Source organism: Paenibacillus sp. Dod16, from assembly GCF_049893405.1.
Lineage (GTDB): Bacteria > Bacillota > Bacilli > Paenibacillales > Paenibacillaceae > Paenibacillus_AQ.
Genome location: NZ_JBNDYG010000017.1, coordinates 1 through 57,671, shown reverse-complemented (window position 1 = coordinate 57,671; position 57,671 = coordinate 1). Strand labels below are relative to the sequence as shown.

46 protein-coding genes, 1 rRNA gene, 1 other RNA gene and 1 riboswitch (1 of these 49 running past the window's edge) are annotated in these 57,671 nt (G+C 51.3%); of the genes, 35 read left to right on the top strand and 13 right to left on the bottom strand.

The genetic code is table 11. The annotated features are described in order from the left end of the window. The 6 genes from ACPV3A_RS14985 to ACPV3A_RS14960 form a co-directional block, all read right to left on the bottom strand. Positions 1-151: the beginning of a c-type cytochrome gene (locus ACPV3A_RS14985; protein WP_006207476.1), read on the bottom strand. The gene continues 206 nt to the left of window position 1, outside the view; the window shows 151 of its 357 coding nt (coding positions 1-151); the start codon lies at positions 149-151; its stop codon lies beyond the left edge, outside the window. Positions 152-312: 161 nt separating this feature from the next. Beyond that, entirely contained in the window at positions 313-813 is a 501-nt protein-coding gene (locus ACPV3A_RS14980; protein WP_426200118.1) for a GNAT family N-acetyltransferase, read from the bottom strand. A 139-nt stretch (positions 814-952) separates the two neighbouring features. Beyond that, positions 953-1,426, bottom strand: a complete 474-nt coding sequence (locus tag ACPV3A_RS14975; protein ID WP_339296622.1) for a C40 family peptidase — start codon at positions 1,424-1,426, stop codon at positions 953-955. A gap of 435 nt (positions 1,427-1,861) precedes the next feature. After that, positions 1,862-2,335, bottom strand: coding sequence for a C40 family peptidase (locus tag ACPV3A_RS14970; RefSeq protein WP_100541613.1), 474 nt, complete (start codon positions 2,333-2,335; stop codon positions 1,862-1,864). Between the two features lie 3 nt (positions 2,336-2,338). Then, positions 2,339-2,478: riboswitch (cyclic di-AMP (ydaO/yuaA leader) on the bottom strand. A gap of 347 nt (positions 2,479-2,825) precedes the next feature. Then, a complete protein-coding gene (locus ACPV3A_RS14965) occupies positions 2,826-3,653 on the bottom strand; it encodes a hypothetical protein (RefSeq protein WP_426200117.1) in 828 nt (275 codons plus the stop codon). 11 nt (positions 3,654-3,664) lie between these two features. After that, positions 3,665-5,656 (bottom strand): M1 family metallopeptidase, encoded by a 1,992-nt coding sequence (locus tag ACPV3A_RS14960; RefSeq protein WP_426200116.1) that lies wholly within the window; start codon positions 5,654-5,656, stop codon positions 3,665-3,667. A 147-nt stretch (positions 5,657-5,803) separates the two neighbouring features. Between ACPV3A_RS14960 and ACPV3A_RS14955 the strand changes: the two genes are divergently transcribed. Beyond that, positions 5,804-6,322 (top strand): YwhD family protein, encoded by a 519-nt coding sequence (locus ACPV3A_RS14955; RefSeq protein WP_071221123.1) that lies wholly within the window; start codon positions 5,804-5,806, stop codon positions 6,320-6,322. Positions 6,323-6,423: 101 nt separating this feature from the next. Here the strand turns inward: ACPV3A_RS14955 and ACPV3A_RS14950 are convergent, their stop codons facing one another. The 3 genes from ACPV3A_RS14950 to ACPV3A_RS14940 all read right to left on the bottom strand — a co-directional run bounded on the left by ACPV3A_RS14950 (position 6,424) and on the right by ACPV3A_RS14940 (position 10,417). Continuing rightward, complete coding sequence (locus ACPV3A_RS14950; RefSeq protein WP_426200115.1) at positions 6,424-7,593, bottom strand: copper amine oxidase N-terminal domain-containing protein; 1,170 nt, start codon at positions 7,591-7,593, stop codon at positions 6,424-6,426. A gap of 181 nt (positions 7,594-7,774) precedes the next feature. Next, on the bottom strand, positions 7,775-10,033 hold the full coding sequence (locus ACPV3A_RS14945) for a heavy metal translocating P-type ATPase (RefSeq protein WP_426200114.1): 2,259 nt from the start codon (positions 10,031-10,033) through the stop codon (positions 7,775-7,777). Continuing rightward, on the bottom strand, positions 10,034-10,417 hold the full coding sequence (locus ACPV3A_RS14940) for an ArsR/SmtB family transcription factor (protein WP_426200113.1): 384 nt from the start codon (positions 10,415-10,417) through the stop codon (positions 10,034-10,036). 410 nt (positions 10,418-10,827) lie between these two features. Between ACPV3A_RS14940 and ACPV3A_RS14935 the strand changes: the two genes are divergently transcribed. Further along, positions 10,828-11,706 (top strand): hypothetical protein, encoded by an 879-nt coding sequence (locus ACPV3A_RS14935; RefSeq protein ID WP_426200112.1) that lies wholly within the window; start codon positions 10,828-10,830, stop codon positions 11,704-11,706. Positions 11,707-11,818: 112 nt separating this feature from the next. On the opposite strand, the gene ACPV3A_RS14930 is transcribed toward ACPV3A_RS14935, so the two are convergent. Continuing rightward, complete coding sequence (locus tag ACPV3A_RS14930; RefSeq protein ID WP_426200111.1) at positions 11,819-13,879, bottom strand: transglycosylase domain-containing protein; 2,061 nt, start codon at positions 13,877-13,879, stop codon at positions 11,819-11,821. Positions 13,880-14,210: 331 nt separating this feature from the next. On the opposite strand from ACPV3A_RS14930, the gene speE reads away from it, so the two are divergent. The 13 genes from speE to ACPV3A_RS14865 all read left to right on the top strand — a co-directional run bounded on the left by speE (position 14,211) and on the right by ACPV3A_RS14865 (position 33,975). After that, complete coding sequence (speE, locus tag ACPV3A_RS14925) at positions 14,211-15,038, top strand: polyamine aminopropyltransferase (protein WP_113061663.1); 828 nt, start codon at positions 14,211-14,213, stop codon at positions 15,036-15,038. A gap of 18 nt (positions 15,039-15,056) precedes the next feature. Further along, positions 15,057-15,926: an agmatinase gene (gene speB, locus ACPV3A_RS14920; RefSeq protein WP_100541604.1), complete on the top strand. Its 870-nt coding sequence runs from the start codon at positions 15,057-15,059 to the stop codon at positions 15,924-15,926. Between the two features lie 802 nt (positions 15,927-16,728). Then, positions 16,729-17,214, top strand: a complete 486-nt coding sequence (locus ACPV3A_RS14915; RefSeq protein WP_426200110.1) for an SRPBCC domain-containing protein — start codon at positions 16,729-16,731, stop codon at positions 17,212-17,214. A 524-nt stretch (positions 17,215-17,738) separates the two neighbouring features. Further along, positions 17,739-18,704 (top strand): ABC transporter permease, encoded by a 966-nt coding sequence (locus ACPV3A_RS14910; protein ID WP_426200109.1) that lies wholly within the window; start codon positions 17,739-17,741, stop codon positions 18,702-18,704. Further along, positions 18,704-19,573, top strand: a complete 870-nt coding sequence (locus tag ACPV3A_RS14905; RefSeq protein WP_009595532.1) for a carbohydrate ABC transporter permease — start codon at positions 18,704-18,706, stop codon at positions 19,571-19,573. The genes ACPV3A_RS14910 and ACPV3A_RS14905 overlap by 1 nt, the downstream gene beginning before the upstream one ends. 83 nt (positions 19,574-19,656) lie before the next feature. Beyond that, positions 19,657-21,198, top strand: coding sequence for an extracellular solute-binding protein (locus ACPV3A_RS14900; protein WP_426200108.1), 1,542 nt, complete (start codon positions 19,657-19,659; stop codon positions 21,196-21,198). 7 nt (positions 21,199-21,205) lie between these two features. Continuing rightward, the gene (locus tag ACPV3A_RS14895) at positions 21,206-22,507 is read left to right on the top strand and encodes a Gfo/Idh/MocA family protein (RefSeq protein ID WP_426200107.1); all 1,302 of its coding nucleotides are present in this window, start codon (positions 21,206-21,208) and stop codon (positions 22,505-22,507) included. Next, positions 22,497-24,683 (top strand): glycoside hydrolase family 88/105 protein, encoded by a 2,187-nt coding sequence (locus ACPV3A_RS14890; RefSeq protein ID WP_426200106.1) that lies wholly within the window; start codon positions 22,497-22,499, stop codon positions 24,681-24,683. The genes ACPV3A_RS14895 and ACPV3A_RS14890 overlap by 11 nt, the downstream gene beginning before the upstream one ends. 69 nt (positions 24,684-24,752) lie before the next feature. Further along, positions 24,753-27,026, top strand: coding sequence for a helix-turn-helix domain-containing protein (locus tag ACPV3A_RS14885; protein ID WP_426200105.1), 2,274 nt, complete (start codon positions 24,753-24,755; stop codon positions 27,024-27,026). Between the two features lie 21 nt (positions 27,027-27,047). Continuing rightward, the gene (locus ACPV3A_RS14880) at positions 27,048-29,114 is read left to right on the top strand and encodes a glycoside hydrolase family 65 (RefSeq protein ID WP_426200104.1); all 2,067 of its coding nucleotides are present in this window, start codon (positions 27,048-27,050) and stop codon (positions 29,112-29,114) included. A gap of 37 nt (positions 29,115-29,151) precedes the next feature. Then, the gene (locus ACPV3A_RS14875; protein ID WP_426200103.1) at positions 29,152-30,297 is read left to right on the top strand and encodes an oligogalacturonate lyase family protein; all 1,146 of its coding nucleotides are present in this window, start codon (positions 29,152-29,154) and stop codon (positions 30,295-30,297) included. Positions 30,298-30,322: 25 nt separating this feature from the next. Beyond that, positions 30,323-31,468, top strand: a complete 1,146-nt coding sequence (locus ACPV3A_RS14870) for a glycoside hydrolase family 88/105 protein (RefSeq protein WP_426200102.1) — start codon at positions 30,323-30,325, stop codon at positions 31,466-31,468. Then, complete coding sequence (locus ACPV3A_RS14865) at positions 31,465-33,975, top strand: glycosyl hydrolase family 95 catalytic domain-containing protein (protein ID WP_426200101.1); 2,511 nt, start codon at positions 31,465-31,467, stop codon at positions 33,973-33,975. Before ACPV3A_RS14870 ends, ACPV3A_RS14865 begins: the two co-directional genes overlap by 4 nt. Positions 33,976-34,108: 133 nt before the next feature. On the opposite strand, the gene ACPV3A_RS14860 is transcribed toward ACPV3A_RS14865, so the two are convergent. Both ACPV3A_RS14860 and ACPV3A_RS14855 read right to left on the bottom strand, forming a co-directional pair. Beyond that, entirely contained in the window at positions 34,109-36,181 is a 2,073-nt protein-coding gene (locus ACPV3A_RS14860; protein ID WP_426200100.1) for a serine hydrolase domain-containing protein, read from the bottom strand. A 222-nt stretch (positions 36,182-36,403) separates the two neighbouring features. After that, a complete protein-coding gene (locus ACPV3A_RS14855; RefSeq protein ID WP_071221142.1) occupies positions 36,404-36,928 on the bottom strand; it encodes a phosphatase PAP2 family protein in 525 nt (174 codons plus the stop codon). Positions 36,929-37,271: 343 nt separating this feature from the next. Between ACPV3A_RS14855 and ACPV3A_RS14850 the strand changes: the two genes are divergently transcribed. The 5 genes from ACPV3A_RS14850 (at position 37,272) to argS (ending at position 42,088) form a co-directional block, all read left to right on the top strand. Then, complete coding sequence (locus ACPV3A_RS14850; protein ID WP_194540348.1) at positions 37,272-38,129, top strand: carbon-nitrogen hydrolase family protein; 858 nt, start codon at positions 37,272-37,274, stop codon at positions 38,127-38,129. A 49-nt stretch (positions 38,130-38,178) separates the two neighbouring features. Continuing rightward, positions 38,179-38,850 carry a GNAT family N-acetyltransferase gene (locus ACPV3A_RS14845; protein WP_426200099.1) on the top strand — a complete coding sequence of 224 codons (672 nt, stop codon included), beginning with the start codon at positions 38,179-38,181 and terminating at the stop codon, positions 38,848-38,850. Positions 38,851-38,934: 84 nt separating this feature from the next. After that, the gene (locus ACPV3A_RS14840) at positions 38,935-39,606 is read left to right on the top strand and encodes a GNAT family N-acetyltransferase (protein WP_194540350.1); all 672 of its coding nucleotides are present in this window, start codon (positions 38,935-38,937) and stop codon (positions 39,604-39,606) included. A 380-nt stretch (positions 39,607-39,986) separates the two neighbouring features. Further along, a complete protein-coding gene (locus ACPV3A_RS14835) occupies positions 39,987-40,412 on the top strand; it encodes a DUF1934 domain-containing protein (protein WP_071221146.1) in 426 nt (141 codons plus the stop codon). After that, entirely contained in the window at positions 40,409-42,088 is a 1,680-nt protein-coding gene (gene argS, locus ACPV3A_RS14830; RefSeq protein WP_426200098.1) for an arginine--tRNA ligase, read from the top strand. Before ACPV3A_RS14835 ends, argS begins: the two co-directional genes overlap by 4 nt. Positions 42,089-42,189: 101 nt before the next feature. On the opposite strand, the gene ACPV3A_RS14825 is transcribed toward argS, so the two are convergent. Further along, positions 42,190-43,338 carry a S8 family peptidase gene (locus tag ACPV3A_RS14825; protein ID WP_426200097.1) on the bottom strand — a complete coding sequence of 383 codons (1,149 nt, stop codon included), beginning with the start codon at positions 43,336-43,338 and terminating at the stop codon, positions 42,190-42,192. Between the two features lie 366 nt (positions 43,339-43,704). On the opposite strand from ACPV3A_RS14825, the gene rpoE reads away from it, so the two are divergent. The 15 genes from rpoE to ACPV3A_RS14750 all read left to right on the top strand — a co-directional run. After that, positions 43,705-44,271, top strand: a complete 567-nt coding sequence (gene rpoE / locus ACPV3A_RS14820) for a DNA-directed RNA polymerase subunit delta (protein ID WP_194540353.1) — start codon at positions 43,705-43,707, stop codon at positions 44,269-44,271. A gap of 699 nt (positions 44,272-44,970) precedes the next feature. Continuing rightward, the gene (locus tag ACPV3A_RS14815; protein ID WP_194540354.1) at positions 44,971-46,572 is read left to right on the top strand and encodes a CTP synthase; all 1,602 of its coding nucleotides are present in this window, start codon (positions 44,971-44,973) and stop codon (positions 46,570-46,572) included. A 271-nt stretch (positions 46,573-46,843) separates the two neighbouring features. Then, on the top strand, positions 46,844-47,236 hold the full coding sequence (locus ACPV3A_RS14810; protein ID WP_071222332.1) for a response regulator: 393 nt from the start codon (positions 46,844-46,846) through the stop codon (positions 47,234-47,236). A 174-nt stretch (positions 47,237-47,410) separates the two neighbouring features. Continuing rightward, positions 47,411-48,265 (top strand): class II fructose-1,6-bisphosphate aldolase, encoded by an 855-nt coding sequence (gene fba / locus ACPV3A_RS14805; RefSeq protein ID WP_071222333.1) that lies wholly within the window; start codon positions 47,411-47,413, stop codon positions 48,263-48,265. A 314-nt stretch (positions 48,266-48,579) separates the two neighbouring features. Further along, the gene (locus ACPV3A_RS14800) at positions 48,580-49,839 is read left to right on the top strand and encodes a UDP-N-acetylglucosamine 1-carboxyvinyltransferase (RefSeq protein ID WP_194540355.1); all 1,260 of its coding nucleotides are present in this window, start codon (positions 48,580-48,582) and stop codon (positions 49,837-49,839) included. A 151-nt stretch (positions 49,840-49,990) separates the two neighbouring features. Next, positions 49,991-51,319, top strand: coding sequence for a transcription termination factor Rho (gene rho / locus ACPV3A_RS14795; RefSeq protein WP_426200096.1), 1,329 nt, complete (start codon positions 49,991-49,993; stop codon positions 51,317-51,319). Positions 51,320-51,351: 32 nt separating this feature from the next. After that, positions 51,352-52,629 (top strand): radical SAM protein, encoded by a 1,278-nt coding sequence (locus ACPV3A_RS14790; protein WP_194540356.1) that lies wholly within the window; start codon positions 51,352-51,354, stop codon positions 52,627-52,629. Between the two features lie 177 nt (positions 52,630-52,806). After that, positions 52,807-53,004: a 50S ribosomal protein L31 gene (rpmE, locus tag ACPV3A_RS14785; protein ID WP_006207505.1), complete on the top strand. Its 198-nt coding sequence runs from the start codon at positions 52,807-52,809 to the stop codon at positions 53,002-53,004. 117 nt (positions 53,005-53,121) lie between these two features. Then, an RNA gene (gene ffs / locus ACPV3A_RS14780) (signal recognition particle sRNA large type) lies at positions 53,122-53,388 on the top strand. A gap of 293 nt (positions 53,389-53,681) precedes the next feature. Next, positions 53,682-55,397 (top strand): DNA polymerase III subunit gamma/tau, encoded by a 1,716-nt coding sequence (gene dnaX / locus ACPV3A_RS14775; protein WP_194540357.1) that lies wholly within the window; start codon positions 53,682-53,684, stop codon positions 55,395-55,397. Between the two features lie 40 nt (positions 55,398-55,437). Then, complete coding sequence (locus ACPV3A_RS14770) at positions 55,438-55,749, top strand: YbaB/EbfC family nucleoid-associated protein (protein WP_009595540.1); 312 nt, start codon at positions 55,438-55,440, stop codon at positions 55,747-55,749. Positions 55,750-55,774: 25 nt separating this feature from the next. Further along, positions 55,775-56,374, top strand: coding sequence for a recombination mediator RecR (gene recR, locus ACPV3A_RS14765; protein WP_071222338.1), 600 nt, complete (start codon positions 55,775-55,777; stop codon positions 56,372-56,374). Between the two features lie 229 nt (positions 56,375-56,603). Continuing rightward, the gene (locus ACPV3A_RS14760; protein WP_071222339.1) at positions 56,604-56,894 is read left to right on the top strand and encodes a DUF2508 family protein; all 291 of its coding nucleotides are present in this window, start codon (positions 56,604-56,606) and stop codon (positions 56,892-56,894) included. Between the two features lie 47 nt (positions 56,895-56,941). After that, complete coding sequence (locus ACPV3A_RS14755) at positions 56,942-57,211, top strand: pro-sigmaK processing inhibitor BofA family protein (RefSeq protein ID WP_426200095.1); 270 nt, start codon at positions 56,942-56,944, stop codon at positions 57,209-57,211. A 332-nt stretch (positions 57,212-57,543) separates the two neighbouring features. After that, positions 57,544-57,671 (top strand): 16S ribosomal RNA (locus ACPV3A_RS14750); the annotation flags it as partial.

Here is a 57,671-nt window from a genome sequence, read left to right as displayed (position 1 = left end):
TGGCTTCCGCTGCGGCTGCATCGAGAGTCACTTCCGGCATGGTCGGCTTCTCTTCCTGAGCTACCTGTTCCTTACCTGGGAGCGTAAACATCAGCGCGATAGCCAACGCACATGCGACGAAGAACAATCCGCTCATGATCCATTTTTGCATCGTCATATCGTCCCTTCTATGTATACTGCACTTTTGCACTTGTCTCCATTATAAACCAACATCCATAGACAGCATAGCCAGTTGTGACAAAAAAAGCAACTATACGGCGTAGCTTCATAAAAAGTACACAAAATTGTACTTTTTCATATAGACAAAGATTACTATTCCTCATTTGTCGGGGGCTCATACACCATACAGTGGAAAAGGGCGTTGCCCGTTGGCGTAAGCCGCTCATACGTATCGGTGATGTGAAAGCCTGCCCTTTGATAAGCGCGGATTGCTCGCTCATTCCAGGTCATTACCTCAAGGTCAATTTCGTCGGCAGGCCGCCTCCGTCTGGCTTCCCGGACAATCGTCTGCATAAATCGTTTACCCATTCCATGCCCGCACCAATCAGGCCGCATGCCAAGTCCAATTCGTGTCACCTCATGCATCGGAAACAGCTGGGCAAATCCCCAGAGGGCCTCCCGCTCATCCAGAACCGAGATGTACTGTCTTCGGCGAATGTCCGGATCGCCAAACTCCACCTCAAGCCCTTTCATCTGCTCCCAGGGAAGAAAGCCATAGATATTATAGGGGGGAGGGTAGGCCCAGGCGCATATTTCTTCGGCGTGCTCTTCACGCATGACCACGGTGTGAAATGTAATCGGTGTGGCATCCATTTGCGAAGTCCTCCTATCGTCTGCATAAATAATAACCATATTACGAGCATCCAGGTTGCATCAAAAAAGCCCGCCAAAGAGAGGTAAGGGCTCCTTTAACGGGCAAGCATTATGTATAGGGAAGATTAGCCTCTATAGCTTAGGATGATTCACCGACCGACTCTTCATACTTATCATCGCTCATGATACGCTTTGCACCCACGTACCGCTGATCGTAGTAATCCTCTGCCAGGCGGTTGATAACCACGCCGCGGTTGGAGGAAGCATGGGCGAATTTGCCATCGCCGACATAAATGCCGACGTGGGAGATGCCCTGGCCCGATGTGTTGAAGAACACCAAATCGCCAGCGCGCAGCTCCTTACGGGACACGCTTGTCCCCATGTCGAATTGAGAGCCGGATTGATGCGGGAGCTTCAGACCGAGTTTAGCATAAACATACATGGTGAAGCCGGAACAGTCAAAACCGCTCGTGGTTGTACCACCGTAGCTGTATCTTGTACCTAGAACCTTATCGATTTCCTGATCCAGCGCATGATCAGCAAAGACGCTGCCAACGCCCAAAGTGAACAACAGCGTGATACTTAGGGCTGCTGTCGATAATGTTTTCTTCAGCATGGAAAGCTCCTTTTCGATGCCGCGAGGCATAGCAATCTATATATTAAAGCACTTACATTAATGACAAAGTTGTTACTGCGTCCATTCTATCAGACAGCAAGCGAGATTGGCAATTATTTCTTGGTGAATTTCGCTATTTTTCAATAGCATTAGCTGTCGAAGCACCAAGGAAAATCAATATTTTTCCAAAATGGGTGTTTAATGAAGGGAGAGAAGGGTATATAAAGGATAGATGATGTGAAGACATGGCGAAGTGAAGTGAACTTGTATAATAAATTTTATTTTTTTTCGAAAAGCGGGAACTTTTTTGCTGTCCTGAACGTTATAAAGGTATACACACAATCAACAAAAGAAAAAAGCCGCTGGATGAGATCGGCACAATCTCATAAACCCAGGGCTTTCTTGTAAGAGTAAATCAATTAAGTTCCAACATTAATTGTAGTTCACAGCTACAGATTTGTACGTATTCTGACTCATAATTCTCTTAGCGCCTACATATCGGTTAGCGTAATAGCTCTGGCTCAGCGGACTGATAATGACACCGCGCGAAGATGAAGAATGAGCGAATTTGCCGCTCCCGACATAAATACCCACATGAGATACACCTCTACCGGATGTGTTGAAGAACACGAGATCGCCAGCTTTCAGGTTGCTCTTGGATACGGCCGTACCTACTTTGTATTGAGCTGCAGACGTACGGGGCAGGCTAAGACCAAGCTTTTTGTAAACATAGCTGGTGAATCCGGAGCAGTCAAATCCATTCGTTGTAGTTCCACCTGTTTTGTAAGAAACACCAATGGCTGGTTTGATTGCAGTATTTAATTTGGAATCGGCGAAAGCGCTTCCGGTCCCTAATGTGAGTGCGAGTGCGAGGCCTAGAGAAACAGCCGTTAACTTCTTTTTCAAAACAAAAGCCCCTTCCATTGCCTGCGAGGTTAGCTTAAGGGTTCGGTTGAAGGTCCCCTATGATCCCTCTCTTGCGAGATCAATTCACCCAAAACGGATCCCCCGCTTCCCATATCGTTATGGGAATTCGGCTCCTTAAAATGTTGATGAACCCATTCATTGACGTTTGACGTTCCAACATAGTTAGCGAATTACAACGTTCTTACATAAAAAGTTACAGTAAAGATGACAAAGTTGTTACTAACATATTCGTTATTTTAGCAGAGTATTAACAATTTGGCAAACGAGGAAACATTATTTTTAAACAAAAAAACCTGTCCCCATCTTGAGGGAACAGGTTTTTTTGTAATTTGGCGTTCAGAAATTTGTAATATAGAGGATAAATGAACTCTTATTCTCTGTAAAATCTAGCGCGGGATAGAAACGTGTCGCTTCTGATTACAGCTTATTCACGAGTGTTTCATTATTTTAGGGTGACGAATTGTAACCATTAAGGATGCTGTGAGGAGGAATCTCTCCACAAATGATATTGAGCGGACATTGCCCAAATTTGGAAAAGTCCATTCAGGAAATAAGAGGCCTGCTGAATAATTAAGCCGATCAACCCGGCCCAGAAGAGCGAGGCCGAGCTCAGGAGCAGCAGAATGACACAGGCGGATCCGCCGATGGTGATGGATAACAGCATTGCTGTGCCCAAGCGGCGGAAGAGCGCATGGATAGAGCTGATCATGCTGGAATCGCCGGTACGGCCAAATTGCATATAGAGCAATAACAGGCGGATCAGATAGGCGTACAAGAACCAGCCAGCTGCATAGGGCAGTGCATGAAGCAGCAGTACAGGCTCCTGAATTCCATTCAGCAGAATCGGGAGGATTTTGGGCAGAATCCAGTAACCGGGTGCGAAGGTGAGAATAAGCTCAACCAGATAGAATAGCGTTACGGGTTTCCACAGTTTCCGCATGCCAGTGAAGAAGAATAAACCGCGCTCGCCCTTGGCTTCCTGGTGAAGGTTGTAGAAGATGCCGGCCCGAATGAGCGGGGTGAGGATCATCCGGATCAGGAGCAAACCGGCCAAAAGCCATCCGTAAGTGTGTACTGTGCTGCTCAAGGAAAGGCTCATCTCGCCCTCGTAGAAGAATAAAAGACGGCTGAGCTCGTTAGGGGCGGAATCCGGATATCGCATCAGAAGGGGGACGACTGCCGATTTTACGAGTCGGTACAGGCAATATCCCCACAGCAAACGGTATAAGAAGAGCAGAATCGAGACGTATAGCTGGTCTTTAACACTGATCCACCCTTGGCCTGCGTAACTTTTCATGTGCTCCCCCCTCACCATGACAGGCTGCCGAACAGCGTCTCCACAAGCTTGGTAATACTGAGATTCCAGCGTGTAACCACCGTCGGATCCATTCCTGCCTTCATATAGTTATTAATGTGTTTATTCTCCAGGACGATGGAGTACTTCGGATCAACCATGGCCCAGGCGAGCGGAGAGCTGTATTCCAGGGTGTAAGCCACTTTGCCGTCTTTGCCGCTCCAGGTTCGTTCCACCGTTTTGCCGTCCTCAAAGGCGAACACGATCGGCACATCGGTGATATCCCCGTCCTTGCTCGTAATCTGGACCGTGGACTCATACCGAGGATTTTCAGCCGTGCCTGTATTTTTGGTTTTGATCACGTCGATGGCGACATCCGCCATCTGGCTTCCATATACATATTGGTCAAAATACGACTGCCAGGACGTTTTGCTTACTTGCTCGACGACTTTCTGAAAGTCAGATGTGGTTGGATGCTTGAACCGGTATTTCTGGGCATAGGTATGCATAATCTTGCCCATCATCTGTGGACCGACCTGCCGTTCGATGCCTTGCAGCACCAGCTTGCCCCTCGTATATACATTCAGTGCGTAGTTTTCGTGAGAGCTGTATTTCCAGGATTCCATCTTCAGCGGTGCAGGGGAAGTAATGGATGCTCCCTGAGCCGCCGTATTGGAGGTAATACCGTATTCTTTTTCCATCACTCGTTCTTCTGCATAGGTTGCAAAGGCCTCGTCCAGCCACGCTTCCTCAAATTCGTTACTTGCAATCATTCCGTAAAAATATTGATGGGCGATCTCATGAATAACGGTCCGCTCCAGTTCATATCCCGGCGAATCGTTCTTGGCACCGAAGGCTGTGACCAGCGTCGGGTATTCCATGCCGCCTGCACCGTTGCCCGATTCAGGCGGAACGACGATGGACAACGTGGAGTACGGATAGGTTCCGTACCATTTTCCAAACGAAGCGAGTGCCGACTTGGCGGCATCAAAGTAACGCTCCTTTAAGTCTTTATGGGCTGGATCGAGATACAGCTTGATGCGGACGCCAGGTACGCCTGGTGCGGAGAATGCTTCTTCTGCCGTGACAAAGTTTGGCGATGCCGACCAGGCAAAATCATGCACGTCATCCGCGTAAAACTGATAAATTTTTTCCCCGTTTGATTTTTGGGCAGGCTTGGTAGGGAATCCGGTCGCGGCGACAATGTAATTTTCGGGCACTCGAATGCGAACGCTGTAAATGCCGAAGTTGGAATAGAATTCGGAGTTGCCGTGGTATTGATGAAGATTCCAGCCTTCCTCTGCTCTTCCGCGAAGACCGGCCGGTTCATAGACCGAAATTTTCGGAAACCATTGGCCAGCCATAATAAAATTCTCGGTGGTTCCCATGCGGGCAAATATTTTGGGAAGCTCGACCTCGAACTCCAAATGAATGGTAACACTCTCCCCGCTCTTGATGGGTTTAGGCAACCTTAGCTTGGCAAGGCTGTGATCCTTGATGTTGCCGTCGTCAGGTTGAACAAATTGAAGACGATGGGTCAGGGCCAGTCCTTCGGTTGTTTTCACGCTGGTAATGGTCATGGAGCCGTATCCGTCATCTGGCATGGGATCGGAACGAAGCCTGCCGCCCGATTCCTTCATAAAAGTCGTATCATTGGAAGCAAAAGCATTGGGATACAGATGAAAGTACAGCTCGTTTACGCTTTTTTTGCCTGGATGAGTCCAAGTGAGTGTCTGTTTGCCCTTAAGCTTGTTCTCCTCAGGCTCGTACCGAACATCCATATGATATTCCACCAGCCGGTCGCTTAAGGCCGGAGCGGGAATATTAGGCTGCACCTTAGGCGGTGAGAGCGGGGCCTTCTCCACGGCAGAGGCGGAGGGCTTGCCCGCATTTGGGGCAAGAGCAGACGCTGAGGACCCTGGATTCAGAAATATCGGCATCGATCCTGCAAGCAAACCTAGGGCAAGCAGGGATGATAGAAAGACTTTGGCACGTGGTGGGACCATATCGAACAACCTCCCGTTGACAAGCATCTAGTGCATGTATATGTTTGCTTTTGGGGGATTATTAGTTAAAATAAAATTATTGGGACATGGTTATCAATTTAGCAGCTGATACGTAAGCATCGGCTCTGATATAGGAGGTCGGCAGCAGTGGAGAATGAAGAGCAGAAGCAGGGTGCGAAGAAACCGATTGCTTTGAATATTATTAATAGCAAGAGTAAGCATAAAGGGTTTGGATCAGGCTCCATCGATCTGAACAGTCTGTCACCCGTCATTATCGATAATGGCGAGGCCCGAGTGGATATTGGGGCCATGCATGCCAAGAGTAAGGTGGAGAAGGGTATCCGTTTCAGCATGAACCGGGATGAAGTGCCCAATGGACGACAGGTATGGATCGTGTGGGTGGCTGTAGATCGTACGGCGGAAGGACAGCATTATGCAGGCATGACCGCCTGTGAAATGTGGATCGACCAGGAGGCCCGTCGCGGCTGGAAGATCCTCGCCGATCATGTGAATAAAATGGATGCGGCGATGAAGCGCAAGATCATTCTGGATGGTCTTGGCGACGTCGAGAAGAAGGCACTGCGCGAGCTGCTGATTTCGCGTAACGAGGAATGGTGGAATGCATCGCCAGAGGAATTCAGGGAAGCACTTCAGACAGCGGAATGATACAATAAATTAAAGAAGCCTTTCCAAAAAGGACGAACATGAAGAAGACCGGTTGGATTCGTAAATGAATCCGGCCGGTCTTCTACTTATTTGCATATCGATTAGAATGGAAGGGGGTAGGTCAGCTTTTCTTTTTGATCGAGAAACGGATTGTTGTATTGGAACGTCAGCTTGCCGCTGGCATATCCGAGATACGTAAGGCCGTCACCAATGAAGCCCACCTCATTCGGCGGCATTTCCTCTATGACCTTGATGGTTTCCTCGTCCAGAAGCTCAGGATAGATAAGCTCGGCTGTCTTGCCAGTCGGATGGACGATATACAGGGTCGCCTTCGTGTATGGTCGGACGAGCAGGAAGTCCTGTTCAATCGCTTCTACGATAAAACTATCCTTTACTCCCGTGAGCGCGGCCAGGTCATAAGTTTTGACCGTTTTGCCCATCGGATGAACCAGCTCAAGCGTACTGCCGTTCATCATGGCAATATTGCCTTTGTAGCTGAGTTGGTCCGGATGGTAGTTGATCCCGGCAAAATTGGAATGATTGGTTTTGGATAGCTTCAGGATTTTCTTGTCCTGTATGAGCACCCGGTATCTTCTCTCATGAATATGAGGTTCGCCGTAATAATTGGACAAGTCGACCACGTAGGTATTGCTATTGATGCGATGTGCGCTTAAGCTGACTTGATCGATCTCCTCAACCGGGATTATACCAACTTGGGCTGGCGTGGATCCGGCTTTACCCATCGAGAGCATACCATTCTCGCGATTTACCCAGAACAGCATATTGGCCTTGGAAGCATAGGCATATTTTGACCAAGCATCAAAGGTCGTTCTAAGCCCGGATTTGCTGTCATATTTCAGAGGGATGCCGAAAGCTTTGGTAATCAGACTGGCTGGAACATAAGTCACGCCTTTCTTCACGACCGGAGCCGCCTCAAGCTTGAGAGGGGTCCCCTTGGCATTGACTGCGCGCGACTGTCCGATGATAATGCGAACAGACTGTGTCGGGCTGTTAATATACAGCTCTTTTTTTCCCGGGATCGTCAACTGCAGCTGCAGTTGTTCGGAAACTTCCTTCAACGGAATGAATACGACGCCTTTATTCGTATAAGGTTTATGTTTCACGTCCAGCGTGCTCCAGTTTGCCTTGCTCTGTGATGTGGAGGCTGCTGCCGCATGGGCAGGAATCGTTATGAGCGATGAGGACGTAAGCAATAAAGACATGGCTATGGATGCGGTACCTGCTAATTTGATGAGTTGCACGGATTTCATATCAGTTCCTCCTTATGTTTTACACTCCCGCCTATATAAACGACTAAATAATGGGAAATGTTTCACCCTATCGCAAAATTATGTAAAAAATGATATATGCGATGGCGTAAGATCAGAGCTAGTGGTCAAAGGACGAACTAAAAAACCGGAGCTGCCCTAAAGGGACGAGGCTCCGGTTATATTAATATCCTGATTTCAGCTCCTGATCCTTGCCAAGCAGGATGGTGAGACCAAGCAAGGTAACGATAATGGTGGCGCCCATGTCCGATATGATTGCAATCCACAGGGTCAGCCAACCTGGAATCGTTAGCAGCAAAGCAATGGCCTTCAGCGACAAGGAAAGTCCGATATTCCACTTGATAATCTGATTGACCCGTCTTGCGGTTTTGATGGCCCCCGGAAGCTTGCCAAGGTGATCCTGCATCAATACAACGTCGGCGGTTTCTATGGCACTGTCAGTCCCTTTTCCCATCGCGATACCCAGATCGGCAGCGGCCAATGCAGGGGCGTCGTTAATACCATCGCCAACCATGCCGGTTTTTTTGCGGGAAGAAAGCTCCTTGATCTTGGCAACCTTCTGTTCCGGCAGGAGGCTTGCGAATACCCTAGCTACACCGGATTGTTTCGCGATGGCCTGTGCGGACTGCTCATGGTCGCCTGTCAGCATGACCGTATCCGTGATACCGGCCTCGTGAAGCTTGCGGACGACGGTTGCGGTCTCCGGTCTGATCTCGTCGGCAAGGCCGAACTGGCCTAATACGCGATCCTCACTTACAGCGGCAACAATCGTATAACCTTGGGCCTTCATGCGCCGAATGTCATCCTCCACGGCACGGATATGATCTTGCTGGCCGTTCACATGCTTCAGCACTTCCTCGCTTCCGACCCAGAACAATTTCCCTCCAACTTCAGCCCGAATGCCTTCGCCTGGCAGTACCGTTATCTGTTGAGGTTCATTGAACATGCACTGCGGATTCTTGATCTCCAGATGTTTCATGACGGCTTTAGCCAACGGATGGAGAGACGATTGCTCTAGTGCGCCTACAACGGCATAAAATTTGGTTTCATCATATACCGTCTCTGCATAGACGGCAGGCTCGCCTTTGGTCAAGGTTCCCGTCTTGTCAAAAGCGATGGCTTCCAGCCGGCCAAGCTGCTCCAGATGGACCCCGCCTTTGATCAGAATACCGTTGCGTGCCGCGCGGGTCATCCCGCTGACCAATGCAATCGGAGAGGAAAGCACAAGCGAACAAGGGCATCCGACAATGAGGATGGACAGCCCCTGATAGATCCAGGTCATCCAGGGCTGATTCAGCAGCAGCGGAGRAATCAGCGTAACCGCCAGTGCGATGATCATAATAGCGGGAGTATAGTACTTAGCAAATTTATCGATGAAGAGCTCTGTCGGTGTCTTGCTGTCCTGTGCCTCCTGAACAAGATGCATGATCTTGGCCAGGGAGGAATCCTCATAGGCCTTCGATATGGCGATATAGAGCACACCATCGGTGCTGACACTGCCGCCAAACACAGCATCGCCTTCCCGTTTCGTAACAGGTACCGATTCCCCGGTAATGGCGGCTTCGCTCACCGCCCCGGTTCCTTGGGTTATGGCTCCATCGGAAGGGATCTTCTCCCCGGGTCTCACCCGGACAACGTCCCCGGGAGTGAGACTCTCGATCGGCACGCGCTGGGTTTGACCGTCTTTCCATAGTTCCGCTTCTTTGGGCGCTGCGGCCAGCAGCGCTTCCATCGATTGCCGGGCCCGATTCATGCCGTATCCTTCCAGCAGCTCGTTGAGACCAAACAGAATGGCAACCAGTGTGGCTTCCCGCCACTCCCCGATGATGACGGCACCCACGAGCGCAACGGTCATCAGGGTATCCATATTGAATTTAAAGCGGGTCAGATTACGCAGTCCGCGCAAAAATGTCGTATATCCGCTCAAAATCATAGCGCCTGCATATAATGCGATCACAACCGGTTCGGCGACTTTTCCTTCCAATAGAAAGGTGAAGAGATAGAAAACAGCGGAGATGGACAGCAGCCACTTCATACTCCCTATGCCGCCATGACTATGTTCATGAGCATGATCATGGCCATGTTCGTGAACAAGTCCTTGTGCCGATCCGTGAGCATGCGATGAATGGATAGGCTGCACTTCAGCACTGGCGGCCGATAAGGCTGTCTGCGGAGCATAAACGATGCGCGCACCGTCACTTTTCAGAATGGTTTCTACTCGGCTTAGATTGACATGGGGAGAGAGGGTCAGCTTCCCGCTGTTGTAACTCAGTCGGGCATTGTTCCCATGATCCAGCTTCTGGATCTCCTCCTTCATTTCACGTGTACAGTTAGGGCAGGAGAGCCCTTGTACCCGGTATTCAATAAGTTCGCCGCTCGTCTCCGGAGAGGATTGGGAATGTTGATGGTTGTCCTTGCTCATCTACATCTTCTCCTTCTGGTGCTCCAGCGTCATGTGAAGCAATGTTCGGATATGGTCATCTTTGAGCGAGTAGTATACATTCTTTCCGGCCTTGCGCGACTTGGCGATATCTTTGTTCTTCAGCGTACGCAGATGATGGGAGGCCGTTGCCGTTGAGCTTCCGAGTACTTCGGCTACATCGCAAACACATAACTCGCCGCCGCGGTCCAGCATATAAGCTACCTTGACGCGCGTCGGGTCGGCCAAAGCCTTGAAGATTTCCGCCATGCCGATCATATCCTCATCGGAGATCGTTTCTTTTAAGGAAGCAATTCTTTCAGTTGAAGGACATTCCGTTTCACACAGCTCGAGGGCGACTTCTTCGTTCATCGTCCGTACATTCATAAGAACAACCTCCTTGGAGTAGGAGCAATAAGTGCTCTTTATTCTATATATATTCAAACGTTGATTTGATTGTTAGTCATAATATACCCGATTTACACTCGATATTCAAACGGATATTTGATTGTTCACAAGCATTTCACAGAACGGGATTGAATCAACAAGTCATATAGTATTAACCAATTCCAAGGGTTAGGCGCAGTATCGTCCCTCAGAAAATCCTTTCATTTCATAACACGCCAACTTATACTATTAGCAAAAAGATGTAAATTCTCATAGTAAGAATACCTGGGCCCAGAGCGCCTCATGTTACATAGCATCCTTGCACGGGCCAAACGTTTCGACTCGAATGTGTACATTATCTAATACCTATCCTTCGATTTGCGGATGTGTATGAACAGGGGGGCCAGAGTATGACTTGTCCAATATGTCGATATGAAACGGGAGATGGGAAGTATTGCAAGAAATGCGGGGCAAGGCTGATTATCGAGGATTCGCCCGTATTTGCCGCCATGAAAGAGCAAGCGGCAACGTCGGAGGCGTACAGTGTCACTAGGCGAAATGCCAGCAGTAGAGGGGAGTTACCTCATGTACGCCAGACCGAATCTGTTCTGCCGGTATATACCCCGCCGGATATTCCGTTCCGAGCGGCAGGCCGGCAGCATTCTGAAGAAGAAGAGGAACCCAATCCTTATTGGACCAGCTTAAAATTGTACGGACAGCTCTATGGGGATTATTTTCTGAAGGGATTAAGAAATCCCTTTGGCGCAGCTGCCGGAACGGAAAGCAGCCAGTTTTTCAACGCGATCGTGTCCATGCTGCTCTATGTTGTTCTTTTTCCACTCGCACTGTATGCAGCGCTTCATCATGAGCTGCAAGGGCTGCCTGAGGGGGCATTTGCAGATCTTGTCCTAAAGCCAACCGTTTGGACTGCGATTTTCCTGTTTTTGCTGAACGTCTTTACCTTCGCTGCGGTCAAGCTGTCCTTCAACCCGGCTGCGAAGCTAAAAGAAGTGATGGCAAGATTCGGCGCTTTGCTGCCCTTGTTCCTCGTGTTGTATGGGGTCAGCTTTCTGTTCCTGTTCCTGAATGGCGATATCTCGAAGGTTATCATCCTTCTGTCGTTCATCAGCACCGTGATGACCGTCCCGTTATTCGTTATGACCAGCTACAAAAAAAGAATGGTTGGCGGCCTGGATCCGCTGTATGCGATCCTCCTGGTCTACGTTGCACTGATGCTCGTGATCGTGATTCTGGGTAGTTCCATGATCGAATATATAACCGTTTTATAATGAAGCCATCTACATAACATATCGTAAAAAAAGAAAAACAGCAGGTCCTCGTGCGGGAAAATCCCGTTAAAGGAGCTTGCTGTTTTTTTTGATGTGACGGCTTCGATCCGAGTTACTCGACCCACCATCGTTTGAAATCCTTCCACCAGGAACGCTCTTCCTGTTTCTCGGCCGCATCCGCAGGGTTGGCCTTCTTGGCCGGCTCCCCGCCTTCATGTTCGTCGCAATATTCCGCAGGCTCCGTTCCTTTGACGAAGACCTCCAGAACTTTGTCCGGACAGCCGGCGCCGGCGAGCTTGCCGGTCTTGGGATCCACATATGCGCTGACGACTTCGTCCGGGATCGGAAAAATCTTAGGCGGTACGTTCTCCAGCGCCTTCTCCGTATACTGCGCAAAAATCGGAGCTGCCCGCCGTCCGTCTACTTTGCTAATCTCCCGTCCTTTGTCATACCCCACCCATACCGCCGTCGACAGCTCCGGCGTATAGCCGACAAGCCAAGCGTCGGTGTCGGTGGTGCCTGTCTTTCCGGCCACCGGTCGTTTCATTAGGGTAGAGACACGGTTGCCCGTGCCGCCAGTCTCGAATACCCCCTCCATCATGCGCGTCATCACGTAAGCAGCGGAAGGCTCAACCACTTGTTCACCTGCATCTTCCGGCGCTGAATACAAGCTGCGGCCGGCAGCGTCGGTGATATTCAGCACCGCGACAGGGGAGACCCGTTTGCCGCTGTTAGCCATGACGGCGTAAGCCGAGGCCATCTCCAGCGGGCTGACGGGCGAGGTGCCGAGGGCCAGGGAAGGAACAGGCTCCAGCGGACTTGTGATACCCATCTTTTTTGCCATGTCGGCGACTTTATCCGGGCCGATCTTCATGATGGTGTTCACGGCATAAATATTATCCGAAGCGGCGATAGCTTCCCTCATGGGAATTTCGCCTAAATATTTATCGCCGAAGTTGCTGGGCTGATACGTCTTGCGGTTGTTATCGTAATGAAACAGGGTAGGCTGGCTGTTGAACACGCTGGTGCTTGTCATTTCCTTGGAAGCAATGGCCGTTAAGTACATGATCGGCTTAAATGACGACCCGGGCTGCCTTGTTTTGGCTAACGCGTGGTTGTACTGATTCTCCCGGTAGTTCTTACCGCCAACCATGGCTTTAATGTGCCCGTTACGCGGGTCGATGGATACTAGCGCCGTTTCCAGCTCGCTCTTGCTGTCCATGCCCGCAGATACAGCCTCTTCGGCTGCCTTCTGGGCCCGCGGGTCCAGGGTCGTATAAATGTTCAGACCACCCTGTTCGAGCTGCTGATCCGTAATGTTCAGCTGCTTGGTGACGAGACTCCGGACGTAGTCCCGGAAATAGGAGGCAATCACTTTATTCTCCTGTCGGTCCTGAGGAAGCAGGGCGAGTTTGGCTGAAGCGGCTTTATCGGCTTCTGCCTCGGTAATGAATCCAGTCTCCGCCATGGCATTCAAGATAATCTGCTGTCTTTTGAGCGCGTTGTCGATATGGTTATAGGGCGAGTAATAGGTCGGACCCTTTGGAATGCCGGCCAGCATCGCGCTTTCGGCCAACGTCAGGTTTTTTGCCGACTTGCCGAAGTAGAGCAGGGACGCTGACTCGATGCCGTAAGCACCATGTCCGTAATATATTTCGTTGAGGTACATCTCAAGTATTTCATCTTTCGTATATTTCATCTCAAGCTGGACGGTGAATTTGGCCTCCTTGAGCTTCCGTGTCCACGTTTTTTCATGAGATAGGTATAGGTTTCGTGCAAGCTGCTGGGTTAACGTGCTTGCCCCCTGTTTGCGATCCATATGCTGCAGGTTGACCAGTACGGCTCGGGCCATGCCCTTCATATCAAACCCCGGATGATCATAGAACTTCCGGTCCTCCACTGCCAAGGTAGCCTCGATCAGGTGCGGAGATATATCGGTTAAGCTCACTTGCTCGGAGGTATGTCCCGTAGTGGAGAAGGTGGCGATTAAATCTCCTTGGCTGTCGAGCAGACGGGAGTAGCGGGATGTTTCCGCGACGGGCAGTGGCGTTATAAATAAATAGGCGAGCAGAATGCCGCCGGCGATGATGGAAATGCCAAGAAGTACGAACAGAAATGTAGCAAGCCGGACGAAACGACGTTTGCGCTTGGGTGATTTTTTTTGTCCCGGCATGATGGTTCTCCTTCCAGTCCTTTTTGTAAAGTGATGGCTTTAAGCTGCCAAGGATGAAGATGTGTTGAAATTCCCCTTGGCTTCCTTCTTTTTCTATATAGTATGGGGCTGGAGCGGGCAGGATATTCATGGGAATCCATGAGGATTTTGCTTCTGTCCGTGCGATCTGGAACTTTTGGTTGCAATTTGGGCTTGATTTAATATAATCTAATTTGTTTGGTACAATAGAAAAAGTGTGAAACTGTAAGCTAAAGGCATCTGCCCCGAATAAAGTTTTACGGCTTGGATCTGGACGGCTGAACATTATTCTAGCGGAAAGAAGGTAGTGACGATGGAATTATGGTACACAGAGAAGCAAACCCCGACTTTTGGCATCACGGCTAAAATCCGGGAGACTTTTGTACATGAGAAGACGGAGTTTCAACAACTGGATATGATCGATACTGAGGAATTCGGGCGCATGCTCGTTTTGGACGGTATGGTTATGACTACAATTAAGGATGAATTCGTCTATCATGAGATGGTCGCTCACCCCGCGCTGAACACGCATCCAAATCCGAAGAAGGTTCTTGTTGTCGGCGGAGGAGACGGTGGCGTCATTCGCGAAGTGATCAAGCATCCGGGCGTAGAGAAAGCAGTACTCGTTGAAATTGATGGAAAAGTCATTGAATATTCGAAGCAGTATTTGCCTGAGATCGCCGGCAAGCTGGATGATCCGAAGGTCGAAGTGCTGGTTAACGATGGATATATGCACATTATTGAGCATAAGAACGAATACGACGTCATTATGGTAGACTCCACCGAGCCTGTGGGCCCGGCTGCTCCGTTGTTTGAGCGCGGATTCTACCAAGGGATCTACGAGGCGCTCAAGGAAGACGGTATTTTCGTGGCGCAAACGGACAACCCATGGTTTAAAGCGGACCTGATTCAGCAGGTCAACAAAGACGTGAAGGAAATCTTCCCGATCGTACGTGTGTATGGAGCGAACATTCCAACCTACCCGAGCGGTCTGTGGACCTTTACATTGGGCAGCAAAACGTATGATCCGCTTGAAGTGGACGAGTCCACCATTGATGAGATGGATACGAAATATTATTCGCCTCGCCTGCATAAAGCCGCATTCGTGCTGCCTAAATTTGTTGAAGACCTGGTGAAATAAGGAGGAGCGTATAAACTGATGAAACTGGATCAAGGTTACTCCGGCAACGTGTTTATTCTGAGCTCCGAGGATTATGAAGGGTCCAAGGCCGTCATTTATGGTATGCCGATGGATTTCACGGTTAGCTACCGTCCCGGCTCCCGTTTTGGTCCGGCACGTATTCGCCAGGCTTCCGTAGGCTTGGAGGAGTACAGTCCGTACTTGGATAAAAGCATTGAAGACATGACGTATTTCGATGCAGGCGACCTGATGCTGCCTTTCGGCAATGCCGGCCGCAGTCTCGAAGTGATTGGCGATTATGTAGGCAAACTGCTGGATGACGGGAAATTCCCGATCGGACTTGGCGGCGAACACCTCGTATCCTGGCCGATCATTCAGAAGGTGTATGAGAAGTATCCGGATCTTATTCTGATCCATATCGACGCCCATGCTGACCTGCGTGAGCATTATGAGGGAGAGCCGTTGTCCCATTCCACGCCAGTCCGTAAGGCGGCGGGTATTATGGGCGGAAAGAACATTTATCAGTTTGGTATCCGTTCCGGCTCCCGCGAGGAGTTCCAATATGGACGCGAGAACATTAACTTCTATCCGTTCGAAGTGGCTGCCCCTCTTAAAGAAGCCTTGCCTTCCATGGGTAATCGTCCGGTCTACGTGACTATCGACATCGATGTGCTTGATCCATCTGCCGCACCGGGCACCGGTACCGCAGAAGCGGGCGGCATTACGTCGAAAGAGCTGCTGGAAGCCGTGCATCTCATTGCTGGCTCCGATGTGAATGTGGTCGGCTGCGATCTCGTGGAAGTGGCTCCGATCTACGATCCAACCGAGCAGACCCAGATCGTGGCTGCGAAGCTGATTCGTGAGATGCTGCTGGGATTCGTAAAATAGTCCACCCACCCAAACCCTCCCTGCCAGGGAGGGCCCCAAGGGCGCTGCCCTCTGGACACCCGGAACTTTGGTGTTCGGAGTGGGTATGAGGATATGGGCGGGGCTGGTGCTTATGCCCGGCCACCGCTCGGTCTCCCCTGCGGGGACGTCCTCGTGGCCTCTTGTGCGCCCATATATTAGCCGAGGCTAATCGCCCCTCGGCTTGTTTGAAGAAAAAGCAAGCTTCCCCTAYCTRAGCCTTYGGCTATCGGGGTCGGCTTGCTTTTTCGCACTYGTTGGAGGCCMCCTCGCGTGAGCTGCCCTGACGGGCATGCTCGGGGGCCGGGAGTATGAGCCGGGTTGGCACTGCCCCTCGGCTGTRGWAGAAAAAGCAAGCTTCCCCTAYCTRAGCCTTCGGCTATCGGGGTCGGCTTGCTTTTTCGCACTYGTTGGAGGCCMCCTCGCGTGARCTGCCCTGACGGGCATGCTCGGKGGCCGGGAGTATCRGCCGGGTTGGCACTGCCCCTCGGCTGTTGAAGAAAAAGCAAGCCTCCCCTACCTAAGCCTTTGGCTATCGGGTTCGGCTTGCTTTTTCGCACTTGTTGGAGGCCACCTCGTGTGAGCTGCCCTGACGGGCATGCTCGGTGGCCGGGAGTATGAGCCGGGTTGGCACTGCCCCTCGGCTGTGGTAGAAAAAGCAAGCCTCCCCTACCTAAGCCTTTGGCTATCGGGTTCGGCTTGCCTGAGCAATTGAGAAGAAATCCTCGGCGATTCTATGATGTAAACTTAAGATAGATTCAGATTTATTAAGGAGGGTTACATCATGACGAATGCTTCGAGCAAGAAGAGAACCGACACGGCATCAAGAGTTATTATGGCGTCGCCGTCTACGATTTATCAGGCATTCTTGAATCCGGAGGCGCTGGCTTCGTGGCTTCCGCCAAAAGGGATGACAGGCCATGTCGACACGTTTGATGCCCGCGAGGGCGGGACTTATCGAATGATCCTCACCTATAACGATACCGATCACACGGCACCCGGTAAGTCTTCGGACAATACGGACGTCATTGAAGGAAAGTTTCTGGAGTTTGTTCACGATGAGAAGGTTGTGCAGCTGGTCGAATTTGAGTCTGAGGATCCCAATTATGCGGGGTTTATGAAGATGACATGGGCATTGGAGCCGCTTGCGGAAGACACCCAAGTCACGATCGTGTGTGAGAATGTGCCCGAAGGCGTACGGAAGGAAGATCACGATGAAGGCTTGAGGTCCACCCTCGAGAATCTCGCCGAATCTACGGAGGGACAATAAGACAGTCGGCTCGGCTGTATAACGAAACAAACGATTTGTGATGAGGCATTTTCATGAACAAATCGTTTTGTGGATTTTACCAGGGCCACGTTTAAGCCCTGAATGTTAGACTAGTTGCAATGATACTGGAAACAGGAGAGAGCAGCATGAGAAAATTCATCTATAGCTTACTTGCGGTCATGGTCGTCTTAACACTAATTTATATGTTTTTCATAACACCATCTTAATGAAGAACCATCCACCTTCACTATTGCTGCGGGTAGCTGGTTTTTTTTCTTTCCGGTGAAACCAAACCCATCCTCCATCCCATCAACAAATCCTTTTTACCCTCCCTCCGTTTGCTTGCTCCTCCTCTAATTTCAAGTCGACTTCAAGTCCATTCATGGGTACACGGTACGCGTAGTTGTGGGAAGAATCGGCGATCTGCTCATTGCGTGTCGGATTGAACGATTGTGCCGATATACCGGAAGCCGTTAATATTGGCGTTACATCGACCATATCGACGAAAAGGAGGTGCGAATACGATGGCAGCCCAGTCACCCGAAATAAAGCGCGAGGATTTGATAACCGCCCGGCACCCAGGGACATCCCGCAACCGGTACATAGCCAACATCCGCAAGCATTGGATGTTGTATCTCATGATCATTCCCGGAATTCTCTATTATATTGTGTTTAAATATGTACCGCTGGCGGGCAGTGTCATCGCATTTCAGGACTATCAGATTTTCAAAGGCATCCTTGGCAGTCCGTGGGTGGGCCTGGACAACTTTGGGTTTATTTTTTCATATCAGGATTTCTACAACGTGCTGCGCAATACGGCGGTGATCGCTTTCTATCAGCTTGTTTTTGGTTTTCCGGCCCCGATCGTGCTGGCTCTGCTGTTTAATGAAATCCGCATCATGCTGGCGAAGCGGGTTGTGCAAAGCATGTTCTATCTCCCGCACTTTTTATCATGGGTCGTTGTCGGCGGGATCGTTTTCGAGCTGTTGTCCAACCAAGGAGTTGTGAATGCGGTGCGGGACTGGTTCGGCTATGAGCCCATTCTGTTCATGCAGGAGGAGCGGTATTTCCGAGGGATTGTCGTCCTGTCCTCGATCTGGAAGGAAGTTGGCTGGGGCACGATTATATATTTGGCTGCCATCGCCGGCATCAATCCGAATTTATATGAAGCGGCCGTCATGGATGGAGCAAGCCGGTGGAAACAAACGATCTATATTACGCTGCCCACCATGTTTCCAACGGCTCTGGTGCTGTTCCTGCTGCAAATCGGTAACTTCCTGGAGCTCGGCTTCGATCAGATTTACAATTTATTGACACCGATGACGTACTCGGTCGGGGATATCATCGAGACGTACGTCTATCGTGCGGGTGTGCTTCAGGGACAATACAGCATGACGACGGCCATCGGGCTGTTCCAGTCTGTTATTGGGTTTATACTGCTGTGGATTTTTAACCGATTGGCCAGAAAAACGGATCAGGGGTTGTGGTGATGAAAGCGACATTCGGAGAAAAAATGTTTCAGACGCTGAATTATGTGTTTCTGTTCGCTGCTGCGGTGACGATGCTGTTCCCGCTTCTTCAACTGCTTGCCGTATCGCTCAGCTCCCCGGTAGCTGCCGATTCGAAGGAAGTATTCCTGCTGCCCGTGGAGTTTACAACCGCATCTTGGGAGCATGTATTAAAAAATAAAGGCTTGTGGACATCTTTTGGGATTACCGTATATATTACGATCGCCGGGACACTGCTCAGCATGCTGTTTTCGGTCATGACGGCATACCCGCTCTCAAGACGGGAATTTCTGATCCGCAAACAGGTCATGTTCGGCATTGTGTTAACGATGATTTTCAATGCGCCGATGATTCCGTTTTTTTTGACCGTTCGCGAGCTTGGCATGATGAACTCCCTGTGGGCGCTCATTATTCCCGGCCTGGTTGGCACGTTCAACATGATCATTATCCGGACCTTTTTCATGGGCATTCCCAGTGAGCTGGATGATTCGGCTCGAATCGACGGATGCAGCGAGTTCGGCATATTGTTCCGCATGTATTTGCCTTTGTCCAAACCGGTCATGGCGACGGTCAGTCTGTTTTACGCAGTCGGATATTGGAACACTTTCTCCCGTGCCGTGCTGTTTATAAGGGACCCGGAGAAATGGCCGCTTCAAATGAAGCTGAGAGCATACCTCCAGTCTCCCGAGGAGCTGGCTGCGGTCAATCTGTTTCTTGGGGATTACGATTTCAACACGACAACATTGAAAGCGGCAACAATCCTGTTTGCTACCATTCCGATCATTCTGGTATACCCGTATCTGCAAAAATACTTTGTCAAAGGGTCCATGCTGGGTTCGTTAAAGGAATAAAGCAAAGCGAGGCATGCGATATGAAATCGGTCTTACGGCCGGTTTGATATAACTACCAATCCGAAAAAGGGGAGGATTTACTCATGTCGAAATGGTTTTTCCAAAAAGGGGCATGGAAACCGGCGCTCACGGCGACACTTGCGGCAGTCATGCTGTTTGGCTGCGGCGGCAAGGGCGACGGCGAATCGCAATCGGGCCAGAGTGGGGAGGGAAATCAAGAACTTACACAGGTAAAGGTGTTCAAAAGCCACATGGGTGTCGGCACGATTCCGGGTGCAGATAATCCGCATGTCCAATATGTGGCGGAACGGACCGGCGTGGAATATCAGCTGGTAACGACCCCGCCGGGCTCGGAGCCGACTGAATATCTCAATCTGATGATTGCATCCGACGACTTGCCGGATATTCTTCGCCCGATCGGCGGGATCGAGCAGACCCTGATCCGCCAAGGAGGTGCGCTGGCGCTGGACGATTTGCTGCCCCAGTATGCCCCGAATGTCTGGAAAAATATCCCTCAGGAGGCATGGGATGTCGTTCGATCCGCTTCACCGGACGGCAAAATCTATTATGTGCCTAAAGTGTTCCTGGTTCCGGAAAGAGCACCGCTCATCCGTCAGGATTGGCTTGACAAGGTAGGCATGTCCATGCCGAAGACAACGGAGGAATACAAGGAGGTGCTGCGAGCCTTTCTTGACAAAGACCCGAACGGCAACGGTCTGAAGGACGAATTGCCCACAACAGGCCGGGAATTCGGCAAATGGATGGATCATTTGTTTGCCATGTTCGGTGTCGCGATGTGGGAGGGGAATCCGGAATGGGACATCTACGACGGTAAAATCCAATATGCCGGCGTAACGGACAATATGAAGGCAGCCATTGCATTTGCCCGTGAGTTATATGACGAGAAGCTGCTTGACAATGAGACGTTTCTGAACAAAGGCGATGTATGGACGGCGAAGATCAATAACAATTTGGTTGGCAGCTGGTACCATCTTCCCGCCAACCTGCGCGACCGGTTTACAGCCATGCAGCAAAAAGCACCGGATGCTTATATCGTTGGCATGCCGCTTCCAAAGGCCGAAGGGTATGAGGGCTTTGTCACGCAGAAGAGCATGGGCGAACCGGAGTGGATCATTCCGGCAAAGGCCCAGGATAAAGCCCCCGCAGCCTTGAAGCTGCTTGATTTCTTCTATGATCGGTCGAATGACGAATTTATCCGCTTTGGCATCGAAGGACAGCAGCATGAAGTTGTCGACGGCAAAAAAGTGCTGCTTCCAGCCGAGGATAGCCGTCCGTTGGCGCTCGGCATGCGCAACCTGACGACAGAGGAGGACATGGACATACGGATTCAGGAGACGATCCCGGTAGACATGCAGCAGATGGTGAAGGATATATTCGAGGTGAGTACCGCGGACGCGAAGCGGATCGCGGGGGACGGACTTCCGAGCACCGTGTATGAAGGCTTCCCGGATATTCAATCGCATAAGCTGTTTCAGGAGTATGTAACCAAGATTGTCATCGGCGAATGGCCCCTGGAGAAGTTCGATGAATTCGTCGACCGCTGGCATAAGGCAGGCGGAGACGAAGTAACGAAGAGGGTAGAGGAATGGTACTCAAGGATGTGATCATACAGTGAAAAAGAAATATGCCATATGCGGTGTAAGCGGTCGTGCACTCGGGATGTTCGCCAAGCCGATATTGACGACCTATGCCTGGCGCTGCGACCTGGTCGGCATGCTGGACAGTGATCCGGCCCGCTTCGAGCTCTACCGCTCCCGCTTCCCCGAGCATACCGCCGTTGGAACTTACGGCGAAGAGGAATTCGGGAAGATGATCGACGAGACTAAGCCGGATGTGGTCATCGTGGCGGGGCGAGACGATACGCATGCGCGTTATATTGTTGCCGCCCTGGAAAGGGATTTGGATGTCATCACGGAAAAACCGATGGTCACGACGGGTGAGGACGCCCGGCGTGTGCTGGATGCGGAGCGGGTGAGCAAAGGCTCGGTGACGGTCACGTTTAATTACCGCTACGCCCCGATTCACACCAAAATCAAAGAGATGGTATGGGAAGGTAAGCTCGGTCGGATTACATCCGTCGATCTCAACTGGTATTTGGACACATATCATGGCTCCAGCTATTTCAAACGGTGGAACCGCCGGCGCGAAATGTCAGGAGGTCTCTCCATCCACAAAAGCACGCATCATTTCGACCTCGTGAACTGGTGGATCGGGCAAAAGCCAGTTGAGGCCTTCGCCTACGGGGCCCTCCATTATTACGGCGCCGAAGGGGAGCTTAATCCGGGCAAAGAAGCCGGTCGTCATTGCGGAACCTGCCTCTCAGCCAGCCGCTGCGCCTATTACTCGCGCTGGAACGCAAGTCATGTGCCGGATGATCATCTCGGTCTGCTGGAGAGCGGGGGGCCGCAGTTTCCTTATACAGGCTACCGCCCGGACCGGTGTATTTTTGATGATGAGATCGACATCGAGGATACGTATGCGGCCACCGTCAAGTACGACGGAGGAGCATTGCTCAGTTATTCCGTCAACTTTTCGCTGCCGTATGAAGGGTATCGCCTGGCGATCAACGGTACGAAAGGCCGGCTGGAGACGATGGAATACCATGTTCCGTCCAGAACCCCTTTTCCAACGCCGGTCCAGACGATCGACTACTTCCCGTTGTTCGGCTCCAAGGAAACCATCCATGTCGTTCATCGGGAAGGCGGCCACGGGGGAGGCGACCCGCTGCTGCTGAATGACCTGTTTCTTGGTGAAAACCGGGAAAGGCCGTTCCCGATTTTGTCCGGGGCTGTGGATGGCGCCTATTCCGTGGCGGCGGGGGAAGCCGTGTGGCGTTCCGTGAAGGAGCACCGTCCAGTGGCGATAGCGGATGTTCTGGGCGGGTGGAAGGAGAGTGAGCCTATTGATCGATAAAGGATATTTTGACCCGGCGGAAAGCCTGGCTTCCCAAACAGAGGGCAGTAACATCGAGCATGCGCTTACGGTCATTGCCCAGCGTTATGTCGGTGACCATCCGCCTAATGCCCCGGTTTACCGGGTGACGCGGAAGAGTCCGATCCGCAAGCGGGCCGACCACTGCTATCAGCTCCCCATCGTGGATATGTTCCCCGAAATGACGGAGGGCCAGGTGGTCTACGCCTGGACGAAGCTGTGGGCTGCCCAGCCGCAGAGCTTCCCCTTTCTGATGGAATGGACGGGGCATGTTCGGCTGTACCATAACGGCCGGAAGCGGTTCGGTTCAGCGCCAGGGGAAGAAGCGACAGCGGACGGATTGCCCCTGAAGCTGGGGATTCAGCTTACCCAGGGGTGGAATCACTTCGTTCTGGAATTCCGCCGGGGCCCAAGCGGCTGCAGAGCGGTATTTGGCACAAGCAACCGCAAGAACAAGCCGTTTCACTTTCTGGCTCCTTCCATGGAGCGTGAAGGTGAGGAAGGATGGATTGTGACGGTGCCGCTGGAACGGGCGCTTGCCCGCATCCCCGATTCAATGGAACGCGAATCATGGACGGGGGCACAGTGGCTGCCCGTGCTTGCAAAACACGATGGGGAAGCAGATCGCGGCCCGATGTGGAGAATGTACGGGTGGAAGCCGGGGTATGCCGCTTACGCCTGGACTGCCGTTGTCAACCGGACCTTGGCGGCCAAGAAGGTGACCTTGTCGGGAACCTCCTATGGCCCGGTCCGGTTTGAATGGAACGGCAGGGAGGTTTACGCCAGCCGCGAGGCAGGCACGTTCAGTATCGTCATCGATGTGCCTCCGGGCCGCGGGGAGCTTACCGCACGCTGCGAATGCGGTGCAGAGGGCTGGGGGTTTGAGATCGGCGAAGCATCGCCTGAAGGGATGCTGATCGCTCCGCGAAGGGTGCACGGCTTGACCGGAGAGTGGCTTTATCTGGGTCCGTTCCGCGCAGAAGCCGATCTTGAGCTGTCCGACTATTTTGGTCTGGACACGGTCGCTGTTGACGGCGGAGAGAGACTGTTCTGGACAGGGAGCGAGCCGGGAGCGTACGTAAGGCCGTTTTTGGAGAATGAGCTTTTTGGCCGCTGGAATTATCCGCTCGGCGTCACAATGTACGGCTTGCTGGAGACGGGAAGGCTGCTTAATCGCCTGGACATCCAGGAATATGTACTCCGCCACGTCGAGTTTACCGCGGGCCATTACGAGTATTCCTTGTGGGACCGCGCGGAATTCGGTGCGGCAGGGCTGAACAACCAGCTGTCCGACATTGACAGTCTGGACGATTGCGGATCATTTGGCGCGCTAGCCATTCTTGCAGACCGAATTCGATCCTTGAAAGGAGTGCGCAAGGCAGCAGACGATATCGCCCGGTACATCATGGATACACAATCACGTCTTGCGGACGGGGCACTTTATCGCGAGGTCGGCGTTTCCCCAAGCATGCACCTGACGATGTGGTGCGATGACATGTACATGAGCGTACCGTTCCTGTGCCGATACGCCGAGCTGTCCGGAGATTCCCGCTATCTGGACGAAGCGGCACGCCAGCTTCTGCTGTATAAGTCATACCTGTACATGCCGGACCTGCAGTTAATGTCGCACGTATACGATGTACGTCGTGGGCAGCCTTCCCGGACGGTATGGGGAAGGGGCAACGGATGGGTGTTTTTCTCACTGTCAGAGCTGCTTGCCGTGCTTCCGGTCGGCCATCCCGACTATGTGAAACTGCTTCATTTTTATCGCAGTCTGGCGGAGGGATACCTCCGCTTGCAGGGAGTGCATGGGTTATGGCACCAAGTGCTGACGGACCCTGAATCCTATGAGGAAGCCTCCTGTACCGCGATGTTTATTTTTGGTTTGGCGCGGGGGGTACGCCATGGCTGGCTGGAGAATCCGGATCGGTACTTGAAATCTGCCATTGCGGGGTGGGACGGTTTAACCAGCAGGGCCATCGACGGCAGGGGAAATGTGTACGGTGTGTGCAAGGGCAGCAGCTGGTCGACTTCCCATGCTTATTACAAGCACGACTTATCGTGGAACTTGAATGATACGCACGGAATCGGCATCGTGCTGTTGGCCGGGGTCGAGCTTCTTGAATTCATGCGGTCAAACCATATTGTAAACGCTTAAGTTTACGTGACGGCAGGAGCGGATCGTGAGCTATAATGGAACCATTCTGGTAGTAAAGCGGGGGTTGATATGTTCCAATCGATCGGCAAGTGGCTAAAATACACGCTGGCCCATACGCAAGCGAGGCTGGTGCTCATTTTGACCGTTTCCGTTTTTATGATCATTTTGGCCGTCAGCCTGACCTCATATTACACCTCTAAATCGGTGCTTCAGGAAGAGCTCAGCGAGCCGCAGCACCAAATGCTGCAGATCAGTATGAAATATATTGACGATTTAATCCGGGAGAGCGACAAGATTGCGGTCCAGGTCGCGGTGAATGACTATATCTATGATTTTCTGACTAGCGAGAATCAGAACTCGGTGGCCAATATATCGACATTGTACCGACTGCTATCCACCTGGATCAGCAATTCGAAATACATTAACAGCATATACGTATACGATGTCGAGCGGGGAAGCTTTATTTCGCTTCCGCAGGGGTATAGCTCTAGCAGGCTCACCTTCGTGGATTCCGAATGGACCAGTATTGCTGACGAATTCGGGGACGACATGATGATCATCCGAAAAAGGCATGTCCCGGAGGGAGCGGGCAATAAAGGGTCGGAGCTGACGCTGTTCCGCAAAATCATGATTCAGGGCCGTTTAAGAGGTGTCGTAGCGGTCAATTTGCGGGATGCGGAACTGTTCGCAAAACTAAATCCGCCGGCGCTGTCGCAGCTCGACAGCATGCGGTACATCGTGGACCAGCATAACAACATTCTTTATTCGGTTTCGAACTCGGAATTCAAACCGGAAGCCGTGAGGCAGGCGCTGCACGAGCTGAAGGAGGACCGCTTCGGCGATTTTTTCCATGAGGGGCGGAAGCTGCTGGTCAACCAGATCGAATCGCCGCTGACCGGATGGAAATACGTATCCATCGTTTCGCAGGACAGCTTGCTTGCCCAGTCCAAAAAGGTGCGAGACACGGTGCTGTATGTATCGGTGGCGGCGCTTGCACTCGGCTTGCTGACCATTCTATACGTAAACTCCGCGGCCTTCCGGCCGGTGCGCAGGCTTAAGCAGCTGTTCAGTGCCTACGACGGGAAAGCGACCAGCCCGGATCGCATCGATCTGGAAAAGCTGGCCGGCGAACTGCTCAGCAATCATGCGCATCTGTCTCAGTTGATCCGCGAGACGATATCCGATGCGGCTTCCAAGTTTCTGTATGACATTCACTCGGGTCATATGAGCGGCAGACGCGAAATTCGCGAGAAGTGGAGACGATATTTCGCGGAATGGACAGATGCGCCCGTCACGGTAGCGGTGCTGTCGATCGACCGCTACGATTCGTGGTCGCGCAGATTTCCGGCCAGTGACCACTCGCTGCTGAAGTTTGCGCTTGCCAATATCATGGCAGAGCTGCATGCGCCCGAATGGAGGGTGGCCTGCGCCGATTTTGGGGCGGACCGGATGGCTATCCTGCTGCAGCCGCGAAGTGGCGAAGCGCGGCCACCGCTGGTCGAGGCGATCGAAACGGTGTCCCGTTTGCTGAAATTCAGTGTATCCGCCGGGGTGAGCATGCCACAGAGTGCGGTCTGCCGGTTAAAGCAGGCCATGCTGGAAGCGGAGAATGCGTTAACCTACCGTTTATATAAAGGGTATGGTCAGCTCGTGCCGTTTCAGGATGTATCCAGTCACGAAGTGACGGATATGCAGCCGCAGGAAGATGGCGTACGGGAGTTGATGACGGCTGTGGAGACCGGTGATGGGGAGCGGGCTATAGAGCTGCTTGGGCGTATTATTGGCGATATCCGCAGCCATTACTGGTATCCTTCGGAGGCGCTTGCCTTGCTTCAGGCGCTGCTGGAACGTCTTAAAGGGATATGCCCAGAGGGCGATGGTTCCGAGGGGGATCCGGCCGGTCGGCTGGGCACGCTGTACATCGAAGATATCGAGGCGGAGCTTTCCGGCCTGATTTCGGCCTTGGCCGACCGCTACCGCCGTTTAATCGGCAGCAAGGATTTTTTAATGTGCCAGCGGATGATCGAATTCATGGAGCAGCACCTCGGCGATCCGATCGGCATTCCGGAAATTGCGGAATCGACCGGCATCAGCAGCAGCTTGGCCAGCCAGCTTTTTAAGCAGGAAACAAACGAAACGATCTATAACTACTTAACCCGGCTGCGGATGGAGCGGGCTAGCGAGCTGCTGGTCAAAACCGACCGCAAAATATCCGATATCGCCCAAATGGTCGGTTACCAGCATGAAAACAGCTTCATTCGCAGCTTCCGCAAATTCAAGGATATCACCCCGGGCAAATACCGGGATATGATGAGAACCCGGATAGACGCCTTGTTTGAATAAAGGGCAGGGAAGGGAGGAGCTATGGAGATGGAGAGAGAGCAGATTGTTAGGCGGCATAATCCTGAATTCGACAGGCTGGATCCGCTTTCACCACTGTCGGTAGGCAACGGGGAATTTGCGTTTACCGCCGATATTACCGGGCTGCAGACATTTCCAGAACAATACGAGGTGCCGCTTGGCACCCAGTCGAACTGGGGCTGGCATTTTACGGGGGGGCGCGAAAGGTTCTCCGCGAAGGATGCAGCGTTGCAGATGTTCGAGACCCACGGCCGGCAGGTCGGCTATCCGATGAAGCCGGGGGATAAGCCGGAAGCTTACCAATGGCTGCGGCAAAATCCCCACCGTCTTCACCTAGGCCGGCTGTCGTTCCGATTTCTAGACGAAGCGGGAGAAGAGCTCGATTACAGCGCTGCAGGCCAATTCCGTCAAAATCTCGATCTGTGGACGGGCATTCTATCGAGCAAGTTCGAAATTCGCGGCGTGCCGGTCGAAGTTACGACGGCGTGCCATCCGGCTGCTGATATTATAGGCGTGCGGGTTGTCTCGCCCCTCATCCGGGAAGGGCGGCTTCAGGTATTTATCCGCTTCCCCGCACCGGATATGACGCATTCGGCTTGGTCGAAATCGGTGTTTCCCGATTGGGAAAACGATCAACGACATGATACCGTTCTCGTCCGGCAGGAGGAAGGGGCGGCCTTGATTGAGCGAACGCTGGACGAAGAACGTTATGTGGTCCGCTGGCATTGGAGCTCTGGCCGATTGGAGCAGACGGAAACCCATGAATTTACGCTGTTTCCCGGCGAATCTCCTGAACAATCTTCGGAGGAGCTGGCGTTTTCCGTCGGCTTTGCAGCTGGGTCGCCCGGTGCGGCTGACTTTGAGGCCATCGTTCCGGCCAGCGCCCGGCACTGGGCATCGTTTTGGCAGAGCGGGGGTGCAGTCAGCTTCGCAGGCAGCTCCGATCCGCGAGCCTTTGAGCTGGAGCGACGCGTTGTCCTGTCGCAATGGTTATGCGCCATTCACAGTGGGGGCTCTATGCCGCCCCAGGAGACCGGCCTAATGTATAACAGCTGGTTTGGCAAATCGCATTTGGAGATGCATTGGTGGCATGCCGCCCATTTCGCGCTGTGGGGCCGGGCTTCCATCCTGCGGAGAAGTTTGGACTGGTACAACGGCATACTGCCGGTCGCCCGCGAGCTGGCGCTATCCCAGGGATACGAGGGAGCACGCTGGCCGAAAATGGTCGGTTTTGACGGCATCCCGTGCCCGTCGCCGGTCGCTCCGGGCTTGATCTGGCAGCAGCCGCATCCAATCGCCATGGCGGAGCTGTGCTATAAGGCCGACTCAGCACAAGAAACGCTGCGCCGGTTCCGTGACATCGTCTTTGAATCGGCTGACTTTATGGTTTCCTATGTTCACTGGAATGAGGCAACAGGCGCTTTCGATCTTGGCCCGCCGCTTATTCCGGCTCAAGAATGCCATCCGATGAATGCAAGCGSGAACCCGCCTTACGAGCTGGAGTATTGGAAATACGGCTTTGATATCGCTATAAAGTGGGCTGATCGGTTGGAAATTCAGCCGAATCCGCGTTGGGCCGAGGTGGCAAGCAATCTGGCGGCACCGCCCCGACTCGACGGCGTTTACCTGGCGCATGAGTTTGCGCCGGACACGTTTACGGAGAAGAATCATGACCACCCGTCCATGCTGTGCGCATTAGGCGTGCTTCCCGGCAAGCTGATCGACCGCGAAACCATGCGGCGTACACTGTGGAAGGTTAAGGATGCTTGGAAATGGGAGACGGCCTGGGGATGGGATTTTCCCGTATGCGCCATGACCGCTGCTCGGCTCGGCGAACGCGATCTGGCTGTCGATTTTCTGTTAATGGACGAAATGAAAAACACGTATTTGCCAAACGGGCATAACTATCAGCGCCCAGGCCTATCCGCTTACTTGCCGGGTAACGGCGGACTGCTTACGGCGGTCGCCATGATGGCCTGCGGCTGGGAAGGCGAAGAGGACCCGAACTGCCCGGGATTTCCGGCAAGCGGCTGGACGGTGCAGTGGGAGGGGCTGAAGCCGTGGCTATAGCTTCGGCTTATACAACTTGCGGACAGGAGGGCTGAATATGGCCAAGGGAACGGTGTGGAGGCCGGAACGTAAGTTTTACCGCGACCGGTTGACCGGAGTCGAAGTGGTGCAGCTGACCGACTACAAAGCTCACAGTCATCATCTGTATTTTACGGAAAGCGGATGGTATGACGGCGGGAAGCGGCTGTTGTTCGTATCGGACAGGGACAACAGCTCGAACTTGTACAGCATGGATGTTAACAGCGGTGAGATGCTTCAGCTGACGGATTACCCGGACAATGATGCTGTGGATGCCTGTCTATTACCGGATGGCCGGGCCGCCTTTGTCAAAACGAATCGGAGCGTACGCCGTCTCGATCTGGCAACATTGGAGGAAGAACTGATCTACGAAGCCCCGGAGGGGTACAACATCGGCAATCTGAGCTGTCCTGCGGATGGACGCTCAGTCGTCACCTGCATACAGGAGGATCTGTCCCATCGCATGCCGCTCGATCTGGGCAACGGTTATGTCGGCCATAGGGAGTTGATGGAGGCCGCTCCCCACAGCAGGATCGTGCGGATCGACTCGGAAGGGCAGACTCAGCCGGAAACCCTATATGAAGCCCATCGTTTTATAACCCATATTAACGCGTCACCCGTCGAACCATGGCTGATCACCTTCTGCCACGAAGGACCCTGGCATTTGGTCGATCACCGGATATGGGGCCTGGACCTTCGGAGCGGAGAGGCCTGGAGAATTCGCCAGCGCCTTGAACCCGGAGAAAAGGTCGGCCATGAATTTTTTTATCCTGACGGTATGACCATCGGTTACCATGGCTTCCGCATGGATGGAACTAATTTCTTCGGAAGCATCCGGTATGACAATACGGCCATGGAAGAGACGGACTTCGAGTTTGATACGTGGCATGCGTATGCGGACGGCTACGGTCAGGCCGTTGTCGATGGCAAGGGGGCGGTCAAAACCCTCTCCGTATGGCGTAAAGACGCCAAAGGAGTCTACCAAGGACCGCGAATGCTGTGCGAGCTTCGATGCAGCTTTCATTCCCAGAAGGTGCACGCGCATCCGCGTTTTGATCCGGGCGGTAAACGACTCTTGTTTACAAGCGATAAAAATGGTTACGGCAATCTGTATCTGGTCGGCATGCCGGAGGATTTTGATTCGCTGCCGCTGCTGTCGGTTTAAGCGAAGGAGAAGGGAGTGGTCAACCGTGGCTGAAGCAACGGTGCTGGAACGAATACCGGTCCAGGTTGCAGAGACGATCCTGTCCGCTTGCGTGGACGGATACCATCTGAATATAGCCAACAAATGGGGCTACGTGGCCGGCATGGCTTTGACTGCACTGGGCCGCCTGGCCAATTGGACGGGTGAGGAGCGTTACAATGAAGTGGTCAAGCGTCATATGGACGTCTTCATACAGGAAGACGGGGCAATAGCCGACTACACACTGGAGGACTATAATCTCGATCATATCAATAAAGGCAAGAATCTGCTGCCCTTGTGGCGCACGACAGGAGAGGAGAAATATCGCCGGGCTGCCGAGCTGCTGGCATCTCAGTTGGTTGGACAGCCGCGGACCGACGAAGGCGGATTTTGGCATAAGAAAATCTATCCGTTTCAGATGTGGCTGGACGGCCTCTATATGTCGTCACCGTTTATGGCAGAATATGCAGAAACGTTTGATGAGCCGGCATGGTTCGACGAAGCGGCCCGGCAGCTGCTGCTCATCGAGCGGCGTACTCGGAATCCGCAGACGGGGCTGCTGCATCACGCTTATGATGAGAGCCGGGAGCAGCGCTGGTGCGACAAGGAAACGGGCCGCTCGCGCCATGTATGGGGCCGGGCCATGGGCTGGTATGCGATGGCGCTTGTGGACGCGCTGGAGTTTTTCCCTGTGAGGCATCCGCAGCGCGGGCAGCTGATGGGCATTTTCGAAAGGATGGCCAATGCGCTCGTACGCGTTCAGGATCAAGACAGCGGGCTGTGGTATCAGGTGATGGACTGCAATGGCCGGCAGGGCAATTATATGGAAGCTTCCGGCTCCTGCATGTTGACCTATGCCTTGGCCAAAGGCATTCGGCTTCATTATTTGGCCGAGATCGACATCGGGGTGGTCGAACGCGCCTATGACGGCATCCAGAAACATTTTATCACCGTCGACGGCGAAGGGCTGCACCTTCACGGTATCTGCCACGGCGCCGGATTGGGCGGGCGCAAATATCGCGACGGATCATACGATTATTATTTGAGTGAAAAGGTTGTCAGTGATTCGCTCATGGGCGTCGCTCCGCTTCTGCTGGCCAGCATCGAAATGGAGAGGCTGCAGGCGGGGGGCAAAGGCGGGTATCGGGGATGAGTCAAGAGAACCTGTTAACCATGAGGTATCCCGCCTCTTGGTGGCGTAATATGTGGCGTGAGGCGCTGCCATCAGGCAATGGCATTGTCGGGGCCTCGGTTTTCGGGGGCGTGCAGGAAGAGACGGTACTGCTGAATCACGAGGGGTTGTGGCATTGGGGTCGAAAAGATCCGCTGCCGGACGTGAGCATGACGCTCGCCGAAACGCGCACCCTGATGGATGAAGGACACTATATGGAGGCCAGCTGGAACTTGGCGAACGCTTTAAGGGAGCGGGGATACGGGACGAGGCTGGCCTCCCGCTTTCCGCTCGCGGCGATTAAGCTGTTCATGCCCAGCACACGGGCATTCCGTCGTTACCGAAGATCCCTCAATATGGAGACCGGCGAAGTTTCGGTAGGCTGGACGGACGGCCCGAACCGGTACGTAAGGCGGCTGTTTGTATCCCGTGCAGATGGGGCTGTCGTCTATGAGATTGGCTCCGAAGAATGTGTCAACGAAGAAATACACCCTGGAGACAGGAAGGGGACCGGTAAGCATATCGAGGATCAAGCCGGGGCGTTTCACTGTATTTCGGGGGAGATCGGACTGACGCTTTACCCAAGTGATCGATGGGGGGACACGCCAGAATTCAGGGAATTGGCCGAATCCGTGGTCACTTCGGCGAAAGGCGCGTATATCCGGTACGCCGGCCGCAATGATGACGGTACAGATTTCGGTGCCGTGCTGCGGCTTATTTGTGAAGGTGGAAGCTTGCAGTCAACTAAGGAAGGAACGATGTTGAATTTTACTAAGGCCCGCCGGGTGCTTGTACTGGTGAAAGTATTTATTCGTGGCAAGCGTGAACAGGAATGGGAGCAGCTTGAGCATGAACTCAAAACCTTCCCTGAAACGTGTGAATATGACCTGTTGCTCAAGCGCCACACCGAGCTCCATGGTCCTTTGTTCCATTCCGCATCCCTGGAGCTTAACACTGCCAGCAGGGAGGACGTGCGTTCGAACGAGGAGCTGATGCTGGAGGCTTACGAGGGCGAAGCGCCCGTATCGCTTGTCCGTAAAATGTGGGCTTATGGAAGGTACTTGTTTATTAGCGGGACGGCAGCCGAATCAGGGCCTTTCGGACTGTATGGCTTGTGGGGCGGAGACTACCGGCTTGTCTGGTGCCACCATATGGCAAATGAGAATATTCAAATGATGTATTGGCACGCGCATGTTGGAGCCTTGGGAGAATTAGTGCCCCCTCTGTTCCGCTACTATGGCAGCCTAATGGGCGATTTTCGCGGCAATGCCCGCAAGCTGTACGGATGTCGCGGAATCTACATCCCGGCTGGGACCACGCCGGGGATCGGAACGCCGAATCAAATCGTACCCGTCATTCTAAACTGGACGGGAGCAGCCGGGTGGCTCGCCCGGCATTATTACGAGCATTTTTTGTATACGGGCGATATCCGGTTTTTGCGGGAGGAAGCGCTGCCGTTCATGCGCGAAGCTCTTCAATTCTACGAGGATTTCGCAGTCGTTGGTGAAGACGGCTCCTATCGTCTGTATCCTTCGGTATCGCCGGAGAATACGCCGCTTAATTTCATGCCGGAGGACGGAAAGCAGCTGGCTCACCCGATGCCGACAACCGTCAATGCAGCGATGGATATTGCGATTATGAAGGAACTGCTTACCCATCTGATCGAAGCGAATCGGCTCGTCGGAGGCCCAGGTTCGAAGGATGAGGAGGAGCGGTGGAAGCGAATGTTCGAACGCATCCCCTCTTACCGGACGAACGAGGACGGAGCTCTTGCGGAATGGCTGGATCCTAAGTTTAAGGACCGATACGATCACCGTCATCTCTCGCATATCTATCCGTTGTTCCCGGGTGATGAAGTGACCCGCGAATCAGCGCCGGAGTTGTATGTCGCCTTCGAGAAGGCGGTACGTCTGCGCCGGCTCGGCGCCCAAAGCGGCTGGTCGCTGGCTCATATGGCGTCCATCTATGCGAGGTTAGGGGAAGGCGACAGTGCACTGGAGTGTCTGGATACACTGGCGCAATCATGCCTGCTGCCGAATCTGTTTACCCTCCATAACGATTGGAGGGGGATGGGGATATGCATGGATATGCCGGCAGCGCCGATACAGCTCGATGCGAACATGGGTTGGGTGAATGCCGTACAGGAGATGCTGCTGCAGGTATCGCCGGATATGGTGAAGCTCCTGCCGGCGCTGCCGGAGCGCTGGCGTATTGGCCGGCTCTCAGGTTGGAGATTCCATACCGGTCGGATCACCATGGAATGGAACCGGGATGCCGGTATGTTCCACGCTAAGCTTGAGGCTGAACGGGAGACGAACATCCTCGTTTCCCTGCCGCCTTGGGCAGGAAAAAGCTCCATGTCTGGGCAGGGAGCCTCCATCCAGCCATCAACGCTAGGGCCCCTTTTTTATGCGGTTCGTCTGGGCCCGGGAACACAGCTGTCGATCCATTGCAGCCCGCAGGTCGACGGGGACGTAATCGGACCTTGAAATTGTAGCTAGCGAAGACCGGTTAACGCAAAAAGGCACCTCAACCATGGGCATTAGCTTTTGGTTGAGGTGCTTTTCCTTTAAGAGTTATCTTGGCTTAACTGAGAACATGTTGCTTGGCTGTCCACTTTTATTAAGGCTGCAAGGTGATTCCGAAGGCCGAGCCTGGGGCACCGGCAAATACAACAGCTCCATTGGCTGGGAGCTTCACTTCGTTACTACCGCTGACGAGGCTGTAGTTTACAACCGCACCTTTTTCGTCATACACGACGAATGCGCCTTGTGCCGGCAGGGTGACGGTCATGGTTTTGCCCTCAGCTTGTTTAGGGACGGTGTACCATTTGGCATAACCATCGGCTTGCAGGGTGACGGTTGATTTTTTTCCTTTATAAAGCGGCTTCACGTTCTTACCGCTCACAAACAGGGAGCCTGCCCCTTCGAGATACTCTACGCCCTTTTCTTTATAGAAGCGGAATTCGGCCGTATCCCGGCTACCGATAGCCGGAACCTGATGCTGGCTTACTGCGGTATCCTGGTCAATGATCTTTTTGTCGATCATGTAACCTTCCAGACCGCTCTTGCTGTTAATCTCAACCGTCGGTTTCGTAATGAAGTACATCAGGGATGTGAATTTCTCGTTCAATGGATAGAACGTTTCGCCTTCCCGCTTGGCCCAAGCGGCAGCGGTCTCCTTGGATAACGGGTTCGCTTCCATTTTCTCGGCGGTATAATGCGATAAAGCCATTTGCCCAAGTCCAGGAATCGTTACATATTGTCTTACCCATAAATAGATGCGGTCATTCTTTTCTTTGACGAAGCTTACCTTCGTGCTGCCATCCGCGCTGACAAAGGTTCCATCCGCAGTGTATACATATTTCTCCGCAGGATAATCCGGCACCATCGGTACGGTAATGGATAGTTCGCCGTCCTTGATGTCGACTTTCATCTGCTGATTCGTCACGCCATAGTAACCGGCATATTTCGCGATGTCGCTAGGCATGTCGGCCTTGACCGGTTTGCCGAAGGATTTCTCCGGCTTGATTTCCTTGATGGTGCCTTTCTCCTTGAGCGCTTGCAGCAGAATGTCGTTGGCCAACAGTTGGTTGGTTGAGCTGGAACCGCCGGACGATAATACAGCGGCAGCCATGTTCTGCTCCGGAAGAACAACGAGCGAAGCGTGATACAGGATGGTGTCTCCACCTTTGGTTACGGCTTTCATGTCATATTGGTTAAACGGGAACAGTCTTACGCTGTCCCAGCCAAGTCCGTAATCGAACGAGTTATCGGCATCTTCGGGCCACAGACCCTTTTTATATTCTTCCTGCTCCATGGCTTTAACGGATTTGTCGGAAAGAATGCCTTCGGCTTCTCCGGTGAAAATCTGCGCGAACTGTACCAAGTCTTCAGCCGTAGAATAGATGCCGCCGGTGCCGATCACATTGACCGTCTCGTTAGGAAGCTGTCCTTGGTGAGTAGGAAAATACAGACCTGCCATTTGGCTTAAATCCAAATTATCTTGGGATGTCTTCGTGTGGTCCAAATCTAACGGCTCGGTAAAATATTGATGAATGAAGGCGGTAAAATCCTTGTCGCTGACTTTCTCTACCAGTATCTCAGCTAGCGTGAATCCATCATTACAATAAACGGAGAATGCACCCGGATCCGCTTTCAGGTTTTGGGTGGACAGCTGCTTCAGCAGCGTGTCATGTGCATGAGGGTCATTATCCTCGAACAAAAATGCATTATTCAGGCTTGAGCCTTGCAGTCCGGAGGAATGGTTAAGCAGCATGCGCGGCGTGATTTTTTTGTAACGTTCGTCTTTCATCGTGAATTCGGGTATGTACTGAACCACAGGCGTATCCAGGTTGATTTTTCCCTCATCCACCAATTTCATTACCGCAGCGGCGGTGAACACTTTACTCGTGGAACCGATGGCATACATCGTATCTTTAGTCAGCGGTTTCTTTCCTTCCATATCATTGACGCCCTCTTGCCCGGACACGGTAATCACCCCGTTGTCGATAAGGGCATATTGAACGCTTGTCGTTCCATACGTCCCGGTGAGCAGCTTGGCTTTCTCAGCGGCGGTTTTCTCAAGGCTTCCTCCAGCGGCAGCTTGGCTGTTATCTGCTGCCATTACCCCAGCCGGAAGGATCATCGTAACGGCGAGTAGGGTAACCAGCATCCGTGATAGTCTTTTCTTCAAATAAATACCTCCTTATTATGAATGTACTATTAGTACGATTTACCAGCCGGAATGGTTCAATCTTTTTTCATATTTCTGCAAAATTATAATGTACACGTGTGCGAAAGATGTGGAAATTGCTATGTAGCAGCCTGAATAGAGGCAAGAAAAACAATGAGGGAAGCACAAAAAAACAGGCATTCCATCCAGAGCCGTAAAGCCAAGAGGGAGATGCCTGTTTTTTTAACTGAGCACGATAAGCAGCGCCGAGGTCGTTCCGACGAAACAGCCGGCCAAACAATCCGAAGGATAGTGAAAGCCAAGATAAATCCGTGACAGGCTGACCGTAAGGGCCAGCAGGATCAAGAGCAATGATAGCCACGGCGTTATGAACAGAAACGGCGTAATAATGGAAAAGATCGCCGTCGAGTGCCCGGAAGGAAACGAGTGATCCTTCATCGGTTTTTTTTCGAAGCGCACCTTTTCAAGTGCCAGATAAGGCCTGATGCGCCGCATCTTCCTTTTGATGAGGGCCGTAATCAGGAAGCTGAGGGAAAGCGCAATAAAGCTCTGCCACCCCATCGTATTCCACGGCTCAGGTGCAAAAAACGCTATCGAGAGTGTCAGCACAATGGTAAAGATAGCACCCCCCATATGGGTGACCAGCGCGAGCATCGAATCCACCGTTTTGTTGCTGATCTTGCGGTTTAACCAGCGGAAGATAAGGTGGTCATGTTGCTGAAGCCAATCCATCGAACGAGTAATCATTGTGAACAGAACACCTCACATTATAATTTTGTAAGCTGGCAGCCCAAAGTCCAATCGGGCTGCAATATATGCTTGTAAGGGCTAAAGATTCATAGTGTAGACAAGAGGCTTACATACGACAGTATACAGGAGAATTGTTAAGCGTGGGTATGAATGACTTGTATTTTTTCATAAATTGAGCATTCCTTATCGCACGGCGAGTTGATGATAACCGTTTTAGCGTGCTGGAAGCTTGCTTCTTAGGATTATGGTTTCCAAGGGAGGATGACTTCATGTTCCCATGTTCTCGAAGCGCAGAATCCGATATAATGTAAGCATCTAACCACGCTTAAGGAGGAGAAGCATGAAATTTCGCGTTTCTGCCGTGCAATACCATCTGCACACGATTCAATCCTTTGACGATTTTGCCCGTCAGTCGGAGCATTACATTCGGACGGCGGAGGAATTTGAAGCTGATTTTGTGCTGTTTCCGGAATTTTTCACGACCCAGCTGATGTCCATCGGGGACGATCAGGGCAAGGCATTGACGATCAATGATCTTCCGGATTTCACAGACCGTTACCGCTTGCTGTTTCAAGGCTTTGCGAAGCAATATCATATGCATATCATTGGCGGGACGCACGTCATTCGCCGGGAAGGGAAGCTGTACAATGTAGCGCATCTGTTCTATCCGGACGGCCGCATTGCGGAGCAGGCCAAGATCCATATCACGCCTTCGGAGATTAGCGGATGGAATATGGGAGCGGGCGAAGGGCTCGAAGTGTTCGAGACGGAAAAAGGCACCATTGCGATGCTGACCTGCTATGACATCGAATTTCCTGAGATTGTGCGCATGGCCAAGGCTAAAGGAGCCGATGTCATTTTCTGTCCATCCTGTACGGATGATCGTCACGGATTCCATCGCGTGCGTTACACCAGCCATGCCCGCGCCATTGAGAATCAGATCTATGTGGTGTTGACCGGTACCGTTGGTTCGCTGCCAACCGTGGATCTGATGCGTGCCAACTTCGGACAGGCGGCCATCATTACCCCGAACGATATCCCGTTTCCTCCACAGGGCCTGCTGGCCGAGGGAGAGCTGAACAACGACATGATCATAACCGCCGATCTCGATCTGGATTTATTGTATCAAGTGCGCGAGAAGGGCTCCGTCACGACATGGCGTGACCGGCGTACTGATCTGTATCCGGATTGGGAGTAAGCCGTTTATCATTACTTGAGGAAAATAGGACAAAGGCGGTGCAGAGGAAATGGCCCGGTTTCATCAACAGTTATATGTATTTGACGATGCCCGGCCGGTGCCGGTTATCATTCGAAGCTACACGGAAGCGGATTTTGACGAGCTGATCGTCATTCAATCCGAGACGTTCCCGCCCCCATATCCGCCGGAGCAGTGGTGGAACAAGGAGCAGCTGAAGCAGCATGTTACCCTGTTCCCTGAGGGGGCTCTGTGCGTTGAAGTGGAAGGCATGCTCGCAGGGTCCATCACTTCGCTCATCGTGGATTACGATCCGATGGAGCCTGCCCACTCCTGGGCGGAGGCCACGGATAACGGGTATATCCGGTCGCATAAGGCGGACGGGAATACGCTATACATTGCCGACATTTGCGTCAGGCCGCGCTTTCGCAAGCTTGGGCTCGGCAAATGGCTGATTCAGTCGCTGTATCACGTGACCGTCGAACAGGGATTGGACCGGCTCCTTGGCGGCGGACGGATGCCCGGCTATCATCGGCATGCCCATCAAATGTCGGCTGCGGAGTATCTGGACGCTGTTGTCCGGGGTGATCTCAAGGATCCGGTGATTACCTTCCTGCTTCGTTGCGGCCGGACGCCCGTTGGGGTAGCGGCAGATTATTTGGAGGATGAGGAGTCCTGCAACTACGGGGCTCTGATGGAATGGAAGAACCCTTTCACTGGATAAAGAAGTCTCGCTTGAACGATATAAATTGATTTCAACTATAATGATGGATTTTTTTATTACATATAATAAGGAGGCTTTAATTTAATGGAATATATTCGCATTACGAGCATCGACGATCCCTTGTTCCGCAAAATGCACAATCTGATGAAGGAAGTGTTCCCTCCGGAAGAGGTGCTGGAATTCAGTTTGTGGAAGGAACCGCTGGAAGATCCGGGCATCCGGGTATTCGTTGCCCTGCATGAGGACGAAGTGGTGGGTACAACGGAATACCGCTATTATGAGGACTGGAATGTAGCGATGACCGATTTTACCATCATCGGGCGCGAAGGGCTCGGCATCGGCCGATTCTTGGCACAGCATCGTTTGAAGGATCTAAATCAACTGGCGGCCGCGAACGGCAAAGAGCTGTTCGGCATGTTTGCCGAGATTTACGATCCGTACCGGGTGCAGGATCATGCATTCGGCGGTGTGAAGCCGATGGATCCTTTTGTTCGCCGCGAAGTCCTCTCGCATCTTGGCTACAAACGCACGGATATCGCCTACGTGCATCCTTCCTGGAACAATGATGGCGAAGCGGTGAGCGGGCTCGATTTGTGCTTCATGCCTGGCGATGATGCCGTTGATGAGCTGTCTGCGGAGCTGATCGTCAACTTCCTGAGACGTTACTATTCGGTACTGCCTGAGAAACCACAGGCCTGGAACGACATGGTGGCCAAGCTGGAAATGCGGGAGAAGGTAGCCTTGCTTCCGTTGTAACTTATATGATAGTTCATGCCTGATTCGTTACGGATCAGGCATATTCTTTTCCGGGTATGCCTACAGCATGTGATATTTTGGTATTCTAATTGGTAGGATAGCAGAGGGTGAGGTTATCGGGGGAACCTCGTTCCCTGATCGGGGCGATTTAGCCGGTGCGCCTTATTCCATCGACGGGAAGACTCTGGAGGAAATCACGGGTGTAAGTTATCGTGAGTGGCACAAGCAATGGGTCGAGAAATACGGGGATTGAGGATGCACCCGATCTTTCGTGTAAGCACGCGGATAGACGTTTACTTCACATTTGCTAAAATCCTCATTTGAATTGCAGGGCTATACTGGATATAGTAATACAATAGGTAAGGAAAAGAGGAACGAACATGAACGACCGAAAACAAGTGAGCATCCGTCTTCAAAGCCTTCACGAAGGGGAGAATACGATACAGGAGCTTCCGGCAGAGGCGTTTATCAAAGGAAATGTCCTGTATGTTCGCTATACCGAACCAGCGCTTGGACCGCATCAAGGGGAAACCCGGGCCATGCTCAAGCTGACGGAGGACGAGCTGAAGCTGATCCGTCACGGCGAGGTGGAGTCCGAGCAGGCATTTAAGCTGGGTCAGCGATTGCCTGGGTATTACCGCTCCCCGTTCACTTCATTTAATCTGTCTACGCACACCCAGCGTCTGGAGCTTGCGCTTGAAGGCGTGTCCGGACGAGCGGCTTGGGCGTATGATTTATATGTGTTTGACGAGTTTTCGGGACACTTTTCTATTAGTTTGACTATTCAGGAGGCACATGAATCATGACAATGAATCCATTAGATCACATTAACGGGCTGGTTGCAGAAGCGGTGGCGGACGCTGCCGTAGCTGCAGGATTGGTTTCCCGTGAGGAATTGCCAGGCATTACGCTTGAAGTTCCCAAGGATAAGTCGCATGGCGACTTGGCTACGAACGTAGCGATGCAGTTGACACGAATCGCCAAGAAGAACCCGCGACAAATTGCGGAGGCTATCCTGGAACATCTGAACATGGCGAAGGCTTCCATTGAAAAAGCGGAAATAGCCGGGCCAGGATTCATTAATTTTACCTTGGACAAGGGTTACCTCTATCCGATCGTTGCGTTGGTAGAAGAACAGGGCGACAACTACGGGCGAATTGCTACCGGAGAGGGGCAAAAGGTTCAGATGGAGTTTGTCAGCGCCAATCCCACCGGAAGTTTGCACCTGGGACATGCCCGCGGAGCGGCGGTAGGTGATGCCCTTTGCAATGTGCTTGATTTTGCTGGATACGAAGTGACGCGTGAATACTACATTAATGATGCAGGCAACCAAGTTGTGAACCTGATAAAATCCCTCGAAGCCCGTTATTTGCAGGAGCTCGGTCAGGATGCCGAAATGCCGGAAGATGGATACCACGGCGAAGATATCAAAGGGTTTGCTAAAGAGCTTGTAGCTGAGAAGGGCGACTCTTTGCTGTCCATGGATCCAGGCGAGAGAGCTGCATTCCTTCGTCAGTTCGGGCTTGAGAAGGAACTGGATAAAATCAAACGCGATTTGAATCGATTCCGCGTTCATTTTGACGAATGGTTTAGTGAGACATCCCTGTACGAGAACGGACTCGTGGAGAAATCCCTGGAAGAGCTGAAATCGAAGGGCGAAGCTTATGAGAAGGATGGGGCAACCTGGCTTCGTACCACCGACTATGGGGATGACAAAGACCGCGTCCTCGTGAAGAATGACGGAACCTATACTTACCTAACGCCGGATATTGCGTACCACCGCAATAAATACGAGCGCGGTTACGACAAGATCCTCAATATTTGGGGAGCCGATCATCATGGTTACATTCCGCGGATGAAGGCAGCTATGGAGGCGCTGGGCAATGATCCGGACAAACTGATTGTATTGATCGCTCAGATGGTCAGCCTGTTCCAGGATGGCGAGAAAGTGAAAATGTCCAAGCGTACCGGTAAAGCGGTCACGATGGAAGACTTGATGGATGAAGTCGGCGTAGACGCAATCCGCTATTTCTTCACTATGCGCAGCATGGATTCGCATCTGGATTTCGATATGGATCTGGCGGTGTCAACGTCCAATGAGAATCCGGTCTTCTATGTGCAGTATGCACACGCACGTATCTGCAGCGTATTCCGCCAAGCGGAGGAGCAGGGCGTTAACCTCCTGCCGCTTTCGGAAGTGAACCTGAGCGTTCTGACAACCGAGCATGAATACGACATTTTGCGCAAAATAGGAGAGCTCCCGCAGGAAGTGTCGCTTGCTGCAGAGAACTATGCTCCGCACCGACTTATCCGGTATGTATACGAGCTGGCCTCCTTGTTCCACAGCTACTATCGAGCTGAGCGCGTGATTACGGAGGATACGGATCAAACGCAGGCTCGCCTGGCTTTGCTTCGAGCTGTTCGTACCGTTATTGCTAACGTGCTTCGCCTGATGGGCGTATCGGCGCCGGAACGGATGTAAGGAGCCCTAATTTGAATATGTGACAGCAGCCGTCTTTCCGTGGAAAGGCGGCTGTTTTGAATTTGCAAACGGACTTCTTTTGTAACTACTGAAGAATCAGTCTATAATTTCATGCCCTCGCGCAAAAATTTCAAGGCATTTACCTCTCCATCGGAGACGCTGTATCCTTTTTTAAGCTTAAGGGGAGAGGAGGTGCGTCGCAGCAGGGCCTTAATGGTAGCCGTTTTTTTCAGGTCAGGCTTTTGCGCAAGCAGCAGGGCGATCGCTCCGCTGACGTGCGAAGTCGCCATAGAGGTGCCGCTCATCTCGTGGTATTTTCCTTGCAGCCAAGCGGACACGATTTTATCTCCAGGTGCATAAATATCGACAAATTGCCCACGATTGCTAAAGGAGGGGATCTTCCGGTTGCGGTCGGTAGCTCCGACGGATATGGTTTGAGGATAACGGGCAGGATAGTCCGCGGTACGACGTTTGCCGTCATTGCCGGAGGAGGCTACAATAATGACGCCTGCTTGGTTGGCCTTGCCTACAATATCCAGCAGCGTACGGCTTCGGGTCTGCATACCGAAACTCATATTAATGATATCGATCTCGGCCCGCACGCACCAGTCGATGGCCAGAATGATATCCGACACAAAGGCGGATCCGTTGTGATCAAAGGCTTTGACTGGATACACCACAGATCTTGGAGCAACGCCAATCATGCCCTGCGTGCTGTTCGCAGCAGCGATGGTACCCGAAATATGTGTTCCGTGTCCGTTGTCATCGTATGGCGGTATGTTTCGGTGGACGAGATTAATCCCTCGGGTCAGCGAATACTTCAGATCGGGGTGAGCGAAATCCACCCCGGTGTCGATAACCGCAATCTTCATGCGGTGTCCTGTCGAGATCGACCAGGTTTGAGGGGCTTTGATTTGCTTGATACCCCATGGGATCCCGGTTAGCGTTCCAATTGTCCCTTGTATGGCTTGGATATGAACCTGGTCATCCTCTTCTACCATCAGTTCATTCCGGAACTCCGCTTCAAACTTCGCGGTTTGGGGAGCTGGAGCGATGATGGTTTGGGTAAGCGGCGAATAGCTGACTGAACTCGGAAAACGCCTTTTCCAGACAAGTCGCATCCATTCGCGGATACATTCCTGGTACAACTGAGGGTCATGAAACGTGAGGAGCCGCCGGTTCATTTCCCGGACGTTCCGCATAGGGTTCGTCTCTGTAAGTAGTGATTGCATGATCCGGGTGTAATCCATATGTGGCAATCTCCCTTCTCGATGAACCGTTGCTTCAGTATTGTATGAACCGGGGAGAGTGCCCGAATGGGATGTTGCCCTTTTTCCGGGAAATAGGCCCTGTTTACCGTGTCAAAGCAGCAGGGCTAACATAAGATACATGGAGGGAACATCAAGGTTCTCTTATCTAATCCCGTAAGGAGTCGATCCTTGGGGCGGATACAGTCAGAAGACGGAGACAATTGTCTCCGTCTTTTTCCTTTTGGCATCTGATGGGTAATGGCGCAGAAAAACTTGATTTTTATTTCCAAATAGGTTTTACTTAGTTTTGATAATGGATATGTTGAGGGTATAACGTGAAGATTGTGTGAGAGGAAGTGTGCGTTAGTGAGTAATCCGCTCAATTTAAAGATCGATCCGGAGAAGATTCAGGAAATCCCAATGGTTGACCTGGCTTTTATGGTTCTGAAGGCGGCGAATACGCCGTATTATTACCGTGACCTTATGAATGAGGTGGCCAAGCTTCGCGGCTTTACGGAACAGGAAATTAACGAAACGATTGCCCAGTTATATACCGAGATCAATATAGACGGACGTTTCGCATGTGTAGGAACGAATCTGTGGGGACTAAAACGCTGGTATCCGCTGGAGAAGTCCGAGGATCCGATTGCGAACGCCAAGCGTCCGCGGATCATCAACGATGAAGATGATGATGACGATGACTTCACCGATGAAGAGGATACTTATAGCGGTGACGATGTCGAGGAGGATTTCGACAGCATCGATGAAGAAGATGATGATCACGACGATCTCTTCCCGGATGATGACGATGCCGACGATGAAGTAGACGAAGAGGTTGTTCTGGATGATGACGAATTGGAAGACGAGGATTCCGAATCCGATGAGGAAGATGATCTGGAAGATGAGGCATTTGAGGAAGACGATAAGGATTAATCCCTCATGCAGCAGGGACTTTAGCACTTGTCTGAGCTGATTATGACGGTGTTTTACATTGTCAGCCGATTGGGGAATTTTGAGGCTGCTTCTTCTCTTGACAAGCAGACAAGGCACAGAGTAAACTATTGCTTGGGCTTATGATTGTGGATTAAATATGTTTAATATAAAAGTGCCCCGTTATTTATTCGGGGTCACTTTTTTTGTTTTTAAGGCTCAGAAAGTGTAAACGACGCTAGCTTCTGGACCTAATAACGCAAGAGAAGCACCTTATCAAAAGCGGTCTGTCTTCTGGAAGTTTGTCGATAGACATTTTTTCTTTGGACTGTGGAGGCATCCTTCCTGTAGGGACTGGACTTTCATGGTCTCTTGCAGTGAGTATTCCGCCGGTAGGGGACATCTTCTGCTAAACCTTATGTCAACTAAGATTCAAGTTTGCAGTTGTTTAAGATGAGGTATGGAAACCGCTCGTCTTGATGCCTCATAACGTATGCCGTGTTAAGCAGCTCGACATGATATGAGGATCATTTAAGCGTCAATATATGCGGTTTGTAATAGGTCGGAGGTCAGCTCGCTCACCATTTTTGGAAGCGAGCGATGCTTTTTTGTTGGTCCCTCTGATGAATCAGGGGAAAACGGGTTAGGATAAACATCATATGTCGCCTGAAGTTATGGAGATTATATAGGAGGGTTTTTACAGTGACAAAGTATATTTTTGTAACAGGCGGGGTCGTGTCATCTCTTGGTAAGGGAATTACCGCCGCTTCGCTCGGTAGATTGCTTAAGAACAGAGGGCTCAAGGTAACGATTCAGAAATTCGATCCGTACATTAATATAGATCCGGGCACCATGAGTCCTTACCAGCATGGCGAAGTATTCGTTACGGACGACGGTGCGGAAACCGACCTGGACCTGGGACACTATGAGCGCTTCATCGATATTAACCTGTCGAAGAACAGCAATGTGACAACAGGGAAAGTATACTCATCTGTTATCAGCAAGGAACGTCGGGGAGAATATTTGGGCGGTACCGTGCAGGTAATCCCTCATATTACGAACGAAATCAAGGAGCGCGTGTTCCGTGCAGGCCGTGAAGCGGGTTCGGATGTGGTTATTACCGAAATCGGCGGAACGGTCGGCGATATCGAAAGCCTTCCTTTCCTTGAGGCGATCCGTCAAATTAAGAGCGACGTTGGCCGTGAGAACGTGATGTATATTCATGTAACCCTCATTCCATATATTAAGGCAGCCGGTGAAGTAAAAACGAAGCCGACTCAGCACAGTGTAAAAGAACTCCGCAGTATCGGCATTCAGCCGAATGTTATCGTGTGCCGTACGGAGCATGAGCTTTCAACCGAGATGAAAGCAAAAATCGCGCTCTTCTGCGACATCGATCCTAACGCGGTTGTAGAATGCCGCGATGCCTCCTCGCTGTATGAGGTACCGCTGAATTTGCGTGAAGAAGGTCTTGATGAAATTGTTGTCAATCATTTGAAATTGACTACCCCTGCGCCGGATATGAGCGAGTGGGAAGATCTGGTGGAGCGTGTATCCAAACTGGAGAAGACCGTTGAGATTGCGATCGTTGGTAAATATGTCGCACTGCACGATGCTTACCTCAGTGTTGTTGAATCCCTGTCTCATGCAGGCTTTGATGCTAATGCTGACGTGAAAATCCGCTGGGTGAATGCCGAAGAGATTACGGCAGACAACGTGGAAGAGGCGTTGAGGGGCATTGGTGGTATCCTTGTACCGGGTGGATTTGGAGATCGGGGTATCGAAGGTAAGATCAGCGCGATTCGTTATGCCCGTGAGCGCAACATTCCATTCTTCGGTATTTGTCTTGGGATGCAAGTGTCTGTTATTGAATATGCCCGTTCGATTGTCGGTCTGAACGGCGCGAACAGCTCGGAAATTGATCCGGCTACCGAATATCCAGTCATCGACCTGCTGCCGGAGCAGAAGGATATCGAGGATCTTGGCGGAACGATGCGTCTGGGTCTGTATCCATGTAAGCTGGTTCCAGGATCGCTTGCAGAGTCCTGCTACCAGGACGAGCTCGTTTATGAAAGACATCGCCACCGGTATGAGTTCAACAACCAGTACCGCGAAGATATTGAAAAAGCAGGTCTGCGCATATCCGGTACTTCTCCGGATGGACGTCTGGTTGAAATTGTAGAGCTGCCAGGACACCCTTGGTTCCTCGCCGTGCAATTCCATCCGGAATTCACTTCCCGTCCGAACCGTCCGCAGCCGCTGTTCCGTGAATTTGTAAAAGCCTCGATCCAGCATCAGGCATAATGAGAAGAGCCTCTTTTGAAGAGGCTCTTTTTTGCGTAGAAATCCATTATCATAATGACAGAGAGGGCAAGCTAACCTTCAGAGCGGATGTCCGGAGCTGTCGATTCACATACAACAAATTCGTACATCTTTTTTTCTTACTTTTTTTAGGATAGGAAGGAATTCGACATCTACAGGCGAATACAAATAATGGTCGGTTATGGGAAAGTTAGGAACTTTCGAGTTTGCATATACTCATTATACGAATTTATGTATCGGGGAGGTTAGAAGGATGAGCAAGGAAAGCAAACACAAAGTGTTGATTGTGGATGACCAGAATGGTATCCGCATCCTGCTTGTGGAAGTGTTCAGCAGTGAGGGATATGAGACGTTTCAAGCGGCGAACGGCAAGGCGGCACTTGAAATTGTGAAGATGCATGCTCCGGATTTGGTGCTGCTGGATATGAAAATTCCTGGAATGGACGGGCTTGAGATTTTGAAGCATATAAAACAGATGAATCCGGACATTAAGGTGATCATGATGACGGCCTATGGAGAGCTTGACATGATCAAGGAAGCAACCGATCTTGGTGCGTTGATGCATTTTACCAAACCCTTTGATATTGACGAGATGCGTCAAGCCGTTAATATGCAGCTGAAAGGGACCGCCAGTAATATCGGTTGAATGATGAATTCTGCTCAAAGGGCGGAATTCTTTTTTTTGCCAGAATGTGAGCTCCTTCGCAGCATTTTAGGAAATGCTTGTTTAGTATTTATGACGCGATGTGGTATAATAAGTCCGTATGTTATATCGGCTAAAAACCATAGACAAACTAAGCATCTATAGGAGGATGAAACCATGCCATTAGTATCAATGACAGACATGCTGAACAAAGCACTCGAAGGTAAATATGCTGTTGGTCAATACAACATCAACAACCTGGAGTGGACATATGCGATTCTTGAAGCGGCTGAGCAAGAGAAATCACCGGTAATTCTTGGTGTTTCCGAAGGGGCAGCTCGTTATATGGGTGGATTCAGCACCGTCGTACACATGGTAAAAGGCTTGATGGAGGACCTGAAAGTTACGGTTCCTGTTGCCATTCACCTTGACCACGGTTCAAGTGTTGAGAAATGTAAAGAAGCAATCGACGCAGGATTCACTTCGGTTATGATCGATGATTCCCACAGCCCGATTGATACGAATATTGCAACAACGAAACAAGTCGTTGAGTATGCTCATGCTAAAGGCGTTTCCGTTGAAGCTGAAGTCGGTATGGTCGGCGGACAAGAAGATGATGTTATCGGTGACGTAATGTACGCGAAGCTGGACGATTGCGTTCGCATCGTGAACGAAACAGGCATCGACACATTGGCACCTGCGCTTGGTTCTGTTCATGGTCCTTACAAAGGCGAACCAAACCTTGGTTTCAAAGAGATGGAAGAGATTCGCAATGCTGTGAAACTTCCGTTGGTGCTTCATGGTGGTACAGGCATTCCGACGCATGACATCAAGAAAGCGATCTCCTTGGGTACTTCCAAAATCAACGTGAATACTGAGAACCAAATCTCGTTCTCTAAAGTTGTTCGTGAAGTGCTTGCTGCTAAACCGGAAGCTTACGATCCACGCACATTCCTGAAACCAGGCCGTGAGGCAATCAAGGAAACCGTTGTTGGCAAAATCCGTGAGTTTGGTTCCAACAATCAAGCCTAATTATTCATAGTTAAGTCGCTTGTAGTTCTAGTGGCTACGACATGACGATTGGAATCACCTAAGATATTTAGGCTGTCTTATGCTGCATACAATGAAATGGAAAGCACACCGCGTAGCCGGTGTTTTTCCATTTCATTTATTAAGATATCAAAGTACAAGCGGGTTGTGAGCTTCACAACCGGATCATCGAGAACAATAAGAAACGCTAAATGCGGTCTGTCATCCTTAAGGAACGTCGATAAGACGTTTTTCTTGTATGACGGCCATCAGAACCATTTCCGGCTGCGAAGTGATGTAGGGGGACCCGAAAGCTTATGGAAAAATTGATGATCAGCGGTGGACGCCCACTGCGAGGTACTGTAACAATCAGTGGTGCAAAGAACAGCGCGATTGCGTTAATTCCCGCCGCAATTCTGGCGGAATCGGAAGTCGTACTTGATAATTTGCCGCTTCTCAGCGATGTGGCTGTTTATGCTGAGATCTTGGAAGAATTGGGCGGGCAAGTTTCATGGGAAGGCAATCAGATGAGAATTGACCCTTCTGATATCAAATCTATTCCGATGCCTAACGGACCCGTTAAGAAACTGCGCGCGTCCTACTATATGATGGGCGCCATGCTTGGAAGATTTAAAGAAGCCGTGATCGGCCTGCCGGGCGGCTGTAATTTTGAACCTCGTCCCATCGACCAGCACATTAAGGGTTTTGAAGCGCTTGGCGCAACCGTCACCAATGAACACGGTTCGATTCATCTGCATGCTAAAGAGCTGCGAGGCGCGAAGATCTATCTGGATGTGAGCAGTGTTGGTGCAACGATTAATATTATGCTGGCGGCTGCTAAGGCCAAAGGCTCCACAATTATTGAAAATGCGGCGAAAGAGCCTGAAATTATAGATGTTGCAACACTTTTGAATTCCATGGGAGCTGTCATTAAGGGCGCCGGAACGGAAACGATCCGGATCGAAGGCGTAACCGAGATGCATGGCTGCCGCCATTCCATTATTCCAGACCGGATTCAGGCCGGTACATATATGATTGCTGCCGCAGCTACTCGCGGTGATGTTCTGATTGACAACGTCATCCCGAAACACCTTGAAGCCCTCACTGCCAAGTTGATCGAGATGGGTGTTGGTATTGAGGAGCTGGACGAAAGCATCCGCGTGATCGGTAAGGACCGATACCAGCATGTGGACGTGAAGGCGCTTGTATATCCTGGATTTGCAACGGATTTGCAATCACCAATGACCAGCCTGCTTACCCAAGCGGAAGGCGTCAGTGTCCTTAGTGATTTTGTATATAGCAACCGATTTAAACATGTTCCGGAGTTAGTTCGCATGGGTGCCAAGATCCGCGTGGAGGGACGCTCGGCCATTATAGAAGGTGGTCCGCTGAACGCAGCCAAGGTCAAAGCGACCGACCTGCGCGCAGGTGCGGCTCTTGTGATTGCGGGACTAACCGTACCCGAAGGGGTGACGGAGGTAAGCGGCGTAGAATTCATTGATCGCGGCTATGACCATCTGGTATCCAATCTGCGCATGCTGGGTGCCGACGTATGGCGTGAGACCGAGGAAGAATGATTTTTTACCAAAATGAGGGAAATGTGTGGTTGAAACTGCATATCTCCCTCAGATTTGGGTAATGCTCCTAGTAAAGCTCTCATAGAATAATAGACTACATGACAGCAGGATTGCTGTGACAGAAACAAATAATTGAATAGGTGGTTATTGAATGGATTTACAAATAGCCGATTTGGAAGGCATGAAGCTGACGGATCTGTATAAGCTGGCCAAAAAGTATCAGATTCCTTATTATGGCCAGTTGAAGAAAAAAGAATTGATATTTGCCATTCTCCGGGCGCAGGCCGAACAGAGCGGCTTGATGTTCATGGAGGGCGTACTCGAGATTTTGCCGGAAGGTTACGGTTTTCTTAGACCGATCAACTATCTGCCGAGCACGGAGGACATCTACATTTCAGCCTCCCAGATTCGTAAATTTGATTTACGGACCGGAGATTTGGTTTCGGGCAAATGCCGGACACCTAAAGAGAACGAACGTTACTTCGGGCTGCTGCAGGTCAACGCTGTGAATGGTGAGAATCCTGCCGTCGCAGCGGAACGATTGCACTTCCCAGCCTTGACTCCTCTATATCCGCAAGAAAAGCTTGTTCTTGAAACATCCCCTAATCAGTTGTCAACCCGAATTATGGATCTGCTTGCACCTGTAGGTTTAGGACAACGCGGTTTGATCGTGGCACCGCCAAAAGCAGGGAAAACGCTCCTCTTAAAAGAAATCGCCAACAGCATCTCAACCAACAATCCAGAGATTGAACTGTTTGTTTTACTCATCGATGAACGGCCTGAAGAAGTGACGGATATGCAGCGTTCCGTTAAGGGCGAGGTGGTTGCTTCTACTTTTGACGAGCTTCCGGAGAACCATATTAAAGTGGCGGAACTGGTATTGTCCCGTGCCTTGCGGCTGGTGGAGCATAAGAAGGACGTTGTTATATTGCTGGACAGCATCACCCGTCTTGCGCGTGCATATAACCTGGTTATCCCTCCGTCCGGAAGAACCCTGAGCGGCGGTATTGATCCTGCTGCATTCCATCGTCCGAAACGCTTCTTCGGTTCGGCGCGTAACGTGGAGGAAGGCGGAAGCTTGACGATTTTGGCTACAGCCTTGGTTGAAACCGGATCGCGGATGGATGATAWTATTTATGAGGAATTTAAAGGAACGGGCAATATGGAACTGCACTTGGATCGCCGCTTCGCGGAACGCCGTATTTTCCCGGCGATCGACATTCGTCGCTCCGGTACCCGGCGTGAAGAGGTGCTCTTGAACAAGGATGAACTGGATACCATTTGGGCGATCCGTAAAAATATGAACGACTCTGCTGACTTTGTGGAAGGATTCCTCAAAAAAATGCGTGACAGCAAGAATAACGCGGAGTTCTTGGCATCATTTGATGTGAATGCCAATAACGGCAGCGGAACCGGGACTCAGAGCCAGACAGCCAGACGTCCATCGCGTGCATCTGCAGCGACGGCACCTCAGAGCTAAGCCTGAATCAACCAGGAGAATAGGAGATCAACATGTATTTGGTTTATGCAGATGAGCAAGGGAACGTTTATGATCATTCCGAGCTGTTCGGGCTTGCCCGAAGCGGTGATATGATCGTTGAAATATTGGATGATGAATTGATACCTTTGCCAGAGGGAGCTACCCTGGTCGGGCTGCCGAGCACCCGAGCGATCGGGATGGATCCGGAGACCGGTGAAATGATGCCGCTTGAGGATGGGTATACCGCTGTCGGAGCGCTTTTGCCGCAAGGATATACCCGCTTGTGCTTGCCAGGGTACGTGAAGACGGACAAGGAATATAAGCTGCCGCTGTTTGGTTATTCGGCGGTGGTATGGAAGGATGGCGCCTTCTATACGACGGCGCGTTTGTCCGATGACCCTGAGAAGTGGAACCCTGTGAACTGCGATCTGAACGATCTTGAGCTTGGGGTTAAGACGCTGAAGGAGAAATATCCGGAGAATCGACTCTATGAGCATCTGTCTAACTGTGCATTAGGATATGAATGCCTGACGGCATCCAACACCTTCCTGAATCGCTGGGAAGGCGCTGTTCCCGTATCTTATTCCTGCAATGCCGGTTGCTTCGGTTGTATATCGGAACAGCCGGATGACAGCGGCTTTGTCGCGCCTCAGACCCGCATGAACTTCCGTCCGAGAGTGGATGAGCTGGTGCAGGTCATGCTGGAGCATCTGAAGACACCGGAATCGATCATCAGCTTTGGCCAAGGTTGTGAGGGAGAGCCCTCCACGCAGGCGAAAATCATTATAGAAGCCATGAGAGAAGTTCGGGCGCAGACTGATATGGGCTACATTAATATTAATACCAATGCGGGACTGACCGATTTTATCCGCGGCATCGTGGATGCGGGTCTTGATCTGATGAGAGTCAGCACAATCAGTGCATTGGATGATCATTATAACGCATACTACAAGCCAAGGGGCTATACGCTGGCCAATGTGGAGAAATCCCTTCGCTATGCAACCGATCAAGGCGTGTATACATCCATCAACTATCTGATCTTCCCGGGCGTGACCGATCGCGAGGAAGAGCTGGAGGCTATGATTGAGTTTGCCCGCCGCACGGGCCTCAAGTTAATCCAGCTCCGTAATCTCAATATTGACCCTGAGAGCTATCTCGAGCTTATTCCGCCTGCGCAAGGTGAGATTCTGGGGATGAAGCAGGCTATTGAGATTATGCAGGAGGAGCTGCCGGATGTGGTGATTGGCTCCTATACGCATGTGCCGCCTCCGGGACAGGCAAGACCGAAGAAGAGACCTTCAATTATCTAGCAGAATCGTGCTGGCATTGCATGTGTTAAAATCAGGTTGAAATTCCAATTGTGGACTTGTCTGATGATTTGTGTATGGGCTATTGCGCATTCAATATGCTCGTGATATACTCCATTTATGTGTCCATATAACTCTGGGTCCGCATGAGGCTCAGGGCGGAAAGAGGTGAAAGCTACAATGAAACAAGATATTCAACCGAAATATCACGTTACTACAGTTACTTGTGCTTGCGGTAATACGTTTGAGACAGGTTCTGTAAAACCAGATCTTCGTGTAGAGATTTGCTCGAACTGTCATCCGTTCTTCACAGGTAAACAGAAATTCCTGGATGCTGGCGGTCGTGTTGATAGATTCAAGAAGAAATACGGTATCTAATAAACAAACCCTTCGCCCTTGTGGTCGAAGGGTTTTTGTCTGTTTACAGGGCTGGTGGAGTATGCAACTTCTTCCGTCGGTTGCTTTTTTGATAGCCATGCGATATACTAAAGTTCGCCGTGCTAGACGGGGAGGTAGCGGTGCCCTGTAACTCGCAATCCGCTGTAGCGAGGTTGAATTCCTGTTAGAGGTATTGTCGATGTGAGGCTGGTCCCTGCGCTCAACGTTGACGGTTGGGTCCTCCGCAATGAGCACTTGTGAACCTGGTCAGGTCCGGAAGGAAGCAGCCATAAGCAAGATCGCTTTTGTGCCGGAGGGGTGCCTAGCCCGAGTTGTTGCTCAGGATTGCCGCTCGGATCGCAATTATCAATAACAGGTGCACGGTATACATATCTGCACATAACACCTTTGCCATATTGGCAAGGGTGTTTTTTGTCGAGACGGCTATAGATTCAAGCTGATCCTTCATGTGCACTTTGGATAAAGATTTCCAAGTAAACGTTTTGCTAAGGCAGGGGAAAGTAGTATAGAATGTAGTATAATATAACCGTTAAACTCACGCCTTTTGGGCTGGGATTGACCATAAATGCAATAGTAAAGCACGCGAAGATCGGGCTTAGTATAAACCTTAGGGTTCTCGATCTCGTGAAGTGGAAGTTGAAAGAGGGTAAAGCACAGTGGAACATATCGCGTTATATCGTGCTTGGCGACCACAGTCGTTCGGCGACATGGTGGGCCAGCAGCATATTATCCAGACCCTGCAGAATGCCATTCGCGAGCAGCGGGTTTCCCATGCCTACCTGTTCAGCGGTCCACGGGGTACAGGCAAGACCAGTGCCGCTAAAATTTTGGCCAAAGCCGTGAACTGCGAGCATGGTCCGGCTGAGGAACCCTGCAATGAATGCGAGGCCTGCCGGCGTATAACGTCCGGAGCCGTCATGGATGTTCAGGAGATCGATGCTGCATCCAACCGCGGCGTCGAGGAAATCCGTGATTTGCGGGAGAAAGTCAAATACGCACCGACCGAGGTTCGGCGTAAGGTTTATATTATCGATGAAGTACACATGCTGACGACGGAAGCGTTCAATGCCTTATTGAAAACGCTGGAGGAACCGCCGGCACACGTGATGTTTATACTAGCGACAACAGAGCCGCACAGGCTTCCGGCAACGATCATCTCACGCTGTCAACGGTTTGACTTCCGTAGAGTTTCCTTGGACGAACAAACCGGGCGTCTGGAGCAGATTTGCGGAGAAGAAGGCATTACGGCAGAGCATGAAGCGCTGCAGTATATCGCACGTCTGTCGGATGGCGGTATGCGGGATGCACTGAGCATTCTGGATCAGATTGCTTCCTTTACCGGAGGTACGGTATCTTACCAGCAGGTCATGGACATGACGGGCGGCATTGCCTCGGAGCAGTTTGGCCGTCTGGCCAGTGCTGTGAAACAGGGGGATGCCGGACTTGTGCTGCAGATTGTGGAGCAATTTATGCAGGAGGGAAAAAGTGCAGATAAATGCATGGAGAACCTCCTGTATTATTTCCGCGATTTGCTCATGATCAAGATGGTTCCAGGCGCTGACAAGCTGACCGATCGGGTTTTGAATCCGGCAGAGTTTCAGGAGATGGCAAATGCCTTCAGCCGAGAGGAACTATTTCAAATGATTGATACGCTGAACCGGTATCAGAGTGAGATGAAATACGCCTCGCAGCCGCAAACTCTGTTTGAGGTAGCGTTGCTCAAGCTCTCCGGTATAACCCAATCTGCGGGTGGGGCCTCAGCTGCCCATAGTACGGCCGATGCAGGTGAACTCGCTCAGCTGAAACAGCACGTAGCCGCACTTGAGAAGAAGCTGGAACGACTGATACAAAATGGTGTTCCTGCATCAGGTCAACGCGAACCGGCCAAGTCTACCCGTACACCGGCACCGAAAGCAGCTTCATCAGCCAAGATTCCGCAGCATATGGATCAGTATGTATCTTGCCGAACCGGGGAGGATTTTACATCTGTTCAACGGCAGTGGGCCCAAATTCTGCAGAACGTGAAAGAGGAGAAGGTAACGGTCCATGCATGGCTAATGGATGGTGAGCCCGTGTCCGTATGGGAAGACAAGGTTCTTATCGCTTTTAAAAACAACATCCACCGCGAAACCACGGAGAAGCCTGCCAATAAACAGGTGATTGAAGGGGTTCTTGAGTCAACGCTTGGCAAGCCGTATCATCTGGTTACCATGATGCTTCGTGATTGGAGTGACGCGGTAGAAGGAGTGGGCAAGCCTCAGGCAGAAGAACTTAAGCTTGAGCACGAAGAAGCGGAGGCCGGTGGGGAAAAACCATGGATTGATGAGGCCATCCAGTTGTTTGGAGAAGACCTCGTTGTCATAAAAGACTAGCACGTCCCTACGTGCACCCTATTATAAGGAGAGATGAATCATGAATAATATGAACCAAATGATGAAGCAAGTGAAAAAGATGCAGGAGCAAATGCTCAAGGCTCAGGAAGAGCTCGCTACGAAAACCGTTGAAGGAACTTCCGGCGGTGGCGTGGTTACCGTGGAAGCGAATGGTCATAAACAAATTTTGTCCATCAACATCAAACCTGAGGCGGTTGATCCGGATGACGTGGAAATGCTGCAGGATCTGGTATTGACTGCGGTTAACGATGCTCTTGCCAAGGCTGAAGAAATCGCAAATGCTGATATGGGCAAATTCACAGGCGGCATGAAAATTCCGGGCTTGTTCTAATCTAACCTAGAAGGAGTAGTTACATTTGTACTATCCTGAACCGATCGCGAAGCTCATCGACGCCTTTACGCGACTGCCGGGTGTGGGGCCGAAGACGGCCGCCCGCCTGGCTTTTCATGTTCTGAACATGAAGGAAGATGACGTTATAGATTTTGCCAAAGCGCTAGTCAGTGTCAAAAGGAATCTGCACTACTGCTCCGTCTGCTGCAACATCACCGATACGGATCCATGCCGGGTATGTCAGGACAAAACCCGGGATGCTTCGACTATCTGCGTGGTACAGGATGCGAAGGATCTCGTGGCAATGGAGCGTACGAAGGAATTCGATGGCTACTATCATGTCCTCCATGGGGCCATATCTCCGATGGAGGGGATCGGGCCGGATGAGATCCGTCTGAAGGAGCTTCTTACGCGTTTAAGTGACGAACGTGTAAAAGAACTCATTTTGGCGACAAACGCTAATATCGAGGGAGAGGCAACGGCGATGTACATATCGCGTCTGGTCCGCCCTTTTGATATTAAGGTGACCCGAATTGCCCATGGACTGCCTGTTGGCGGTGACTTGGAGTATGCAGATGAAGTGACTTTATCTAAGGCACTCGAGGGCCGAAGAGAACTGAACTGATATTTTGTGATTCTTTGCAGTAACTGTTTGAGATATGAAAGCTATACGAGAACGAGCATTGGAAGAAATTCTGATGGCTCGTTTTTTTGTTTGCTCACTGTAAGGTGTAGAAAGCAGTAATTGAAAGAGTTCTTTTGGTTCTAAGTTTGTCCCTCTCTCGATATGAATGTTACAGACGGTCTAATTAAGAGCAGTTTTTTAACATTCATATTCATAGGGAGTGAACGGAATGAAGATATGGTGGAAGCAGTCGAGGAAAAAAGTAGAGGAAACGTATATCACTGCAGAGGATCAGGAACGGATGTGGCATGTCTTCTTGGACGTCCAGAGATCCCAAATGGAGTGGGAGCGTGCGCACTTGCTGTTTCAAGAGGCAACGGGACAGGATCAGATCGATTATGCGATCTATATGCTGGAGGCGGCGGAGCGCAAATACCAGATGAATCTCAAACAGGCCAAGCAGCTCAACCTGGATGGGGCAAGGATGCAATACATTGAGCAAAAAAGGGAGAATGGCTAAGCCAAGGCTGAGAGAGATGTCCAATGACCATTGAAGGAGGAGTAACTATGAAACTGATTGTGCTAGGCGTACTATGCATATCGCTCTTGCTGCTTATTTATGTTGTGTTTAGAAAGAAGCTCGGGCTGGGATGGTTAACCGTATTTGGCGCCCATCTTGCTCTCTCGGCAGTGGCTATCTATGTTGTGAATTTCTCCGGATTGGCGGCCGAAACGTATATTCCTCTGAATCCGATGACCATAGGAACCGTCATGCTCCTGGGCTTGCCTGGCGTGGCCCTTCTTGTTGGATTAAAAATAACGGTATTAGGTAGTTGACGCAGGCTTATATTCTATGATACATTAATGTTCGCCCGTTTGATTCCGGGTGATAGAGTTTCACCGGTCAGGCAGTTATTGGTTGAAAAAATAATCAAAAAAACCTCTTGACCAACAGCAAGCTAGTATGATATATTATAAAAGTCGCCGCTGAGATGCGGATGACGAACGAAAATGATTGATCTTTGAAAACTGAACAACGAGTGAGTAAGGATTTCACTAGTGGAATCCATTGCGAAATCATCCTGTACAAGCCTTGGTTTGTTGGATGGTGGAGCATAAAGAGAATTGAACAAATTCTCGTCAGTTAAGAAATGAGCAAGTCAAACACTTTATTGGAGAGTTTGATCCTGGCTCAGGACGAACGCTGGCGGCGTGCCTAATACATGCAAGTCGAGCGGACTTGATGGAGTGCTTGCACTCCTGATGGTCTTGATGGAGTGCTTGCACTCCTGATGGT

Bases quoted from the DNA above. Each gene is read 5' to 3' on its own strand.
- ACPV3A_RS14755 (WP_426200095.1), top strand. From the start codon at position 56,942: ATGAAACTGATTGTGCTAGGCGTACTATGCATATCGCTCTTGCTGCTT.
- ACPV3A_RS14875 (WP_426200103.1), top strand. From the start codon at position 29,152: ATGGCCAAGGGAACGGTGTGGAGGCCGGAACGTAAGTTTTACCGCGAC.
- ACPV3A_RS14760 (WP_071222339.1), top strand. From the start codon at position 56,604: ATGAAGATATGGTGGAAGCAGTCGAGGAAAAAAGTAGAGGAAACGTAT.
- speE (WP_113061663.1), top strand. From the start codon at position 14,211: ATGGAATTATGGTACACAGAGAAGCAAACCCCGACTTTTGGCATCACG.
- ACPV3A_RS14800 (WP_194540355.1), top strand. From the start codon at position 48,580: ATGGAAAAATTGATGATCAGCGGTGGACGCCCACTGCGAGGTACTGTA.
- ACPV3A_RS14915 (WP_426200110.1), top strand. From the start codon at position 16,729: ATGACGAATGCTTCGAGCAAGAAGAGAACCGACACGGCATCAAGAGTT.
- ACPV3A_RS14840 (WP_194540350.1), top strand. From the start codon at position 38,935: ATGGAATATATTCGCATTACGAGCATCGACGATCCCTTGTTCCGCAAA.
- ACPV3A_RS14950 (WP_426200115.1), bottom strand. From the start codon at position 7,593: ATGAAATCCGTGCAACTCATCAAATTAGCAGGTACCGCATCCATAGCC.
- ACPV3A_RS14940 (WP_426200113.1), bottom strand. From the start codon at position 10,417: ATGAATGTACGGACGATGAACGAAGAAGTCGCCCTCGAGCTGTGTGAA.
- ACPV3A_RS14850 (WP_194540348.1), top strand. From the start codon at position 37,272: ATGAAATTTCGCGTTTCTGCCGTGCAATACCATCTGCACACGATTCAA.
- ACPV3A_RS14865 (WP_426200101.1), top strand. From the start codon at position 31,465: ATGAGTCAAGAGAACCTGTTAACCATGAGGTATCCCGCCTCTTGGTGG.
- ACPV3A_RS14900 (WP_426200108.1), top strand. From the start codon at position 19,657: ATGTCGAAATGGTTTTTCCAAAAAGGGGCATGGAAACCGGCGCTCACG.
- ACPV3A_RS14770 (WP_009595540.1), top strand. From the start codon at position 55,438: ATGAATAATATGAACCAAATGATGAAGCAAGTGAAAAAGATGCAGGAG.
- ACPV3A_RS14935 (WP_426200112.1), top strand. From the start codon at position 10,828: ATGACTTGTCCAATATGTCGATATGAAACGGGAGATGGGAAGTATTGC.
- ACPV3A_RS14825 (WP_426200097.1), bottom strand. From the start codon at position 43,338: ATGGATTACACCCGGATCATGCAATCACTACTTACAGAGACGAACCCT.
- ACPV3A_RS14855 (WP_071221142.1), bottom strand. From the start codon at position 36,928: ATGATTACTCGTTCGATGGATTGGCTTCAGCAACATGACCACCTTATC.
- ACPV3A_RS14910 (WP_426200109.1), top strand. From the start codon at position 17,739: ATGGCAGCCCAGTCACCCGAAATAAAGCGCGAGGATTTGATAACCGCC.
- speB (WP_100541604.1), top strand. From the start codon at position 15,057: ATGAAACTGGATCAAGGTTACTCCGGCAACGTGTTTATTCTGAGCTCC.
- ACPV3A_RS14960 (WP_426200116.1), bottom strand. From the start codon at position 5,656: ATGGTCCCACCACGTGCCAAAGTCTTTCTATCATCCCTGCTTGCCCTA.
- ACPV3A_RS14905 (WP_009595532.1), top strand. From the start codon at position 18,704: ATGAAAGCGACATTCGGAGAAAAAATGTTTCAGACGCTGAATTATGTG.
- ACPV3A_RS14965 (WP_426200117.1), bottom strand. From the start codon at position 3,653: ATGAAAAGTTACGCAGGCCAAGGGTGGATCAGTGTTAAAGACCAGCTA.
- ACPV3A_RS14835 (WP_071221146.1), top strand. From the start codon at position 39,987: ATGAACGACCGAAAACAAGTGAGCATCCGTCTTCAAAGCCTTCACGAA.
- ACPV3A_RS14810 (WP_071222332.1), top strand. From the start codon at position 46,844: ATGAGCAAGGAAAGCAAACACAAAGTGTTGATTGTGGATGACCAGAAT.
- ACPV3A_RS14885 (WP_426200105.1), top strand. From the start codon at position 24,753: ATGTTCCAATCGATCGGCAAGTGGCTAAAATACACGCTGGCCCATACG.
- rpmE (WP_006207505.1), top strand. From the start codon at position 52,807: ATGAAACAAGATATTCAACCGAAATATCACGTTACTACAGTTACTTGT.
- ACPV3A_RS14790 (WP_194540356.1), top strand. From the start codon at position 51,352: ATGTATTTGGTTTATGCAGATGAGCAAGGGAACGTTTATGATCATTCC.
- argS (WP_426200098.1), top strand. From the start codon at position 40,409: ATGACAATGAATCCATTAGATCACATTAACGGGCTGGTTGCAGAAGCG.
- ACPV3A_RS14845 (WP_426200099.1), top strand. From the start codon at position 38,179: ATGGCCCGGTTTCATCAACAGTTATATGTATTTGACGATGCCCGGCCG.
- ACPV3A_RS14980 (WP_426200118.1), bottom strand. From the start codon at position 813: ATGGATGCCACACCGATTACATTTCACACCGTGGTCATGCGTGAAGAG.
- fba (WP_071222333.1), top strand. From the start codon at position 47,411: ATGCCATTAGTATCAATGACAGACATGCTGAACAAAGCACTCGAAGGT.
- ACPV3A_RS14930 (WP_426200111.1), bottom strand. From the start codon at position 13,879: ATGCCGGGACAAAAAAAATCACCCAAGCGCAAACGTCGTTTCGTCCGG.